This window comes from Kitasatospora sp. NEAU-69, from assembly GCF_057158765.1.
Genome location: NZ_JBWXUE010000011.1, coordinates 1 through 57,671 on the forward strand (window position 1 = coordinate 1; position 57,671 = coordinate 57,671).

A 57,671-nucleotide genomic window follows, 5' to 3' on the forward strand; every position below is an offset into this window, starting at 1 on the left:
ACGGGCCCGAGCACGACTTCATGCTGGCCCACTACGACGAGGTGCTGATCGCCGACACCCTGGCCGGCAGCGGCTACTGCTACCGGCTCGGCGGTGAGGTGAAGCTGCTCGCCGCGACCTCGCGCCGGCTGGCCGTGCGGCTGCTGCGCGAGGCGCTGGCCCGGGTGCCGGCGGGCACCGAGGCGAGGGTCAGGTTCGCCACCGCCGAGCAGGAGTGGGCGGTGGACGTCGGCCTGGAGGTCGGCCTGACGCTGCGGACCAGCGGCTACCTCGCGCTGCGCGGGATGCGGCCGCCGACCCCGTACCTGCCGAACGGCGCGTTCCTCTGACCGCTACGAAAACCCGACCACCCCCGCCGGGCGCGTGGCCCGACGGGGGTGAGACACAGCAGGGATGAGGCACAGCGGCGAGGAATCGTTTCTGCACCGCTGGAGAGGCCTCAGGCCATCGTGTCCAGGATCTCGCGGACCATCTCCATCGTGGTGCCCGGGTGCAGGAAGGCGAACCGGGCGACCGTCTCGCCGTCCCAGCCGGTCGGCGTGACGAAGCCGATCTGGTCCGCGAGCAGCCGCTGCGACCAGGTGTAGTAGTCCTGCTCACTCCAGCCGGTGCGGCGGAAGCAGACCGCGGAGAGCTGCGGGTCGTGCAGCAGCTCCAGGTGCCCCGTCTCCCGGATCAGCTGCGCGGTGTCCTGGGCGAGCTTCAGGCCGGCCTCGATCGCGTCGCTGTACGCCTGGGTGCCGTGCACCGCGAGCGAGAACCAGAGCGGCAGGCCGCGGGCCCGGCGGGTGAGGTGGTAGGCGTAGTCGGTGGGGTTCCACTCGTCGCCCTCGTGGTGCAGCACGTCCAGGTAGCCGGCGTCCTGGGTGTGCACGGCCTTGGCGAGCTGCGGGTTGCGGTAGAGCAGCGCGGCGCAGTCGAAGGGCGCGAAGAGCCACTTGTGCGGGTCCACGACGAAGGAGTCGGCGTGCTCGATGCCGTTGTAACGCTCGCGCACGGACGGGGCGAAGAGCCCGGCACCGCCGTAGGCGCCGTCCACGTGGAACCACAGGCCGCGCTCGCGGGTGACCTCGGAGAGGCCCTGGAGGTCGTCGATGATGCCCTCGTTGGTGGTGCCGGCCGTGCCGACCACCGCGATCACCGTCTCGGGGTTGGGGTCGGCGGCCAGCGCCGCGCGCAGCGCCTCGCCGGTGAAGCGCCGGTCCACCGCCGGCACCTTGAACGCTTCCACGCCGATGATGTTGAAGGTGTTCTTGACCGAGGAGTGCACCTGGTCGGCGACCGCGACCCGCAGCCGGGTCTCGGGGCCGACGCCCAGCCGGCGGCGGGCCACGTCGCGGGCGACCACCAGCGCGGACAGGTTGCCCGCCGAGCCACCGGAGACGAAGGTGCCGCCCGCGCTCTCGGGCAGCCCAGCCCGGTCGGCTATCAGCCGCAGCACCTGGTTCTCGGCCGCGATCGCGCCGGCCGCCTCCAGCCAGGAGATGCCCTGCAGCGAGGCGCAGGAGACGACCATGTCGAAGAGCAGCGCGGCCTTGGTCGGCGCGCACGGGATGAACGAGAGGTAGCGCGGGCTGTCGGCGGAGATCACCGCACGGGAGAGCTCGTGGTCGTAGAGCTTGAGCACGTCGGCCGGGGCGTTGCCGTGCTCGTTCAGCAGGCCGGCCAGGTGGGCCCGCAGCTGCTCGCCGTCGCCGGGGTGGTCGAGCGGCACCGGATCGTACTGCAGCCGCTCGCGCATGTAGCCGAAGACGAGGTCCACCAGCTCGTTGTCCGGCTGGTGCATGCGGTGGGGGGCGCTGCTGGCGTTCACGGGGGCTGCTCCTTCGGCTGACGAACTCTTGATCAGAGTAGGCAGCGGGAGCCTTCGGCCGCGCGTCCGAATGCGCCGGTTCGGGCAGCTTTCGAGCGAGTTCCGCGGGTAGCGCGCAGGAATCCTGCGTCAGGTCGCGAGTGGGAGTCGGGCGGGCGTCAGGATCGCGTTCGGATCAGCCGATGAGTCTGGACAGCACCACCGAGCTGCGGCTGCGCTGCACGCCCGGCTCCTTGCGGATCCGTTCGATCACCGCCTCCAGATGGCGGGTGTCGGCCGCGCGCAGATGGACCAGCGCGTCCGGGTCGCCGGTCACCGTCCAGGCCGCGACCACCTCGGGGAACTGGCGCAGGCTGGCGAGTATCTCCTCGGGCGCCGTGCGCTCGCGGCAGTAGACCTCGACGAACGCCTCGGTCTGCCAGCCGAGCAGCTGCGGGTCCAGCACCACGGTGAAGCCGCGCACCACGCCGCGGGCCCGCAGCCGGTCGATCCGGCGGCGCACGGCGGTCGCCGAGAGGTTGGCGAGCAGGCCGATCTCGGCGTACGAGGCGCGCCCGTCGCGGCCCAGGTGCGCCAGCAGCAGCCGGTCGGTCTCGTCCAGGGCGGCCGCGACACCGCCCGGCTCTGCGGCGCTGCTCTTGCTCATCGGGTCGGGTCTCCACGGTCTGCGCTGGTGGGGGTGGCCGTTGACTAGCCCCATTCTTGCGGACACTACGTCAAGACGATCGCGTCACATCGACACAATGTCCATCGTCAGAGTGACGCGAACCGGTTATCATAGATAACGTCAGAAAGACGAGAAGGCTGGGAACCTCCGGCCGCACAGGAGGGCAGCCGCCCGTGACCACCACCGTTGACATCAGCTTCGCCGAGCCCGCCCAGACGCCGCTCGCCCTGCTCCTGCTCGGCCGCCAGGCCGACCCGAACAGCGAGCGCGGCGTCGAGTGCCCCGGCGACCTGCCGCCGGCCTCGGACCCGGACCTGGTCGAGCGCGCCCGCGCCGCCAAGGCGAAGCTCGGCGACCGGGTCTTCATCCTGGGTCACCACTACCAGCGCGACGAGGTCATCGAGTTCGCCGACGTCACCGGTGACTCCTTCAAGCTCGCCCGGGACGCCGCGGGCCGCCCGGAGGCCGAGTACATCGTCTTCTGCGGCGTGCACTTCATGGCCGAGTCGGCGGACATCCTGACCGGCGCCACCCAGCAGGTCATCCTGCCGGACCTGGCGGCCGGCTGCTCGATGGCCGACATGGCCACCGCCGAGCAGGTCGCCGAGTGCTGGGACGTGCTGCGCGAGGCCGGCATAGCCGACGTGACCGTCCCGGTCTCGTACATGAACTCCTCCGCCGACATCAAGGCCTTCACCGGCCGGCACGGCGGCACGATCTGCACCTCGTCCAACGCCCAGCGGGCCCTGGAGTGGGCCTACGAGCAGGGCGAGAAGGTGCTCTTCCTGCCCGACCAGCACCTGGGCCGCAACACCGCGGTGCGGGACATGGGCTTCTCGCTGGACGACTGCGTGCTCTACAACCCGCACAAGCCGAACGGCGGCCTGACCGTCGAGCAGCTGCGGGACGCCAAGATGATCCTCTGGCGCGGGCACTGCTCGGTGCACGGCCGGTTCACGGTCGACTCGGTCGCCGAGGTCCGCGAGCGGATCCCGGGCGTCACCGTGCTGGTGCACCCGGAGTGCAAGCACGAGGTCGTCGCGGCGGCCGACATGGTCGGCTCGACCGAGTACATCATCAAGGCGCTGGACGCCGCCGAGCCCGGCTCCAAGTGGGCGATCGGCACCGAGCTCAACCTGGTCCGGCGCCTGGCCAAGGCGCACCCGGACAAGGAGATCGCGTTCCTGGACCGCTCGGTCTGCTTCTGCTCCACGATGAACCGGATCGACCTGCCGCACCTGGTCTGGGCGCTGGAGTCACTGGTCGAGGGCCGGGTGTCGAACGTGATCACGGTGGACCCGGAGACCGAGAAGTACGCGAAGGCCGCGCTGGACCGGATGCTCGCGCTGCCGTAGCGGCCACGGGCGAGACGTGAGAGGGGCGGCACCCGGTGGGTGCCGCCCCTCTCACGTCGTCTGCGCCGGCTACTCCGGCAGGCCCAGGCCCGGGATCAGCCCATCGCCCTCGGTCCGCAGCAGTTCGCGGACCTGCTCGATGGTCGCGCCGTCATCCGGCAGGATCAGGTCGGACGGCTCCAGCGAGTCGTCCGGTACTCGGGTGCCGACCTCGCGGACCGCCGTGAGCAGATTGCCCAGGGTGGCGCGGAAGGCCGGTTCGTCCCCCGAATCCAGAGCGGCGAGCAGCTCGTCGTCGAGCCGGTTCAGCCGGTTCAGGTGCTCGTCCGCCACCTGGAACTGGCCCTCACCCATGATCCTCATGATCATGCTGGCGTCTCTCCCTGCTGTCGAAGCGGGCGCTTTACTTGTGGTAGTTGATCCCCGGCGGGGTGTCCTGCGGCGTCTGGCTGCCCTGGTGCGGCTGCGCGGCACCATTGCCCTGGCCATTGCCCTGCTCGATCGCCGCGGGGCCGGTGGACCCGCCCAGCTCGGCCTTCATCCGGGCCAGCTCCAGCTCGACGTCGCTGCCGCCGGCCACCCGCTCCAGCTCGGCCTCGATGTCGTCCTTGCGGCCCAGACCGGACGAGTCGTCCAGCGCGCCGGAGGCGAGCAGCTCGTCGATCGCACCGGCACGGGCCTGCATCTGCGCGGTCTTGTCCTCGGCCCGCTGGATCGCCAGGCCGACGTCGCCCATCTCCTCCGAGATACCGGAGAAGGACTCGGCGATCCGGGTCTGCGCCTGGGCGGCCGTGTAGGTGGCCTTGATGGTCTCCTTCTTGGTGCGGAAGGCGTCCACCTTGGCCTGCAGCCGCTGGGAGGCGAGCGTGAGCTTCTCCTCCTCGGCCTGGAGCTGCTGGTACTGCACCTCCAGGTCGTTGATCTGGGACTGCATCGCGGACTTGCGGGTCAGCGCCTCACGGGCGAGGTCCTCGCGGCCGAGCGACAGCGCCTTGCGGCCCTGGTCCTCGTACTTGGACGACTGCTGCTGGAGCTGGGTCAGCTGCAGCTCCAGGCGCTTGCGCGAGGTGGCGACGTCCGCCACTCCCCTGCGCACCTTCTGCAGCAGTTCAAGCTGCTTCTGGTACGAGTAGTCGAGCGTTTCGCGCGGATCCTCCGCCCGGTCCAAGGCCTTGTTCGCCTTGGAGCGGAAGATCAGCCCCATACGCTTCATGATTCCGTCGCTCATGGGCCTCGGGTGCCCCCTTCTCCGGCCTGCGGTTTCTATCTCGTACCAAATCTAGTGCGAGTGTATGTGCAGCGGGGCCATCACCGCAGTACACCTACCTGCACCAAGACTGCTACACCAGGTGCCGCTCTGCCTCATCCCCTGGGTGGATCCGTACCCCTGCCGTGCTCCGGGAGTCCCCTGAGGTGCGGGGGACCTGGGGGAAGCTGCGGCCAGCACGTACGCTTGTCATGTGTTCCGACGCCGTTCAGACGAAGCCCCCTCCTCCGCCACCGCGCTGGCCGAGCAGGATGACCCGACCCAGGCCCGCGACCCGCAGGCCAAGAAGGGTCGTCCCACGCCCAAGCGCAGCGAGGCCGAGGCCCACCGTCGCACCCGTGTGACGGTCCCCAAGGACCGCAAGGAAGCCGCCAAGCAGTCGCGCGAGCGGATGCGGGCCGACCGCGAGAAGCAGCGGATGGCGCTGCTCAACGGCGACGAGCGCGCGCTGCCGGCCCGTGACAAGGGCCCGGTGCGCAAGTTCGCCCGCGACTACATGGACTCCCGCTGGTCGCTGGCCGAGTTCTTCCTGCCGTTCGCGGTGCTGATCCTGGTGCTCAGCGTGGTCCGGGTCTCCGCACTGCAGCTGCTCTCCACGCTGCTCTTCCTGCTCTTCTTCGTGCTGGTGATCGTCGACTTCCTGCGCCTGGGCTACGGCCTGCGCAAGGCGCTGGCCAACCGGTTCCCGAACGAGAACACCCGCGGCGCGGTCGGCTACGGCCTGATGCGCAACCTGCAGATGCGTCGGCTGCGGCTGCCCAAGCCGCAGGTGAAGCGGGGCGAGCACCCCTGACCGCCGAGCCGCTGCCAGCGCAGCCGTACGACTGGGTCCCCGCCGCGTCGGGGACCGGTCGGTACGAGCTGCCCGGCCAGGCGGACGGCCAGCACGACCAGCGGCAGTCCGAGAGTGAGCAGCAGTACCGGGAGCAGCCGTACGCCGGCTACGGCTACGGCTACGTGAACCACGGGCTGCCCGCCCGCAGCGGCTCCTTCGCCGGCGGCGCCGGTGCCTGGCTGGACCGGCAGGGCGGCCTGCACAACCTGGTCCGCCAGGAGATGGTCGGCCGCCAGGTCGCCGAGCAGATCGGCGAGCACTTCGGCGAGCGGGCCCGGCTCGCCCCGCTGCGGGTGCTGGACGTCGGCTGCGGCCAGGGCACCCAGGCGCTGCGGCTGGCCCGGGCCGGGCACCTGGTCACCGGCCTGGACTCCGACCCGGTCACGCTCGGCGCCGCGCAGGCGCTGCTCGCCGCCGAGCCGCCCGAGGTCCGCGAGCGGGTCCGGCTGCTGAGCGGCGACGGACACCAGTGCGGACGCTGGTTCGGCCCCGGCAGCTTCGACCTGGTGCTCTGCCACGGCGTCCTGATGTACCTACCCGACCCGGACCCGATGATCGCCTCACTGGCCCGGATGCTCGCGCGCGGTGGGCTGATCTCACTGCTGGCCCGCAACCGGGACGCGCTGGCCATGCGGGCCGGACTGACCGGCGACTGGCGCGCCGCGCTCCAGGCCTTCGACTCCGACCACTACACGAACCGGCTGGGCCTGACCGCCCGCGCCGACCGGCTCGACGACCTGGCGACCACGCTGCGCGAGGTCTCGGTGCCGCTGCGGCACTGGTACGGGGTGCGGGTCTTCACCGACGCGATGCCGGACCACGCCGCGCCGGTGGACGGGCGCCAGCTCGCCCAGCTACTGGACGCCGAGGACCGGGCCGGGCGGGCGGATCCGTACCGGCAGGTCGCCGCGCTGATCCACCTGGTGGGCGCGAAGCAGCAGTAGGGCCTGCCTTGGCCGCGCGCACCAGGTGACGCAGTGCCGGCGGGCTGCGCTCAGCCCTCCCGCAGGCTCATCGGGTAGATCGTCTGCTCGTCCTCCAGCAGCTCGACGCTCTCCACGCCGTCCTCCAGCAGGCGCTTCCACTCCTCGCCGATCCAGGACTCCGCGTCCCCCTGGTTGGAGAACTCCTCCGCCTCGCCGGCCGGGGTGACGACCGAGCCGTCCGCCGCCTTGTACCGCCACGTCCACACCATGCCGGGCTCCTCCCATGACGTTCTTGCTGCGCCGTTGTTCTGCTGCTGTCCTGCAAGCTGTCCTGCAGCTGTTCTGCTGCGCGCAGGCTACCGCGCAGGGTTGAGGCTGCCCGCCGTACCGGCGCTCAACCTCGGTGGGCCAGGATGGTCCGCATGGCACGCACCCTGATCCTCGGCGGCGCGCGGTCCGGCAAGTCGACCCGGGCCGAGCAGCTGCTGCTCGAACACAGCGACGTCCTGTACGTGGCGACCAGCGGCGACCGCGACGGGGACGTCGAGTGGGCGCAGCGGGTGGCGCTGCACCGGGAGCGGCGCCCGGCGAGCTGGCGCACCGCCGAGACCACCGCGCTGACGGCGCTGCTGGCCGACGCCGCCGATCCGGCCCCGGTGCTGATCGACTGCCTGGCGCTCTGGCTGACCGCCGTGATGGACCGGGCCGGCGCCTGGGACGACGCGGCCTGGTACGAGGGCGGCGCCGAGCGGGCCGTGCAGCGGGACTGCGACGAGCTGGCCGCGGCCTGGCGGCTGACCGGGCGCCAGGTGATCGCGGTCAGCAACGAGGTCGGGATGGGCGTGGTGCCGGCCACCGCCGCCGGGCGGCGGTTCCGGGACACCCTGGGCCGGCTCAACATGGCGATCGCCGAGGAGTCGGACCGGGTGCTGCTGGTGGTCGCCGGGCAGGTGCTCGCGATCAAGGGCCGCGCCGACCGCTGACCACCGACCGCTGAGCACCGACCGCTGACGGCCGACCGCCGACCGCCGACCGCCGACCGCCGCTTGAGCGCGGATTTCCCTGTGGCGACCCCTGCTGACGGGCAGGGCCCGGTTGGTAGTGTTCGGCCCGATGGACACCACCGTGGATCTCGATACCTTCGCCTCGCTCGTCGAGCGCCCCGACGACGCTGCCCGGCGGGCCGCCGAGGAACTCCGGCTGGAGCTCGACCGGCCGCGTGGCGGGCTCGGGCAGCTGGACGAGCTCGGCAGCTGGCTGGCCTCCGTACAGGGGCACTCACCCGTGCGCGCGATCGCCGCGCCCAAGGTGCTGCTCTTCGCCGGCGACCACGGCATCGCGGCGCTCGGCGTCTCCAGACTGCCGGCCGAGGGCGGCACCGCCCGCCGGATCGAGGCCGTCCTCGACGGCAGCGCGCCGGTGGCCCGGATGGCCCGGCGGTTCGGCGCCGAGGTGCGGGTGATCGACGTCGCGGTGGACGCCGCGCCGGACGAGTTCCCCGCCGAGGTGAGCGGCAACCGGGTGCGGCGCGGCTCGGGCCGGATCGACCTGGAGGACGCGGTCACGGCGGCGGAGGCCGCGCAGGCCTTCGCGATCGGCATGGCGATCGCCGACGAGGAGGCCGACCTCGGCACCGACCTGGTGCTGCTCGGCGACCTGGGCGTCGGCTCGACCACGGTGGCCGCGGTGCTGATCGGCGCACTCTGCGGGACCGACGCGGCCGCGGTCTGCGGCCGCGGCTCGGGCATCGACGACAAGGTCTGGATGGTCAAGTGCGCCGCGATCCGGGACTCGCTGCGGCGGGCCCGTCCGGTGCTCGGCGACCAGCTGGCGCTGCTCGCGGCCACCGGCGGCGCCGACTTCGCGGCGATCACCGGGTTCCTGCTGCAGGCCGCGGTGCGCAAGCTCCCGGTGGTGCTGGACGGTGTGGTCTCGGCGGCCTGCGCGCTGGTCGCGCAGCGCGTGTCGTTCCGGGCGCCCGACTGGTGGCGGGCCGGCCAGATCAGCGGTGAGCCCGCGCTGGCCAAGGCCTACGACCGGCTGACCCTGACGCCGGTGCACGAGCAGCAGATCACCATCGGCGAGGGCGTCGGCGCGGTGCTGGCGTTGCCGCTGCTGCAGGCCGCCTCGGACGCGCTGGCCACCGAACCGATCGCGGCGGCCGGCCCGGTGGCGCCGAAGGAGCCGCCGCGGCTGCCGACCGCCGCCGAGCTGCTCGGCCGGGCCTGACCGGGTGCCGCAGTCGAACGACCGGGCCGTGGACGACCTGTCGGCGCGCCCGCTGCGGGCACCCGGGCTGCGGTTCGCGTTCGGCACGCTCTCCGTACTGCCGGTGCGGGTCGAGCGCTGGGACCGTCTCTCCGCAGGACGCGCGATGCTCACCGCGCCGCTGGTCGGGCTGGTGCTCGGCGGCCTCGCGGGCGGGCTCGGCGCGCTGGTCGCCTGGCGCGGCGGTCCGCTGCCGGCCGCCGTCGCGGTGGTCGCCGCGCTCGCCGCGCTGACCCGCGGGCTGCACCTGGACGGGCTGGCCGACGTGGCCGACGGGCTGGGCAGCGGCAAACCCGCCGAGGACGCGCTGCGCATCATGAAGCAGTCCGACATCGGCCCCTTCGGGGTGCTGACCCTGGTGCTCCTTCTGCTCGGTCAAATTGCCTGCCTGGCAGGGCAGTTCGAGCACTCCATGCTGCGCGGGACGGTCGCCGCGGTGACCGCCGCGGTGGCCGGCCGGTGCGCGCTCGGCTGGGGCTGCCTGCGCTCGGTGCCGGCCGCCCGGCCCGGCGGGCTCGGCGCGATGGTGGCGGGCACCGTACCGCCGGCCGGCGCGCTGCTGGGCACCCTGCTCGCCGCGCTCGCGCTCGGCGCCGTCCACCCGCGCTACGCGCTGGCGCTGACGGTCGGCCAGCTCGCCGCCTGGCTGCTGCTGCGCCGCTGCCGGCGGCGGTTCGGCGGGATCACCGGCGACGTGCTCGGCGCGATGACCGAGACCGCGGCGGCCGCCGCGCTCCTCTGCCTTGCCGTCGGCCCCTGACCGTGCGTCTGCGACCCGAGCCGCCGCCGGCCCGGCACTCCTGACCGTACGTACGCGGTCACTACGCGGTCACCGGGCGGGAGCAGGGTCCGCCCGGGGGCACAGGATCCCACCATGCGGACTACCATGCGGTGAGCACCGTAGCCCTGCGCCTTCCCGGCGGAGCATGCTTGGGCTGAAGCCATGCCGCAAAATCCGGCCGTGGACCGCGAAAGAACAGGACGCATTTACGTGACTGCATTGTCTGTGAGCACCTCCTCAGCTGCCGCGCTTCGCGCGGACGCCCTGGTGATCGGCGTGGCGAAGGGGCCCAAGGGTCTGCTGGTGGCCTCCGGCGCGGAGGCCGTGACCGAGGCGTTCGAGGGCAAGCTGGCCGATGTCCTGACCACCCTCGGTGCGACCGGCGCCGAGGGCGAGAGCATCAAGCTGCCCGCGCCGAGCGGCCTCAAGGCGGGCTTCGTGCTCGTCGTCGGCCTGGGTGACGCGGCCGAGGAGGGCTACTCGGCCGAGGCGCTGCGCCGGGCCGCCGGTGTCGCCGCCCGCACGCTGAGCGGTGCCAAGAAGGCCGCACTGGCGCTGCCGGCCGAGTCGGCCGAGGAGATCGAGGCCGTCGCGCTCGGCGGTCTGCTCGGTGCGTACGAGTTCTTCCTCGACAACGCCGCCCCGAAGGACGGCAAGGCGCCGGTCGGCGAGCTGGTCGTGCTGGCCACCCGCAAGAGCAACAAGGACGCCAAGGCCGCCATCGAGCGCGCCACCGTCATCGGCGAGGAGATGAACCGCGCCCGCGACCTCATCAACATGCCGCCGAACGACCTGTTCCCGAAGTCCTTCGCGGCGATCGCGCAGACCGCTGCCAAGGAGCACGGCCTCAAGATCGAGGTCCTGGACGAGAAGGCGCTGGCCAAGGGCGGCTTCGGCGGCCTGCTGGGCGTCGGCAACGGCTCGGAGAACAAGCCGCGCCTGGTGAAGATCGCCTACACCCACCCGAAGGCGAAGGCCACCCTCGCGTTCGTCGGCAAGGGCATCACCTACGACTCGGGCGGCATCTCGCTCAAGCCGGCCGGCCACAACGAGACCATGAAGTGCGACATGTCGGGTGCCGCGGCGGTCTTCGCCACCGTGGTCGCCGCCAAGCGCCTGGGCCTGGCCGTCAACATCACCGGCTGGCTGGCGCTGGCCGAGAACATGCCGTCCGGCTCCGCCACCCGCCCCGGCGACGTGCTGCGGATGTACGGCGGCAAGACCGTCGAGGTGCTGAACACCGACGCCGAGGGCCGCCTGGTGCTGGCCGACGCGATCGTGAAGGCCGGCGAGGAGAAGCCGGACGTGATCGTCGACGTCGCGACGCTGACCGGCGCGATGATGCTGGCGCTGGGCAGCCGCACCTTCGGTGTGCTCTCCAACACCGACGCGCTGCGCGACAAGCTGCACGCCGTCGCCGAGCGCGCCGGCGAGCAGTCCTGGCCGATGCCGATGCCGGCCGAGCTGCGCAAGGGCATGGACTCGCAGGTCGCCGACCTGGCCAACATGGGCGAGCGGATGGGCGGCGGCCTGGTGGCCGGTCTGTTCCTGAAGGAGTTCGTGGCGGACGGCATCGAGTGGGCCCACCTGGACATCGCCGGTCCGGCGTTCCACGAGGGCGCGCCGTACGGCTACACCCCCAAGGGCGGCACGGCCAGCGCGGTGCGCACCCTGCTGCGCTTCGCGGAGGAGACCGCGCAGGGCTGAGCAAGACCCTGCTGAGGGGGTCCGGCGCTGCGGCGCCGGGCCCCCTTCCGCTTTTGTCCGGGTTACCGGCGGGTAGACGCGTGGCGTCGCACGCAAGACTGTTCGCCACGGGCGAAACTTTGTTCCACGAGGCGGAAGAGTCGGCCGCCCCGATCGGCGCAGCCGGGCCGAAAGGCCGTACCAGTACGGCCTTGACCTGCACAGACGGCACTCGACGGGGGTGTTCGCCGGCACCGCGGGCCCGCTTCGGTCCCCCGCCGGGGTGGACCCGGACATCAGCGGCCGTGAACAAGTGCGAAGATGTATTTCCGGCACGACTGGGCGCCTCACAAGGGTTTCCCGCACACCGGACCAGCACCGGCCCGGACGATCCACACCCCATGCATGGAGGACGTGACGTGGCGAACGACGCCAGCACCGTTTTCGACGTAGTCATCCTCGGAGGCGGAAGCGGCGGCTACGCCGCGGCGCTCCGCGCCGCTCAGCTCGGCCTGAAGACGGCTCTGATCGAGAAGGGCGAGCTCGGCGGCACCTGCCTGCACCGGGGTTGCATCCCCACCAAGGCGCTGCTGCACGCGGCCGAGGTCGCCGACGAGACGAAGGAAGCCGCCGAGTTCGGCGTGCTCGCGACCTTCCAGGGCATCGACATCAACGGCGTCCACAAGTACAAGGACGACGTCGTCGCCGGCCTGTACAAGGGTCTGCAGGGCCTGGTCGCCTCCCGCAAGGTGACCTTCATCCAGGGCGAGGGCCGGCTCTCCTCGCCGACCTCGGTCGACGTCAACGGCCAGCGCGTCGAGGGCCGTCACGTCATCCTCGCCACCGGCTCGGTGCCGAAGTCGCTGCCCGGCCTGACCATCGACGGCGACCGGGTCATCTCGTCCGACCACGCGCTCAAGCTCGACCGGATCCCGAAGTCGGCCGTCATCCTCGGCGGCGGCGTGATCGGTGTCGAGTTCGCCTCCGTCTGGAAGTCCTTCGGCGTCGACGTCACCATCGTCGAGGCGCTGCCGCACCTGGTTCCGCTGGAGGACGAGAACTCCTCCAAGCTGCTGGAGCGGGCCTTCCGCAAGCGTGGCATCAAGTTCGAGCTCAAGGCCCGCTTCTCGGGCGTGGAGTACACCGAGACGGGCGTCCGGGTCTCCACCGAGAACGGCAAGCAGATCGACGCCGACCTGCTGCTCGTCGCGATCGGCCGCGGCCCGGTCTCCCAGGGCCTGGGCTACGAGGAGGTCGGGGTCGCGATGGACCGCGGCTACGTCCTGGTCGATGAGTACATGCGCACCAACGTGCCCACCGTCTCGGCCGTCGGCGACCTGGTCCCGACGCTCCAGCTGGCCCACGTCGGCTTCGCCGAGGGCATCCTGGTCGCCGAGCGCCTGGCCGGCCTGAAGCCCGTGCCGATCGACTACGACGGCGTGCCGCGGGTGACCTACTCCAACCCCGAGGTCGCCTCGGTCGGCATCTCCGAGGCCAAGGCCGTGGAGCTGTACGGCAAGGAGAAGGTCGTCTCGGTCAAGTACAACCTGGCCGGCAACGGCAAGAGCAAGATCCTGAAGACCGCCGGCGAGATCAAGCTGGTCCAGGTCAAGGACGGCGCCGTGGTCGGCGTCCACATGGTCGGCGCCCGGATGGGCGAGCAGGTCGGCGAAGCCCAGCTGATCTACAACTGGGAGGCGCTGCCCGCCGAGGTCGCGCAGCTCATCCACGCGCACCCGACCCAGTCCGAGGCTCTCGGCGAGGCCCACCTGGCCCTGGCCGGCAAGCCGCTGCACGCGCACGACTGACCGCGCCGCGGCACCCGTCCTTACCTTTCCCTGAACTTCCTGTACGCAAGACTTGATAGGAGTCGCTGAAACCATGGCGGTCTCAGTAACGCTGCCCGCGCTGGGCGAGAGCGTGTCCGAAGGAACTGTCACCCGCTGGCTCAAGGCCGAGGGTGAGCGTGTCGAGGTCGACGAGCCGCTGCTCGAGGTCTCGACCGACAAGGTTGACACCGAGATTCCCGCGCCGGCCTCCGGCATCCTGGCCTCGATCAAGGTCGCCGAGGACGAGACGGTCGAGGTGGGCGCCGAGCTGGCGATCATCGACGACGGCTCGGGCGCCCCGGTCGCCGCCGCTGCTCCGGCCGCTGCCGCTGCCCCGGCCCCGGTCGTCGAGGCCGCTCCGGCCCCGGTTGCCGCCCCGGCCCCCGTCGCCGAGGCTCCGGCCGCTGCTCCGGCCCCGGTTGCCGCTCCGGCCGCCCCGGCCGGCGACGCCACCCCGGTGCTGCTGCCCGCGCTGGGCGAGTCGGTGTCCGAGGGCACCGTCACCCGCTGGCTCAAGGCCGAGGGCGAGACCGTCGAGGTCGACGAGCCGCTGCTCGAGGTCTCGACCGACAAGGTCGACACCGAGATCCCGTCGCCGGTCGCCGGTGTCGTGGTGAAGATCCTGGTCGGCGAGGACGAGACCGCCGAGGTCGGCGCCCAGCTCGCGCTGATCGGCGCCGCGGGTGCGGTCGCCGCCGCTCCGGCTCCGGCCGCTGCCCCGGCTCCCGTTGCCGCTCCGGCCCCCGTCGCCGCCCCGGTTGCCCCGGCTGCTCCGGTTGCCGCTCCGGCTCCGGCTGCCCCGGTTGCTCCGGCTCCGGTCGCCGCTGCCCCGGCCGCTCCGGTCGCCGCCCCGGCTCCGGTTGCCGCCCCGGCGCCCGTTGCCGCTCCGGCTCCGGCCGTCCCCGTCGCGCAGGCCGCTCCGGTGGCCGACGCCGGTGACGCCTACGTGACCCCGCTGGTCCGCAAGCTCGCCGCCGAGCACGGTGTCGCGCTCTCCGCCGTCGCCGGCTCCGGCGTCGGTGGCCGGATCCGCAAGCAGGACGTGCTGGCCGCCGCCGAGGCTGCCAAGGCCGCCGCCGCTGCCGCCCCCGTCGCCGCCGCCCCGGCCGCCGCGTCGAAGGCCGCCGCCCCGGTCACGCCGTCCCCGCTGCGCGGCCAGACCGTGCCGATGACCCGCGTGCGCAAGGCGATCGCCAAGCACATGGTCGAGTCGCTCAAGGTGTCGGCCCAGCTGACCACCGTGGTCGAGGTCGACGTCACGCGCATCATGCAGCTGCGCGCCAAGGCGAAGAACGGCTTCCTGCAGCGCGAGGGCGTCAAGCTCTCGCCGATGCCGTTCTTCATCAAGGCCGCGACCGAGGCGCTCAAGGTCCACCCGATCGTCAACGCCCGGGTGAACGACGACGACACGATCACCTACCACGACGTCGAGAACATCGGCATCGCGGTGGACACCGAGAAGGGCCTGTTCGTTCCGGTCGTCCACGGTGCCGGTGACCTGAACATCGCGGGCATCGCCAAGCGCGTCGCCGACCTGGCCGCCCGTACCCGTGACGGTGGCCTGAAGCCGGACGAGCTGGCGAACGGCACCTTCACGGTGACCAACACCGGTTCGCGCGGTGCGCTGTTCGACACCCCGATCCTGAACCAGCCGCAGGTCGGCATGCTGGGCATCGGCGCCACCGTGCGCCGCCCGGTGGTCCTGAACCACCCGGAGCTCGGCGAGACCATCGCGATCCGCGACATGGTCTTCCTGGCCCTGTCCTACGACCACCGCATCGTGGACGGCGCCGACGCCGCCCGCTTCCTGGGCACCGTCAAGGCCCGCCTGGAAGAGGGCGCGTTCGAGGGCGACCTCGGCCTGTAGTACTCGCTGCTGCCGGCTGGTGCCGGCTCCAGGCTCGGTTCGACGGCCGGTGCACCCCGCTCGGGGTGTGCCGGCCGTCGGCGTTTCCCCGCTTTCCGATCTCCGGACAGCGCGTCACCGACGGCATAGGGTGATCGCATCATCGGGGCGGGTGGGGCAGGGTGGGTGGGGCAGGAGTGCGGGTGGACGAGCGCAAGGCTGTGTCGGATCTGGTCGTGGTGCTGCCCGGGATCCTGGGGAGCCGGCTGTACGACGCGGACGGCCACGAGGTGTGGGGGCTCTCGGGCTCCGCGCTGCTGCGGGGCATCGGGACCTTCGGCCGCTCGATGAAGCGACTGGCCCTCCCCCGCGACCTCGGCGACGGGCCGGCCCCCGACGGCGTCACCGCGCGCGGCCTGCTGCCGGACGTGCACGGGCTGCCGGGTGTCGGCAACCTGGTCGACGGCTACAGCGACCTGCTGCGCTGGCTGGAGCAGAACTTCACGCTGAACCGGCGGCCGCCCGGCGCGGCCCCGCACGAGCCGGCGAACCTGGTCGCGTTCGGCTACGACTGGCGGCTCTCCTGCCGCCGCAACGCCGCCTCGCTGAAGGCCGTGGTGGAGCGGGAGTTGGGGATCTGGCGGGGCTCGGCGCCCGAGCGGGCCGAGGCGAGGGTCACCTTCGTCTGCCACTCGATGGGCGGTCTGGTCGCCCGCCACTACGTCGCCTGCGGGGGCGGCGCCGCCGTGACCCGCCGGCTGATCACGCTGGGCACGCCGCACCGGGGATCGTTGGACGCGCTCGGCTACCTGGTGGACGGGCTGAGCCGGTTCGGCGTCGACCTGACCGCGTTCGCCCGCAGCCTGCCGTCGCTGCACCAGCTGACCCCGGACTACGCCTGCCTGAGGGCGCCGTCGGGCGAGCTGCGGTACGCCCGCGAGCTCGGTGAAGTGGACGGCATCGACCGGCAGTTGCTGCTCGACGCGGGAGCCTTTCACGCGGAGATCCGGGCGGGTGCGGATGCCGGGTACGAGTTCCTGCCGGTGGTCGGGGTGCGGCAGCCGACGCCGACCACGGCGCTGCTCGGCGAGCGCGGGCTGGTGCCGAGCGACCTGATCGACGGGGTGGACGAGCAGGGCGACGGGCGGGTGCCGGTGCTCTCGGCGCAGCCGGGCGGCCGGGCGTCGTTCACGCCGAACGAGAAGCACGGCGCGCTGCAGAACAACCCGGGCGTGCGCGACGCGCTCTGGGGCTGGCTGGCCGCCGAGCCGCGCTACCACCGGGGTGGCGAGAGCGGCGACGACGTCCAGCTGAGCGTGCGGGCGCCCGAACTGCTGGCGGGCGGCGAGGCGTTCGAGGTGGCGGTGACGGCGAGCGGCGGCGCCGACTCGCTGCGGGTGCGGCTCGCGCTGACCGATGCGATGGGGCAGCCGGTGGCGGGTGGCCCACGGACGCTGCGCAACCTCGGCGAGGGGCGGTACGGGCTCGCGGTGGACGGCCTGGCCCCCGGGCCGTACCGGGCGGTGGTGCAGGCGGACGGGCAGGCGGCGGCGGTGACCTCGCTGGTGCTGGTGCTGGAGGGTGGCGAGCCGCGATGAGCCGGGACGGGGAGCAGACGCAGCAGACGCGGCAGCCGCAGCAGCCGCAGGGAACGCTGCTGGGGATCGTGTTCGACCGGTACGCGCAGGAGGCACGGTTCCCGCCGCTGCCGGGTGCGGTGGAACAGCTCGGTGAACTGGCCGGGGTGACGGATGGCTACGCGCCGACCGTACTGGCCAACCCGCCGCTGGCAGCCGTCCAGGACGGCGTCGAGAGCTGGCAGGAGCACTGGCGCGCGGCGGGCGCGCACGCACCGGCGCTGGTGGTCTGGTCCGGGCACGGCCACCGTACGACCGGCGGCGAACTGCGCCTCGTCGCGCAGGACAGCAAGGACGGCACCGGCCGCAACCGCACGTACGGCATGGCGGAGTTGACCGACGCCGCGCTCGGCTCCGGGGCGGACCAGATCCTGTTGGTGCTCGACACCTGCTTCTCCGGCAGCGGGATCCCGGAGACGCTGCGGATCGCCTACGAGTCGCACGCGGCGAGCAGCGTGCCGCAGGGCCGCTCGCTCTGGCTGGGCGTGATCGCCTCCTCCCGTCCCGACGAGCGGGCGGAGGGCGCCGGACTGCTGATCCGGACCGTCACCGAGATCCTGCGCGACGGGCCGGCGCGGGACGGCGAGTACCGGCGCGAGTGGGGCCCGCACAACCGGGTGGTGACCGGGCAGGCGCTGATCGACGCGGTGAAGCGCCAGTTCCCGCGCCAAGGCGTCGGGCAGGAGCCGCAGTCCGCGAGCATCGGGCCGGGCGTGCCGACCGGGATGTTCCGCAACCCGTCCTGGCGCCGGGGTGCGCGCGAGGCGCTGGTCGAGCACCTGGTGCTGGCCGCGCGCAGCGGGGGGCGCAGCGCCGAGGAGTGGTTCTTCACCGGGCGGCACGCGGTGCTGTCGATGCTGGTGGACGTGATCGGGGCCGGCCGGCCCGGCCTGGTGATGCTGAACGGCAGCGCCGGGTGCGGGAAGTCGGCGGTGCTGGGGCGGCTGGTCACGCTCTCCGACTCCGGCGAGCGGGCTGCCATGGCGGCGGCGGGAGCGCTGCCGACGGCGGACGAGCCGGATCCGGGTGTGGGCAGCGTGCAGGCGGCCGTACACCTGCGGGGCCTGGACGCACAGCGGATCGCAGAGACTCTGGCAGCGCAGTTGGAGCTGCCTTCACCACGGACCCCCGCCGAGCTGATCGCGCTGGTCGCGGAGACGTACCCGTCGGGGTCGCGGGCGCCGGTGATCGTGTTGGACGGCCTGGACGAGCTGCTGCCGGGCGAGGCCGAGGCGGTGACCGAGCAGCTGATCGACCCGCTGGCGGCGAGCGCCGTGGTGCTGCTGGGGCTGCGGCGCAAGCCGGTCGGCTACGTCGGCCACCCGCAGTGGACGGCGGCGATGGACCGGCTCGCGCTGCGCCGACCGGTGGTGCGTGACCTGGACGAGGAGCCGGGGACGGCCGAGGACATCGGGCGGTACGTCCGGCGGCGGCTGGCGGCGAGCGGGGTCGGCGAGCAGGCGGCGCTGGAAGCGGGATGGGTGGTAGCCGCGCGGGCGATGGGCGGCAGCGGCGGCTTCCTGTTCGCGAACCTGGTGAGCGGCTCGCTGGCGCGGCGGCTGGCGACGGGCTCGCCGTGGTCGGTGCCGGAGTCCGTGGCGGAGGCGTTCGCGGAAGTCATCGACAGCGCGGAGGAGTTGGTACGGCCGGACGGGCGCGTGGTTCCGGGCGCCGGGCGGGCGCTGCTGACCGCGCTGGCCTGCGGGCTCGGCAACGGGCTGCCGGCGGACGGCGTCTGGGAGGCGATCGCGGGCGCGGTGGACGACTCGGGCGAGACGTACGGTCCGGGTGATGTCGACTGGGCGCTGCGCACGTTCGGGCGGTACATCGTGGAGGACAGCGACGGGCGCTCGGCGGTGTACCGGCTGTACCACCAGGAGTTCGTGCAATACCTGACGGATGATCAGTCCGCGCTCGTGGAGGACCCTGTCGCGACGCAGCGGTCGGCGGCCGTCACCCTGGCGCTGGTGAAGCTGGTGGCCGCAAGTGAAGCCGGCGACCCGTCAGCAGAGGCGGCGCAGTGGTACGCGACGCAGCACCTCGCCGAACACGCGGCGGCAGGCGGCAGCCTCGGGATCGCCCTGCTGCGCAAGCCGGTCGCACAGGGATCGCTCGACGGGCTGCTGCTGGCCAGGGCCCTGGGGCTCCTCACGTCCTCCCTGCGGCGGCGGGGGCTGCGAGAGGCCGCCTTGGCACCGGCCCTGGAGGCGGTCCAGATCTACCGCGACCTCAGCGGGACGTCCCCCGAGTCCCAAGCGGACATCGCCCGAGCCCTCATCAACCTCGCCAACGCCCAGACCGACACCGGTGACCACGACAGCGCACTGGCCACCATCACCGAATCCGTCAGCCGCTACCGCGCCCTCACCGACGGCACGACGGCCCACCTGCCCTACCTCGCGGGCGCCCTCAACAACCTCGCCAACGCCCAGGCCACGACCGGCGACCGGCAAGGCGCACTGACCACCGTCAACCAAGCCGTCACCATCTACCGCGCCCTCAGCAACCACAACCCGGCGGTCTTCCTCGCCGACCTTGCCGGGTCCCTCAACAATCTCGCCAACGCCCGATCGGCGACCGGGGACCACCAGGGTGCGCTGACCACGGTCACCGAAGCCGTCACCATCTACCGCGCCCTCGCCGACGACAACCCCGCCGCCCACCTCCTCAGCCTCGCCGGGTCCCTCAACACCCTCGCCAACACCCAAGCCTCGACCGGGGACCACCAGGACGCGCTGGCCACCATCACCGAAGCCGTCACCATCTACCGCGCCCTCGCCGACGACAACCCCGCCGCCCACCTCCCCGACCTCGCCAAGTCCCTCAACACCCTCGCCACCGCCCAAGCCGAGACCGGCGACCGGCGAGGCGCACTGACCACCATCACCGAAGCCGTCCCGATCCACCGCGGCCTTGCCCTCTCCCACCCCGCCGCTTTCCTCCCCGACCTCGCCAAGTCCCTCAACAACCTCGCCAACCGCCAGGGCGACATCGGCGACTACCACAGCGCCCTGACCGCCATCGACCAGGCCGTCACCCACTTCCGCACCCTCGCCGACGACAACCCCGCCGCCCACCTCCCCGACCTCGCCATGTCCCTCAACAACCTCGCCACCGCCCAAGCCGCGACCGGCGACCGGCGAGGCGCACTGACCACCAACACCGAAGCCGTCACCCACTACCGCGCGCTCGCCGACGACAACCCCGCCGCCCACCTCCCCGACCTCGCCACGACACTCACCGGCCTCGGGACCGCTCAGGGCGAGAGCGGCGACCACCACGGCGCGCTGACCACCATCACCGAAGCCGTCACGATCCACCGCGCCCTCGCCGACGACAACCCCGCCGCCTTCAACCCCAGCCTCGCCGGCGCCCTCAACAACCTCGCCACCGCCCAGGCCAACACCGGCGACCACCACAGCGCCCTGACCACCATCGACCATGCGGTCACCCTGTACCGCACCCTCGCCGCCGACAACCCCGCCGCCTTCAACCCCGGCCTCGCCAGGGCACTCAACAACCTCACCACCATCCAGGCCACGACCGGCAACCACCACGGCGCGCTGACCACCATCACCGAAGCCGTCACGATCCACCGCGCCCTCGCCGCCGACAACCCCGCCGCCTTCAACCCCGGCCTCGCCAGCGCCCTCCGCAACCTCGCGAACCGCCAAGGCGAGACCGGTGACCACTACAGCGCCCTGACCACCAACACCGAAGCCGCCCGCCACTACCGCGCCCTCGCCGACGACAACCCCGCCGTCTTCAACCCCGACCTCGCCGGCATCCTCAACAACCTCGCCACTGCCCAGGCCGGCACCGGCGACCACGACAGTGCACTGGCCACCATCAACGAAGCCGTCACCCTCTACCGCACCCTCGCCGCCGGCAACCCTGCCGCCTTCAACCCCAACCTCGTCACCGTCCTGCGCAACCTCGCCAAGATCCAACGCGACAGCGGCGACGTGACATCCGTCCTCTCCGAGCTCGACCTCGCGATCTCCGCCGTCTCCGAAGATCCACCCGCCGGCTACGGGCTCCGCTACGAGCGGGCGGCCTTCCTGCTGCGCAGCGGCGAATCGGCCGAGGCGCTCTCCGCGCTGTTCGCACTCGCCACCCAGCCGGACGACCCCGACACCGCCTACCGCAGCCGGGAGCTGCTGCGCGCCCATGCCGCCGCCGACTCCGACGGCCGGTCGCGTGCCCAGCAGGCCGAGGTGTGGCACACCGTCCACGGCGAACGCCCGCTGCCCGGCTGGCTGAGCCTGAGCGAGGCGTCGATGGCCCTGGTCGAGGAGTGGATCGCCTGCGGGAGCTGGCTGGAGAGCAGCGTCTTCTGGGTGCAGCACAGCGACGAACTCGTCGCGTCGGAGGTGGTCGCAGCGCTCGAGGAAATCCGCGTCTTCTTGGCCGATACCGCCGAGATCCACCTGGCCGTTCGCGCCGCAGCGATCAGGAACGGCAAGGAAGCGGCCTTCCTCCCCCTCATCCTCCGCGAGCTGCTGGCCGAATGGCTGGACATGCCGTCCTGGGAGGAGTCCCAGCGGTTCCTGGTCCGCCACTCCTACGACCTGCTCACCGACGAGGCCGCCGACGTACTCGCCGACTTCGACGCCCCCGGCGCCCAGCTCCACCACTCGCTGCTCCAGCTTGCCCAAGATCTGGGCATCGCCCAGACCTACCGCTGCGTCAGTGACCGGACCGCGCTCGACCAGCAGCTCCAGCGCTGTCTGACCACCGTGGACCTGCTCGGCCTGACGAACATCGCGGTGATCGAGTTCAGGGTCTTCGACGACGTGCTCCCGGCCAGCGTCCACATCATGCTCGCCGACCTGCTGAGCAGCGAACCCCAGGCCACACCCCCCGAGGCCGCCGCCGGCCTCCCCGAGCTGGCCGCAGAAGTCGCCCCGGCCACCCGCGAGCGCCTGGTCTCCGACCTCGCCGCACTCATCGGCCGCCGCCCGGAGCACGCCGTCGCCCTCAGCGCGATGCTCCAGCTGCTCCTCCAGCCCCAGCCCGGTGCCTGACCGGTAATCGTCTTCCGGGGACTCAGCCGAAAGCGAGTCCCCGGAAGGCGTCCCGGATGTCGGTGAGCGGCTGTCGATCGCGCGTGTAGTAGAGCTTGTTCGTCAGCAGGACGGCCCACCGGCCCTGTTCGGGCGAGATCCACATACCGGTGCCGGTGAAGCCGTAGTGCACCCACAGGTCGTCAGCTGTTCCGGTGCCGGGGGCGGGGTGCCAGAAGAGGCCACGGACGGGCTCCAATTGGCCGGTCTGGACGCTCAGGGACTGCTCGATCCAGGCAGGACCGAAGCCCGGCGGCGTCAGCGCAGCGGCCGGGTCGAGCAGGTACTGCAGGAACACGGCGAGGTCGTCGGCACACGAGAAAGCACCGGCGATGCCGCATACCCCACCGAGGAGGCGGGCGGAGAAGTCATGGACGGTGCCTCGGAGGTGGGCGCCGGTCTCCTCGTCGAGCTCCGTCGGGGCGGTGCGGGCCACCTCTTCGTCGGGCAGCGGACCGAAGCGGGTGGTGCGCATCCCGAGGGGCCGCCAGATCCGCTCGGCGGCGAGCCGGTCCAGCGGCCGGCCGGAGAGGTGCTCGGCCAGGTAGCCGAGGATCAGGGCGGCGCGGTCGGTGTACTCGACGGCTTCACCAGGCGGGCGGTGCAGAGCCTCGTGGAGTACACCGGCCCGGACGGTCACCGGGTCGCTGCCGTAGAGGTCCCGCAGCTGAGCCCGCAGCGGGAGGCCGGCGGTGTGGGTGAGCAGGTTGCGTACGGTGGCCCGGCTGAGGGGGTACCCGGTGACCTCGGGCCAGTACGCGCCGAGCGGCTCGTCGAGCAGCAGCAGGCCGTCCTGCCAGAGGGCGCCGACGGTGGACCAGACGGCGAGGACCTTGGTGAGGCTGGCGACGTCGAAGACGGTATCCGGCCGCATCGGTCCGTCCGGCAGATCAGGATCGAGGACACCCACACTGCCCCCGGCCCACTTGCCTCCGGCGCCGCCCAGGGCCCAGACGGCGCCCGGATACACCTTGTCACGGACACCGCCGGTGAGGAGCCGGTGGATCCGGTCAGTGCTCGGTGTCATGTCTCCCCGATTCGCTGTGGCCGTCCCGCCCCGGCCAGCGTAGTGATGCGGTCGAGGGTCACCGCGGCAGATGGAGGCACGAGCGCGGATCCGGTGCGCGCATTCACCCGAATCGGGGTCCCGTCGGCCACGGCGCAGGCGCGGACGGTATGCGTTCGGGCTATCGAGCGGCGATGCTTGAGCGGTGATGTACGAGACCGACTTCTGGCAGATCATCGACGACACCCGCCATGCCGCCGAGGGTGACCCCGAGGAGCAGGCCGACCTGCTGGTGGACCGGCTGGTGCAGCTGACGCCGGACGAGGTGATCGACTTCGCCCGGCTCTTCGACGCGCGGTTCCACCGGGCCTACACGCGTGAGCTGTGGGGGGCGGCGTACCTGATGCTCGGTGGGGCGTCGGAGGATGCGTTCGACTACTTCCGGTGCTGGCTGATCGCGCAGGGGCGGGAGGTGTTCGAGGGGGCGGTGCACCATCCGGACGACCTGGCGGACCTGGCCTCCGACTTCGACGAGGACGAGGACGGCGATGCCGAGGAGTTCGGCTACGCGGCGGACGAGGCGCACGAGCAGCTGACCGGGATGCCGCTGCCGGACCTGGGGAACAACCAGCCGCGACAGCCGGAGGGGGTGCCGTTCGACTTCGAGGACAGCACCGAGATGGCGAATCGTTTCCCCAAGTTGTGGGAGCAGTTCGGGGGTTGAGAGAGCGGGGGAGCTCTCCGCCCTCAGACGCCGTTGCCCGGGGCGGCGGCGCGGATGCCGGTCAGCATCTGGTCCAGCACGGCGGCGGGCGGCGCCTGCGGCGAGTCGTCCGCCGAGCCGACCACCGTGGTGAAGCCGCCGCCGGGTGCGGGCAGCGCGGCGACCAGCACGTAGCCCGCGGTGCCGGCCTGCTGCGGTGTGACGTGCCAGCGCACGGCGTAGCCGCCGACGCCGGCTGCCGTGACCGGCCCGGCGGCGAGCTCCTGGTGGCCGCTGAGGTCGCCGAAGAGCAGCGGGGCGTCCGCGGCGATCGTCTGCCGGGCCACGGTGACCGCGTCCGCGCCCTGGCCTGCGGTCGCGTCGATCGAGAAGCTGCCACGCACGCAGCCGCCGGGGAGGTCGCAGTCGTACGGACCGGTGGTCAGCAGGACCGTGGTCGACGGGTCGCGCTCGTCCGAGGTCCAGCCGCTCGGCAGCGGGACGGTCCAGCTGTGCGCGGCGTCGGCGACCGAGCCGCCGTCGGGCGCGACCGGGGCCGCCGGGGCCAGCGGTACGTCGGCGGACGGGCCGTCCGACGGGTCGCCGGGTGCGGCCGGCGTCGGCGGACCGGCCAGCGGATCGTTCGAGCCGGCGGGCCGCCCGGTGCCGCTGAGCAGCGCGATCGAGACGGCGGCGACGAGCGTGATCAGTGCGAGCGCCCCCGCCAGGATGCCGAGGATCAGCCCGGTCCGCTGCTGCGGCGACACCGGCACCGGGGGCGGTGGCGGTGCCGGGAAGTACGAGGCCACGTAGCCGTAAGGCGGCGAGGCGTCCGGGATGCCGTCGGCCGACCCGCCGGGCGGACCATCGGGTCCCGGGAGGAAGCGGGTCTGTCCGGTCCACGCCGCGCCGTCCCAGTAGCGTTCGCGCGCGCCGTCCGGCCCGGCCGAGGGGGTCGGGTCCGGGTACCAGCCGGGAGGAGCGGAGTCGGTCACAGCCGAACCGTATCGGTCCGGCCGGGCCCGGCACGAGATGGCGTGACGGTGCGAAGGACGGAGAAGGAGAGGGGGCAGGAGAGGGAGCGGGAGACGAAGGCGGGTCACGGTGCGGGTGCCGCCGACACGCCTGCCAGGATGGGCACATGCGTATCGCTGTCACCGGTTCCTCGGGCCTGATCGGCTCCGCTCTCGTCCGCTCGCTGCTCGCCGACGGCCACCAGGTGGTCCGGCTGGTGCGGCACCGCCGCTCGCTCGGTCCGCAACCGGACGGCTCCACCGGGATCGGTTGGAACCCGTCGCGCGGCGAGGTCGACCGCGCCGGGCTGGCGAACCTCGACGCCGTGGTGCACCTGGCCGGCGCCGGGGTCGCCGACCGGCGCTGGACGAACGCGTACAAGTGGGAGATCCGGGCCAGCCGGGTGCTCGGCACCCGCACCCTGGCGACCGCGCTCGCGGCGCTGGACGCGCCTCCCGCCGTGCTGGTCAGCGCCTCGGCCGTCGGCTACTACGGGCAGACCGGCGACCGGGTGATCGACGAGACGGCACCGGCCGGGGATGACTTCCTGGCCGAGGTCTGCGTGGAGTGGGAGGGCGCGGCCCGGCCGGCCGCCGAGGCGGGCATCCGGGTCGTGCACCCGCGCACCGGACTGGTGCTGAGCGCCAAGGGCGGCGCCGGCGGGCGGCTGTTCCCGCTCTTCAGGCTCGGGCTGGGCGGACGGCTCGGCGACGGCTCGCAGTACTGGAGCTTCATCTCGCTCGACGACCAGGTGGCCGCACTCCGGTTCCTGATCGACCACCAGACGATGAACGGCCCGGTCAACTTCACCGCGCCCGAGCCGGTGACGAACGCCGAACTGACCACCGCGATCGGACGGGTGCTGCACCGGCCGACCCCGTTCCCGGTGCCGGAGGCGGCGCTGAAGCTGGCGCTCGGCGAGATGGCGGTCGAGGTGATCGGCAGCCACCGGGTGGTGCCCTCGAAGCTGCTCGCGGCGGGCTTCGAGTTCCGGCACCCGGAGGTGGAGCAGGCGGTGCGGGCGGCGCTTTGGACCGGCCGGTCCTAGGGCACGCGCGAGTGGGCCCACCGGACTTGCCCGCCCGGGGGGCCCACTGACGGACGCTCAGGAACTGGCCTCGGCGCCGCTTGGAACGGACCTGGTCAGGACAGCTTCCGGCTGATCCGCAACGCCGCAGCACCGCTCGCGAGCAGCGCGAGGGCGGCTGCGACCAGCGTCGGGGTCTCCGATCCCGTCTGAGCCAACTCGTGGCCGTGCGGGCGGGACGCCTGGTACGAGCTGCCGTGCTCGTGGTGCTCGAACTTCGACGGGTACCCCTTCGCGTGCCCCGTGTGCGGCGCCACCTCCTCCTCGGCGACCTTGACCACGTTCACGTTGTGCGCTTCGTTCTTGCTCTGCAGCACCTGGTTGTTGAACTGGCTGTTCAGCAGGGTCAGCGCGAGATAGACATTCGTGGACTGGGTGTTGCTGTTGGCGGCCGTGTTGTTGCCAGTGTTGCTGGTGGTGTTGGCGGCCGTGTTGTTACCGGTGTTGCTGGTGCTGTTGCTGGCGGTGTTGTTACCGCTGTTGTTGCTGCTGGCGGTGTTGCTACTGGTGTTGGTGCCAGTGTTTGTGCCCGTGTTGGTGCCGGTGTTGCTGTTGCTGCCGGTGTTGGCGCCGGTGTTGGCGCCGGTGTTGCTGTTGCTGCTGGTGTTGGCACCGGTGTTGCTGTCCGTCTGGGTGTCGGTCTGACCTTGGCTCTGCTGGCTGCCCTGGCTCTGACCCTGGCCTTGGCCCTGGTCCTGACCCTGGCCCTGACCCTGCCCCTGACCCTGACCGCCGTGATCGCCATGGTCACCGTGGTCGCCCTCATCAGGCTTCACACCGTGGTCACCGTGATCGCCGTGATCGCCGTGGTCACCGTGGTCACCGTGGTCACCCTCGCCGTGGTCGCCCTTGCCGTGATCACCGTGATCGCCGTGGTCGCCCTTGCCGTGATCACCGTGATCGCCGTGGTCGCCCTTGCCGTGATCACCGTGATCGCCGTGGTCGCCCTTGCCGTGATCACCGTGATCGCCGTGGTCGCCCTTGCCGTGATCGCCGTGATCGCCGTGGTCACCGTGGTCACCGTGGCCAGGCAGCGCCCCGTGGTCACCCAGGCCGGGCAGCCCGCCGTGGTCACCCAAGCCCGCCAGCCCGCCGTGGTCACCCAAGCCGGCCAGCCCGCCGTGGTCGCTCCCCGGCATGCCTGGGACCCAGCCCTCGCCGTGCTGACCACCGACGCCGACCGGCTCCCCCGGCTTCCAACCGCGGTCCGCGCCCTGCTCGGCCGGCTGCTGGGGGTCGCTCGCGTCCGCCGGGTCGGCAGCGGTGTTCACGTCCGGCGCCGTGGCCGCCGGGTCGCCGGCCTCCGCCGGGTCGGTACCGGCGTCCGCAGCCGGGGCGGCGGCGCCCGCATCCGGGGCGGCGGCGCCCGCATCCGGAGCCGTGGCCTCCTGGGCCCCCGCATCCGGGGCCGGCACGTCCGGCTGCGAAGCGACTGCGGACTCGCCGTCGCCCGAGTCGTCCCGCAGGACCAGGGGCAGGATCTTGGTGTGGCCGGCCGACTGCGCGTCCATGGCCGCCTGCATGACGCTGTCGATCCAGGCGCCCTGGGCGCCCTTGGTCTCGCTGGCCGCGCCGTGCTCCGGGACGGTTGCGGCCTCGGCAACGGTGCCGGTGCCCCAGACAAGGGCGACCGACGTAAGCCCGGACAGGGCCAGGCTGGTGATGCGTGTTCGCATGTCACTCCCAGTTGATCAGAAAACCTGATCAACGGTTTACGCCCGCCGGTGAGCACCTCGTGGCACGCAAAGCCGCAGGGTAGCCGTTTCGGGTGAATACACTGCTCCGATTCACCGCTGCGGTGTGAGCCGTGGGACGCCGGAGCTCGCAACCGCGCACCCTTCGGCGCGAGGGGCGCACGCACCCGGCGCACAGCTCTCGCGCGTGCCCCGGGCGCGTGCCACCCACGCGGTAGCGTGGGGCTCAATCCCCGTGCCTGATCAAGCTACTGACTGGGCATCACCTGTTCGGACCGTCCCGGCACCCCGCAGCCGTCCGCCGGCCCGGAGCTCCGGGACCAGGGAGGGAGCTCGCCCGTGACCGCACACCACATCACCCGCCGCAGCCGGCCCGACAACCCCGACGTGGTCGTGGTCGGCGCGGGTCTGGCCGGCCTGGCCGCCGCCCGGGCGCTGACCGCTGCCGGGCTGGACGTCCAGGTGCTGGAGGCGACCGAGCGGATCGGCGGCCGAATGGCCGGCCAGCAGCTCGACGGGTACCGGCTGGACCACGGTGGCCAGCTGCTGAACACCGGCTACCCCGAGCTGGTCCGCCGGCTCGACCTGGCCGGGCTCGACCTGCGGCCGCTCGCACCCGGCGTGCTCGTGCACAGCGGCGGCCGGCGCTACCGGGTCGGCGACCCGCAGCAGACCCCCGCCCGGCAGGCCACCGCGCGCTCGCCGCTCGGCAGTCCGCTGGAGAAGGCCAGGTTGGCCGCCACGCTGACCCGGCTGGCCGGCGCGCCGGTGCCCAGGCTGCTGGCCCGTCCGGAGACCACCGCGGCGCGCGCGCTCACCGAGCGCGGCCTGCCGCCGCGGGTGGTGGACGGGTTCCTGCGCCCGCTGCTGGCCGCGCTGCTCAGCGACCCGGCGCTGACCACCAGCAGCCGGGTGGCCGACCTGGTGCTGCGCGGCTACGCGCGCGGCCGGCTCGCGCTGCCCGCCGCCGGCACTGCGGCGGTGCCCGCCCAGCTGGCCGGCACGCTGCCGCCGGGCACGGTCCGCCTCGGCGTCCGGGTGACCGAGATCGGCGCGGACGGCGTGCGAACGGCGGAGCACGGCCGGATCGACGCCCGCGCGGTGGTGCTGGCGGCCGACGCCCGCTCGGCGGCCGAACTGCTGCCCGGCCTGCGGCTGCCGGAGTTCCACCCGGTGACCACGTACTACCACACCACCGGTGGCGCACCGCTCGGCGAGGCGATGCTGCTGCTGGACGCCGACCGCTCCCCCGGGCCGGTGCCGGTCTCGCACTCGCTGGTGCTCAGCCAGGTGCACGAGTCCTACGCGCCGGCCGGGCGCTCGCTGGTCGCCACCACGGTGCTGGGGCGGCGCGGCTTCGACGGCGGCGGGCCGGCCGGGCTGGAGCCCGTGGTCCGGGCCCGGCTCGCCGAGCTGTACGGGGTGTCGCCGCGCGAGTGGGATTTCCTGAGCGTGCGCCACCTGCCGGACGCGGTGCCGGCGATGCCGCCGCCGCACAACTTCCGGCGGCCGGTGCGGTTGCTGGCCGGCCTCTACGTCTGCGGCGACCACCGGGACACCAGCAGCGCCCAGGGCGCGCTGGTGTCCGGGCGCCGCGCGGCTCAGGCGGTGCTGCGTGACCTGGGCATGGGCCGGAACGAGGAACTCCGGGAGGACCGCGCGGCGGCGTGACCCGCGGAGCCGGTGGCGGTGGCGGTGATCTGCGTGACGGTGGCGCGGGCAGTGGCGGCGCGGGTGGTGCCTGCCGCTGCACGCGCCGCCGGTCCGGTGGCCCGGGCTCCGGGCCCGGGCTCCGGTCGGTCCTCGCAGCTCAGCGGGCCGGCCCGCTGTAGGACGGGCCGTTCGACAGCGGGCGGGGAACTGTTGGACGGACCGTTCGGAATCGGCAATGATCCCTCGGTGCTCATACCCAGACCCCGAGTCCCACACCGCCGCTCCCTCGCGGCCCTCGCCGCCGTGGCGGCCCTGGCCGGCTGCTCCGCCCACCCCGCCGGCACCGGCGCCCAGGAGGCCGCAGTGACGTCGGCAGGTGCCGCTGCCGCAGCAGGCTCCACGTCACCGGCCACGTCACCCAGTGCGTCGCCCACCGCGTCCGCGACGGCGACCTCCACACCGGGCAGCGCGGTGACCGCCGCACCGAACAGCGCCTCGCCCACCGCTCCGGCCGCCGCCGGTGCGCAGCTGCTGGCCAAGATCCTGCCGATGCCGTCCGACGCGAAGGCCTGGGTCAAGAACCCGACCGGAGTCATGGACCTCGACGGTTTCGTCCAGAACTTCTACGTCCAAGGCGCTCAGCAGCACGAGTCCGGCTTGGCGAAGCAGCGCGGCTTCGTCACCTCGGCACGCCGGGGCTGGATCAACGCGGACGGGAGCCAGAACGATGTCTGGCTCGTCCAGTTCGACTCCGCGAACGGCGCCCAGAGCATGTATCTGGGCCTGACCGACACCTGGAAGGACGACGCGTCGAGCGGGACAGAGTTCACCGACGACGCGGCCCACGGCATGGGAGAGATCGGGACGAAGCTCGACTCGATAGGCGACATCACGGTCAAGGACGTCACCGTGCACGGCGATGTCCTCGTCCAGGTCATCCACTTCACCGCCGCCAAGGGCGACCAGGCGGCCACCGAGGCACTGCTCCACCAGCAGGTCAGCGCGCTCGACTGACCTGCCCGCACCCCGCCACACCTACCCTCCCGTCAGATCACCCCCGCCTGCCGTGCCGCCTCCTCGAACGCGCGGGCCACCGGGCTGCCGCGGTACGGGGCGAGCCGACGGTGGAAGTCCCGCAGGTACTCCACCGTGCGGGCGGAGCGCATCTCACCGGCCGCGCGCAGCGCCTCGGTCGCCAGGCCGCACGCCTCTTCCAGGTCGCCCAGGCCGAGCCGGGCGGTGGCCAGCACCATGCGGCAGAAGACCCGGCTGCGCGCGTAGGCGGCGGTGCGCAGCCGCAGCGCCTTCTCCGCGTGCTGCGCGGCCGGCCGCCACTGCTGGAGGTCGCGGTAGCAGTGCGCGAACTCGTCGGCCAGCTGGGCATCGTCGAAGTACCGCGCCCAGGAGGGCAGTTCGTCGCCACCACGGGAGACGCCGAGGGCCCGCTCAGCGCGGACCAGGGCGGCGGTGCAGGAGCGGACGTCACCGAGCAGCCCGTGCCCGCGGGCCTCGGCGGCGTGCATCAGCGCCTGCACGGTGGCCGGCGCCGCCGTCCCGACGCCCTGCTGCGCGACCCGGGCCAGCTGGACCGCCTCGCGGCCGTGGCCGAGGTGCACGGCCTGCTGGCTCATGGTGATCAGGATGTAGCCGCCGAGCACCCGGTCGCCGGCCGCCTGGGAGAGCCGCAGCGCCTGGACGAAGTAGCGCTGGGCCAGGCCGTGCGCGGCGATGTCGAACGAGGTCCAGCCGGCCAGCCTGGTCAGGTCGGCAACCGCGCCGAACAGCGCCCGGCCGATCTGCTCGCCGTAGCGGCCGCGCAGCATCGGCTCGGCCTCGCTCTCCAGGTAGCGGACCAGCGCCTGGCGGGCGTGGCCGCCGCCGTAGGCGTTGTCCAGCGCCCGGAACAGGTCGCCGACGGCGCGGACGGCGGCGATGTCGCCGCGCCCGACCCGCAGGCCGGCCCGCGGCGGGCGGGCCGCCGACTCCGGCGAGGGCTGCTGGGACGGGATCTGCGGCGCGGGCTGCTGCGTGCCGGGCGCCGGGGCCTGGCCGGGCAGCGGGACGCTGCGGGTGCCGGAGACCAGCGGCCGTCTGCCCTGCGAGGGCACCCGCCCGGCCGCACCGGCGGTGCCGACCGGGCCGGAGGCGCCGGCCGGGCCGGAGGCGCCGGCCGGGCCGGAGGCGCCGACCGCACCGGTCCGGGGGCCGGCCGGGGCGCCGCCGCGCGGTGCGTCGCCCTGGTCGGCCGTCAGGTCCAGCCGGGCCAGCGGGCCGTCCGGGCCGGCCACGAAGATGCCGGCCGAGCCGTCCCGGGCGACCTGCTCGTCGCTGCGGCCGATCAGCCAGTCCCGGCTGGGTACCACCAGGCCGGCCGGGGTGAAGGCGATCCGGCGCAGCTCGGACTGCGGGCCGGTGTCCTTGCGCCACATGCTGGCGACGATGTCCACCGCCTCCTGCGGGGTCTCGGCGAACTCCAGGCCCGCGTAGACCGGGGCACAGGCGTCCAGGCCGATGTCCTGGGCGGAGAGCCGGCGGCCGAGCCGGCGGGTGAAGACCTCCGCGATCAGCGCGGGCGTCGCGCCGCGCGGCTGCTGGCCGCGCAGCCAGCGGGTCACCGAGGTCTTGTCGTAGCGCAGGTCGAGACCGTGTTCCAGGCCGAGCTGGTCGACCCGGCGGGCGAGTCCGGCGTGCGAGAAGCCGGCCTCCTCGATCAGCGCGGCGAGCAGCGGGTTCTGGTTGCGGCCGGTGTCGACTCGGGTGCCGGGCTCGTCGTCCGGCCCGGCCGGGCTGCCCAACGGGGCGTCATGATGGGAGGCAGTCAGCGCATTGTCCAGGTGTGCGGTGTCCAGCTGCGGAGCCGTCAGATGCGGTGCGGGCAGGTGCGGCGCGGGCAGGTGCGGGACGGTCAGCTGCGGTGCGGTCAGGTGCGGGGCGGTCAGCGGGCCGTCCGGAAGGGTGCGGTCCTGGCGCGGGCCGGGCACGGAGGCGTCCGGCACGGCCTGTCCGGCCCGCAGGTCGTGGGAGTCCAGCGGGTCGTCGAGCGGTCCGTAGGCCGGGATGTCGGTTGCAGGCCGTTGGGGCATGGTCAGTCACACCTCTCGGACGCCGCAGTCCGGCCCCCCGGTGCCCTGTGCGACGCCCCTGTCGGGAATCGGCGTGAATGTAGCGAGCATTCGGGCGCTATGGGCGGATCTGGGCGATCAATCCTCCGAACGGGTGACGCACGGGCGCCCAATCTGTTGAAGACGGGGCGCTCGGGGTTTGGCCTGCGCGCTGGTCCAGCGCCGCCGAGTGCTGTGTCCGCGAGCACTACTGACGAGCGGTCGGCTGTGGTGGCCAGAACCATACGCGGGCTCTGCCCACGGCCCGACGGATCTGACAGCATGTCGGGCACCATGGACTCCCTCGTGACGCAAGCGCAGCGCCGGCTGCTCGAACTACTGGCCCAGGGCGCCGGCCCCGGCTCGACGGGCACGGACTTCGATGTCGTGCTCACCGAGGCCCGCACGGGCGGCGCGACGCCCGCCGCGCTGGCCGAGATCGAGGAGGCCGGCCGGCTCGCGCTGCAGGTCCACGGGCTGCTGGGCCAGCACCGGCGCCGGGCCGCGGCGCTGATCGCGCTCTCCGACACGGCCGTGGACCTGGCCGCCTCCCGCGACCTGGACACCGTGCTGCAGGCGATCGTCCGGCGGGCCCGCAGCCTGCTCGGCACCGACACCGCCTACCTGACGCTGCCGGACCCGGCCGCCGGGGACACGTACATGCGGGTCACCGACGGGTCGGTCTCGCCGCTCTTCCAGAACCTGCGGCTGAGCCTCGGCGACGGCCTCGGCGGCCTGGTCGCCCAGGCCGCGCGACCGTACGCGAGCCCCGACTACCGCACCGACGAGCGGTTCCGGCACACCGGCCGGATCGACGCGGGCGTGCTGGAGGAGGGCCTGGTCGCGATCCTCGGCGTGCCGCTGCTGCTAGGGCCTGGCCGGGCGATCTTGCCGGGCGCGCGGCGCCGGGCATCCCGCCTGGACGCACCGGCGAATCATCCAAGTACGGCCCAGTACGAGGACGATCCGCCGGCACGCCCAGCCGGGCGCCCAACACCGCACGCTGATCCGACAAGATCGCCCGGACAGGCCCTGGGCAACGGCGTGATCGGGGTGCTCTTCGCCGCCGACCGGTCACCGCGCGCCTTCTCCCCCGACGAGACCGCGCTGCTCTGCTCGCTCGCCGCGCACGCCGCGATCGCCATCGACACCGCCAACGCACTCGCCGAGACCCGGGCCGCGCTCGCCGAGCTGAACGAGGCCAACCAGGCGATCCGGGCGCACGCCGCCGCCGTGCAGCGGGCCGAGCAGGCCCACGACCGGCTCACCGACCTGGTGCTGCGCGGGGCCGAGGTGGCCGATCTGGCCGGTCAGCTGGCCGTGCTGCTGGGCGGCGAGGTCACCGTGCACGACGTCGAGGGCCAGCCGCTGACCGGGCGCCCGAGCGGGCCGCGCCGGCTCGCCGAGGCGGTGGAGCGCTCCCGCGCCGAGGCGCGCGCGGTGCGCTGTGGCGACGGCTGGGCCTGCGCGGTGCAGGCCGGGCCGGAGCCGCTGGGCAGCCTGCTGCTGCGCGGGCGCACCGAGCTGGCCGATCCGGACCGCCGGCTCTTCGAGCGGGCCGGGGTGGTGACCGCGCTGCTCCTGCTGCTGCGCCGGTCCGGCGCCGAGGCGGAGAACCGGGTCCGCGGCGAGCTGCTCAGCGATCTGCTGACCGCCCCCGAGCGCGATCCGGCCGGGCTGCTGGCCCGCGGCCGGCGGCTCGGTATCGACCTGACCCGGCGGCACCTGGTGCTGGTCGCCGAGGCCTCTGCGGACGGCCGGGCCCGGCTGGCCGGCGCGGCCGCGCAGTACCTGTTCGGGCAGCGCGGCCCGGCCGGCGCCCGGGGCGTCAGCTCGGCGCACGGCGAGTCCGTGGTGCTGCTGCTGCCCGAGGACGCCTCGGCCGGGCCCGAGCAGGCCGAGGCGGCCGCGCGGGCCGCCGCCGAGCGGCTCGCCCGGCTGGCCGGGCAGCCCGTGACGGTCGGCGTCGGCCGCGCCGCGACCGGACCGGTGGCCCTGGCCGCCGCCTACCGCGAGGGGCTGCGCTGCGTGCGCGCGCTGCGGGTGCTCGGCCGCGCCGGTGACGGTGCGAGCGCCGACGCGCTCGGCTTCCTCGGCGTGCTGCTGGGCGACGGGCACGACGTCGGCGGCTTCGTCGGGCGCACGCTCGGGCCGCTGCTGGCGTACGACGAGCAGCGCGGCACCGAGCTGGTCCGCACGCTGCGGGCGTACTTCGACTGCGGGGCCAGCATGGCCCGGGCCAAGGACGAGCTGCACGTGCACGTGAACACCGTGGTGCAGCGGCTGGACCGGGTGTCGGTGCTGCTCGGGCCGGACTGGAACAGCCCGGAGCGGGCGCTGGAGCTCCAGCTGGCCCTGCGACTCCAGCTGCTCGGACCGGGCGACTGAGGCACGCCCTCGCGGAGCCTGTTCGCGGACGGCTTCTCGGACAGCTGAGCGAGCGGGCGTACAGTGGCGAGGTTGGTCGCGTCCCCCGAACGGCCGCGAACACCTGGCGAGGAGCAAGCGGTGAGCGAGAACGTACGGTTCGTCCGGATGGGCATCGGTGAGGGCGCCGTGCCGTACCAGGAAGCCTGGGACGAGCAGCAGCGCCTGCACGCGCTGCGGATCGCCGACGAGATCCCGGACACCGTTCTGCTGCTGGAGCACCAGCCCGTCTTCACCGCCGGCAAGCGCACCAAGCCGGAGGACCTGCCGCTCGACGACACCCCCGTGGTGCAGGTCAACCGCGGTGGCGAGGGCACCTGGCACGGCCCCGGCCAGCTGGTCGGCTACCCGATCGTCAAGCTGCCCGAGCCGATGGACGTGGTCGCGTACGTCCGCCGCCTCGAGGAGGCACTGATCCGGGCCTGCTCCGACTTCGGCGTGGCGAGCACCCGGGTCGAGGGCCGCAGCGGCGTCTGGGTGCTCGGCGCCGACCTGCCGGACGCCCGGGTGGACCCGGCCCAGGTGATCGACATCGGCAAGCTGACGCTGCGGATGGGCCTGCCGCTGGGCATCGACCCGCGGCTGGCCGGCCCCGAGTACGCGCCGTCCAACGCGGGCCAGCGCGGCGACGACCGCAAGCTCGCCGCGATCGGCGTCCGGGTCGCGCGGGGCGTGACGATGCACGGCTTCGCGCTCAACTGCAATCCGGACATGACCTGGTTCGACCGGATCATCCCGTGCGGGATCCGGGACGCCGGGGTCGGCTCGCTCTCCACCGAGCTGGGCCGCGACGTGCCGGTCGCCGAGGCGATCCCGACCGTCGAGAAGCGCCTCGCCGAGGTGCTGGCCGAGCTGCCGGAGCCGGCCGCACACCGCTGACCCGTCCCGGCCCCGGCGCTGCGGTCATCCGACCCGGCGGACGGGAATCATGCCGCGCCCGTCCGGGTTGCCCTGCGAATGCGGGGTGCAGGCCCGGCACAGACCACACAAGCACAGGCGTACCCTGGGGGTACCCCGTCTAGTTCTAGGAGCCGCACGTGTCCGCTGTCGCACCCGACGGCAGGAAGCTTCTCCGCCTTGAGGTCCGCAACAGCGAGACCCCGATCGAGCGGAAGCCGGAGTGGATCAAGACCCGGGCGAAGATGGGCCCGGAGTACAACGCCCTCCACTCGCTCGTGAAGAAGGAGGGGCTGCACACGGTCTGCCAGGAGGCCGGCTGCCCCAACATCTTCGAGTGCTGGGAGGACCGCGAGGCGACCTTCCTCATCGGCGGTGACCAGTGCACCCGCCGCTGCGACTTCTGCCAGATCGACACCGGCAAGCCCGCCGACTTCGACCGTGACGAGCCGCGCCGGGTCGCCGAGTCCATCGTCACGATGGACCTGAACTACGCGACCATCACCGGCGTCGCCCGCGACGACCTGGAGGACGGCGGCGCCTGGCTGTACGCCGAGACGGTCCGCCAGGTGCACGCGCTGACCGCCGGCCGCGAGGCCGGCCGGACCGGCGTCGAGCTGCTGATCCCCGACTTCAACGCGGTGCCCGAGCAGCTGGCCGAGGTCTTCTCGTCCCGTCCCGAGGTGCTCGCGCACAACGTCGAGACGGTGCCGCGGATCTTCAAGCGGATCCGCCCGGCGTTCCGCTACGAGCGCTCGCTGGACGTCATCACGCAGGCCCGCGCGGCCGGCCTGGTGACCAAGTCCAACCTGATCCTGGGCATGGGCGAGACCCGCGAGGAGGTCAGCCAGGCGCTGGCCGACCTGGTCGGCGCCGGCTGCGAGCTGATCACCATCACGCAGTACCTGCGGCCCTCGCTGCGGCACCACCCGGTCGAGCGCTGGGTCAAGCCGCACGAGTTCGTCGAGCTCCAGGAGGAGGCCGAGGAGCTCGGCTTCGCCGGTGTGATGTCCGGCCCGCTGGTGCGGTCCTCCTACCGCGCCGGGCGGCTCTACCGGCAGGCGCTGGAGCACCGCGAGCGGACCGCCGCAGTCTGATCCGCGCCCCGGCACCCGGGCATCCGCGGGGCACGTAGGACGCGGGGCACGTAGGACAGGTGGTGCGTTGTGGGGCCCGGAGCGACTCCGGGCCCCACACGCTTTCACCAGGGGTTGACCAGCCGGTCACGGGGGCTTAACAGCCGTGGCGGAGACTGGGCGCAGGGGTTTTCGGACCGGGCCGGCGGCTGCCGGACCCGGTCGGGTGAGGGGAGCGGCGGACGTGCGGAGCACCATCGGAACGGCGATAAGGCTCGCGGAGGCCGTCCTGCTCGCGGGCGGGCGCAAGCAGGCCCGGCTGAACGCGTGGACCTCGGTCTGCGAGAACCGCCGCCACGCCGCGGACCGCGAGGCGGCGCAGGAGCAGCTGCTGACCGCCGGAGCGGGCCGCTGACCGTAACGATTTCGCGCGTGGTTTCGCCCGAACCGGGACCGGGCTTCGATATCCGATGTCCCTGACACGTACCATGACCATCATGGCGAGGGAAACATCCGAGACACCTGGGCGACTCAAGCAGATCCGCCAGGCGTACATCATGACCAAGCAGATCGATACCAAAATCGGTCTGATCATCGGCGGCGTCGGCCTCCTGACCTTCGGCGTGTTCCTCGCCATCGGCTTCGCGATCGACCACCCGATCTACCTGGGCATCCTGGGCTTCATCGTGGCCTTCCTGGCCGCGGCGATCGTCTTCGGCCGTCGGGCCGAGCGGGCCGCGTTCGGGCAGATGGAGGGCCAGCCGGGCGCCGCCGCGGCGGTGCTGAACAACATCAAGCGCGGCTGGAGCGCCAACCCGACCCCGGTCGCGGTCACCCGCAACCAGGACGCGGTCTACCGCGCGGTCGGCCGGGCCGGCATCGCGCTGATCGGTGAGGGCAACCCGAACCGGGTCCGCCCGCTGCTCGCCGCCGAGAAGAAGAAGATGTCGCGCGTGGTCGGCGACGTGCCGGTGCACGACATCGTGGTCGGCGACGGCGAGGGTGAGGTGCCGCTGAAGAAGCTGCAGATCCACCTGATGCGTCTACCGCGTGCGATCACGCCCGCGCAGGTCACCGAGACCAACGACCGGCTCCGCGCGCTCGGCGACCTGCTCTCCAAGGCACCGATCCCCAAGGGCCCGATGCCCAAGGGTGCCCGGATGCCCAAGGGCGGCCAGGGGCGCTGAGCCCCGCGCGACCGGCAGCACCCGGCCGCACCCAGCAAGAAGGCCCCGCCTCGGCGGGGCCTTTTCCGTATCCGCATTCTCCCGGTCAATGTCCGCCCGGATCAGATCCGGAGCTCGACTCCGATCCGGGCTTCGACTCAGATCCGGACCTCGACCGTCCCGACCGCCTTGTCGTGCAGCCCCCGGCTGTCCCGGTCCCAGACCGCCGCCGGCACCACCATGCAGAGCAGCAGCGTGCGCAGCAGCACCTGCGGAATGGTCGCCCGCGAGCCGTCCAGCCGGAGCAGCCGGATCCCGAAGAGCCGCTTCCCGAAGGTCGTCCCGGTGGTCGACAACAGGATCGCGGCCATCGCGAAGTAGACCGGCATGCTGAGCAGGTTGGCCTTCTGCAGGTTGCCGTGCGCCAGCGTGCCGTACGCGACCAGGCTGGCGAGCCAGCCGTCCACGAAGAGCGCGCAAAGCCGGCGGCCCGGGCCGGCCATCGAGCCGGGGCCGGTCTGCGGGCGGCCGAGCCGCTCACCGCGGTAGCCGAAGTCGGCGCCCATCCGCTCGGCGGCGGCCTTCGGGCCCTCGATCCACGATCCCAGTGCTTCTCTGCTGTCCACGCGTCCACAGTATCCGGGCAGACCGGGCGGATCTTCGTCGGCACCCCTTCAGCAGCGTTCGTCCGCCGCCGTTCCACCTGAGAGTGAATCCGCGTCCGGCTGCTCGGACGAGTGGTCCAGACCACCACAGGAGCCTCACCCGCCTCCCGGTGCGCTTTGCCCGTTCTCGGGTAGCTTTGCCGCCCATTCGGGCCTTGCTGGTTAACATGGGTGAAACGATCGGGTCACAGACAGGAAACGGCCGATTCCTATGGTGAGCCGCACCATAGGCCGGTTGGGACGACTGGCTCGGTGCACGTCTGATCCCGGCCGCCGCGCGGTCGGGCAGAGGAGGATTGATGTTCCAGAACGCCGAAGAGGTCAAGGCGTACATCGCCGAGAACGACATCAAGTTCGTGGATGTGCGATTCTGCGACCTGCCGGGCGTCATGCAGCACTTCGCGGTCCCGGCGGCCACCTTCGACCCCGCCGAGACCCTGATGTTCGACGGCTCCTCGATCCGCGGCTTCCAGGCCATCCACGAGTCGGACATGGCACTCGTCCCCGACCTGGCCACCGCCCGCCTGGACCCGTTCCGGACGGAGAAGCACCTCAACATCAACTTCTTCATCCAGGACCCGATCACGGGCGAGGCCTACAGCCGCGACCCGCGCAACGTCGCCAAGAAGGCCGAGGCCTACCTGGCCTCCTCCGGCATCGCCGACACCGCCTTCTTCGGCCCGGAGGCCGAGTTCTACGTCTTCGACGAGGCCCGGTTCCAGACCAGCGCGAACGCCTCGTACTACCACATCGACTCCGAGGCCGGCGCCTGGAACTCGGGCCGGGTGGAGGAGGGCGGCAACCGCGGCTACAAGGTCAAGTACAAGGGCGGCTACTTCCCGATCCCGCCGGTCGACCACTTCGCCGACCTGCGCGCCGAGATGTCCCTGGAGCTGGCCAACTCCGGCCTGGAGGTGGAGCGCCAGCACCACGAGGTCGGCACCGCCGGCCAGGCCGAGATCAACTACAAGTTCAACACGCTGCTGCACGCCGCCGACGACCTGATGCTGTTCAAGTACATCATCAAGAACGTCGCCTGGCGCAACGGCAAGACCGCCACCTTCATGCCGAAGCCGATCTTCGGCGACAACGGCTCGGGCATGCACGTCCACCAGTCCCTCTGGGCCGAGGGCGCCCCGCTCTTCTACGACGAGCAGGGCTACGCGGGCCTGTCCGACACCGCCCGGTACTACATCGGCGGCCTGCTCCGGCACGCCCCCTCGCTGCTCGCCTTCACCAACCCGTCGGTGAACTCCTACCACCGCCTGGTCCCCGGCTTCGAGGCCCCGGTCAACCTGGTGTACTCCCAGCGCAACCGCTCCGCCGCGATCCGGATCCCGATCACCGGATCCAACGCCAAGGCCAAGCGCATCGAGTTCCGGGCTCCCGACCCGTCCTCCAACCCCTACCTCGCGTTCTCCGCGATGCTGATGGCGGGCCTGGACGGCATCAAGAACAAGATCGAGCCGCTCCAGCCCGTCGACAAGGACCTCTACGAGCTCGCCCCCGACGAGCACGCAGGCGTCCCCCAGGTCCCCGCCTCCCTCCCCGCCGTCCTGGAGGCCCTGGAGGAGGACCACGAGTACCTGCTGGCCGGCGGCGTCTTCACGCCCGACCTGATCGAGACCTGGATCGACTACAAGCGCACCAACGAGATCGCCCCGATCGCCCTGCGGCCGCACCCGCACGAGTTCGAGCTCTACTTCGACCTGTAGAGGCACCTCTGACCTGCGGAAACGCAGATCGACACCTCTACGTCTCTGCAGGTCAGCACCTCACTGACCTGCAGAGACGGATTCGGGTGACAGGCGTCAGGCCCGCAACGTCGCCGCGATGTGCACCGAGTGTGCACGCAAGCCGAACTTGCGGCTGGTCCTGCCCCCCTCTTGCCTGGCAGGCCGCTGCCCTCGGCACGCACAAGATGATGGTCACACGGAGTATTCGCTCTGGCTGACGCTGACCTCGCCGAAGCCAAGCCCCGGACGGCAGTGCGTTGGTTTGGCGAAATGCGTCGAATCCGCAGGCCGGCTCCTCGGTCTGAGCTTCCGTCAGCATCGCCGCCGCTGCGAACTTGGACAGCCGCTGGCTTTCTCACCCACCTCGTCGGAGTCGCATCGAGGCCTACTCCGCCTCCTGGATCGAGGCCTCCAGCCCCGCGCACGCCGAGATCCTCGACTTGTAGGCCGTCAACCCGCCCCACCGCACCCGCGAGCGGATTTGGGACTGACCTGCGCCGAGCGTGCGGGTTGCCCCGCCCGACCGGGCGGGGCGCAACTGAGTTATCGGGAGCCCATCCGACCGGGCCACGTGTTCTTGTCTGCGCCGGATCGGATCGAGCGGGCTATGCCACCACGCGCCCGTCGGGCGGACAGGCACGTGCTCGCCGAAGCGCACCTTGAGGACACGAATGGGCGCAGCGGGCTGCGAAGCACGTGGCGGGCGCGGCCCAAACGGTGGCGCGGACATCTCGATCACTACGTCCAACAGCGCGGCAAGGCTTATGCCATCGAGTCTGAAGCTCAGCCACAACCGCCGCTACTACCTTACGCAAGTACCCGAGCTGGCGTGGTGCCCGATGCCAGCCTCCCAGTTCCCGCTGCTTCGGGCGGTAGGCCAACTCCGCGCAGGCCCCCTGGCATCGAAGCAACCAGCTCAACTGGTGAACCCCAGCGCCGACCTGCCGCCGGAAACATGCCCAGCGACGCCCCGACCGCGGAGCCCTCGGAGAATACGGCTGACAGGAGCTTCAGCACCTGTTCGGGACCTGCAGCAACCGCAGATTCGCAACGGAAGCGTAGAGATAGTTGCGATCTTCGCGGGTGGTTGCCATCCTTGCACTAGGGGAGACGATGCCTGGCGGGAGGCACATATGGAGCACGGACTGACTGGCATGGGGGCGTTGGGTCTACTGACGCCCACCGGGCCGGTTACTGCCACTGATGTCGAAGTCGGGCAGCGAGTCAAGCTAGCCCGTCGGCGGCAGGCACTGACCGGCGAAGGACTGGGCAGCCTCGTAGGACTCGCCAAGGACCAGGTCTCGAAGATCGAGACGGGCAGTCGGAAGGTGCACGTTCGAGAACTGCCGAAATTGGCCGAAGCACTGGGCGTCACTGTCGCCTATCTGCTGGGTCAGGCATGCCGTCCCACCGTGGCGATGGCACACCGGTTGGCCAGCAACGCCGGTCGCGATGAGGACAGCAGCGCGAAGCGGCGCGCCCTGGAACTGCTGGAAGTCGAGGACATCCTGGCCCAGCGGGCGGAGTCAATGCCCGCGACGGGCAGCCCCCTCGGAAGGGATGTGCTGGCGTTCGCGCGGAATGAGATGCGCGAGCAGCCGCGCAACCGGGCTGAGGCGCAACGCCAGGGCAAGAAGCTTGCCGAGTACACGCGCAAAGCGCTAGGACTCGGATCACACGAGCTGGGCGACCTGCCCGGCCTTATCGAGCGCCATTTCGGCGTCGACGTGGCACTGTCACCATTGGGGACCGACGTGGATGGCTTGTGCGTCCACGGGGACAGCGTGGCATTGATCCTGGCTAGCACCGACTTCTCCCAAGGGCACGTCCGCTTCACTCTTGCGCATGAACTCGGGCACCACCTCTTCGGCGACCCCAGGGACGTCATCGACGAGAGCGCGCAGGACATGTTCGCCGACAACCAGCAGGAGCGGCGCGTCAATGCCTTCGCCGGACACCTGCTGATGCCGGAGAACGGAATTCGGGAGACTCTGGGATGGCTCAGTGCAGGCCGTGTCACCGAACGCAGCCTGGTTGCGCTGATGGAGCAGTTCGGCGTCTCCTTGAGTGCCCTGGTTTATCAGCTGTGTCCTATGCATCTGATCACGTTCGAGCAAGGCCAGGAACTCCGCAATCTGCATGTTGGCAACCTTGTCGGCCGGCATACCTCCGTCGCCCCCACTGGGGCCGGCATCACTCCGCTGCACACCGTTAGGGCACCTGAACGGCTCCTGGCCACCGCAGCGGAAGCCGCCCGCAAGGAGCGGGTAGGCCTCGGCGTAATCGCTACGCTGCTCCAACGCGAAGACGACGATGCGCTGTGGGACGCGGTGATGGAGCCCGATTCCGAGGTGTTCGCCTGAGCGGGAACGGCGCGGTGTCCAGCCCCGTGCCGACCAAGCCCCAGCTGTGGTTCATCGACACGTCCTCTCTGCTGACCCTTGCAGCCGACGACTCGCTGCGGGAATCTGTCCAACAGGAGATCGGCCAGCACCACCGCGTCCTGCTCGATGTCGTCATCGACGAGTTGAAACGCCTGGCCAGCCAGGGCCGTCCGGGCGAGAACGCTCTGGCTACCCTTGCCCTAGACCAACTCACCTGGCTGGGCGAGCCGGTGAACACCAACGCCCTCAAAATCGATGCGGTGCGGGTCTTGGAGATCCAGAACATCATGCGCAGCGGACGCCCGCTGAAACATCAAGGAGAGCACTGGGCTGAGTCGGTGATCATGGCCATGGCCGAGCAACTGACGCACGCGGACCCACACCTGCTCTCGGAGGACTACAACGCGCGTGTCGAGTCGGTCTGTCACAACCTCACGCCTTTCAGCGTGCACAAGCTGCTCTCACACATGGTCCGCAGCAGCCGCCTCTCCGCCCAGGATGCGGAATCCTTCGCCAATGCCATCAAGGACGCCGGACGCGGAAACGACTACACCGCTGCCGAGTTCATATCGGGGAGGCTGAGCCGAGTCGGCCGGCCGTAATCCCCTCCGACAGGGCAAACATCCTCGATTACGTTGAACAGGCAGATCGGAGGAGCTACGGATAGCTTGCAGGACATCTCGCGGACGTGGCAGAGCTGTTACCCAGGGGTGAGAGACGACTCGATCAGCAGACGGTGCGCCGCTCCACGCGGCCACGATGGCGGTGAGGTATCGAGAGGCCCGACTGGGCGAAGGAGGCCGCCACTCCAGGCGTCGCTTGGGGCGGCACGCCCAGCAACGCCAAGTCGGCGTTCTCGGGCGACTCGGAGACTTCCCGCGTGGTCAGATGGATGATGGTCTCCATCGCAGAGGCCTCCGCCCGAAGCCTCCTGCCGCAAGGAGTTGGGGGCATAGCACTCGCCGTTGGCTCCGGCCCAGGCGGACAGCCGCTGCCAGGCCTCGGGCGGGGCCTGCGTGATGAGGTGGTCGATGCGCGGGCCGTGGACCTGTTGGGACTTGGAAACCACTACCACGTAGGCGAGTTGGGCGTCTTCGAGGAAGCAGAGGAAGTGGGAGTCCTGACCGTAGGCGGAGTCGGCAGTGGCCCAGGCGATGGGCAGGGGTGACACACGCAGTCCCTCATCCACGCCGCCGGGGCTCCACCCGCATGGAGCGCCCCCGATCCGCAGGAAGAGCTCCTTGAGCTCCTGGTCCCACACATCCGTCGGCAGATCATCGCTCACACCGTGGCTCTCTCCCCGGCAGGGCCACCCGTGGGTGGGACATCCACATCAAAACCATCCCACCTACGGCGCCCTCGACGCGGGCCGAGCACCGCCGCAGACGGCACCCTTGGCCAATGTCGTCGCTCACCCGGCACGTCCCGGCGCCTCGCTCACTGCTGTCAAGCCTCGACGCTAGAAGGGCCAAGGATTGGCGATCGAACCGTCGATCTCCAAGCCGTAGCAGCGCGCCTGCTCAGCCTCCTCCGATCTGCCCTCGTCCTCCCAGAACGCAGCGAGCAAAGCGACGCCACCGCCCGCATCGACAGCTGCCCGGTGCGTACGCTCGGCGCCGACTGCGCTCCGGTGCTGTTCCAGCATCGCCAGCCGCTCCAGCGCGTAGAGATCACCCCGCTCTGCCGCGCGCCGGTACAGATCCTCGGCCCGGCCCGGGTGTCGCTCCTCCAGGTACCGGGCCGCCACTGCCCACGTCTGCGGGTTTCGGGACTCTGCCAGCCGGTTCAGAACGGACTCCGCGTCGATCTTGTATTCAAAGTACAGGCCCATCAGTACGGCAACAGCGGCAAACGTCCCACCCGGCCACGGCCGCTTCGCCACACCAAGAACATCCCGGTCGGCCAACTCGACGACCGCCCAGGCCAGCCGTTCGGCCTCGGGCCGGTCACCGTCCCGGTCCCGTTCTATAGCCATCATGGCCAGTTCGAAGGCGTCGCCGCGATCCGAGAACGATCGAGCCAGGCGCTCGGCCTCGCCCCACTCATCAGCCCGACACTTGAGCGTCACCAACTCGCCCCTGGCGTCCAGATCGCCCGCCGACGCGCCCAGCCACAGGAGCCGTTCGTACTCCGCGAAGTCGCCGGCGGTCCGGCGTAGCTTAGCCAGTCGAAAGGGCGCCCCGGAATCTCCGAGCGCCACGGCCTCCATCAATGCTGCCTCCGCCTCCGGCCCCTCAGGCAGCACCATCGCCAGGGAGCTCAGTGCAGAAGCCTGCCCGGTCGTGGCTGCTTCCCGAACCAGGCGCTCGGTCTCGTCGGGGTCGCCGACTTCGCTTAGCGTCCAGGCCAGAGCCAGCATTGGCTCCGGGTCGCCGCTCCGGAGGACCGATCGCGCCAGGGTCTCGGCTTCATCTGTCAGGTCCCGATACGCCATCATCGTGACGATTGACTCCCAAGCTGGACGGTGCCCCCAGTCCGCCGCACGGCGGAAAAGTGCGGCGGCCAGGCGCAGTCGCCCCCTGTGCTCCGCTGAGCGGGCCAGTTCGTAGAGGTCCGCGGAGGTCGCCGCGTGGTGTTCAACGGCGTGCCAGAACGATGCTGGTGGGAAGCACTCGCGCCGGGCCGTCCGGGCATAGTGGTCGAGGTAGTCCGCCAGGCGGCACACTCCCGGCTGGGCACCCATGCCGTGGTCGTGGGCAACGTCGCCGAGCGCCGCCACGACCTCCTTGACCCTACTCCGGGCGAAGGCCAACGCGGTCTCAAACCAGTCCGCCGGAGCTGCGGCGCGCTGAGCGCTCGTCAGGTAGCCGGGCGTGGCTGCTTCCAGCAGCGCAAGCGGGAGCGGGGAGGTGTGGCCGAGTCGACGCGCGTCCATCGCGGCCGTGACAACAGCCCTGCCGTAGCAGTCCAGCACTCCGTCCGCCTGCTCGTACCACTGAACCAGGGCCGGGCCACCCGCCAAGGTCTGGGTGATGGAACTGTCCGGAGCGGTTCGCGCGGCAACGGCCAGCGACCCGTCGTCCGTCTCGTGCAGTCGATCCAGCGCCGAACTATCGAAGACCGCCGGGATGGTGATAACACGCGCAGACGTGAGCAGTGCCCTGGCCTGGGGATGGCGGTCCTGGGGACCGGTCGGGCGCTGGGTCAGTTCGTACCAGTGGCCCGGCCAGAGTGTGGCGATGACCACCAACAGCCCCGGCTGCTCCAGCCGCCGACGCAGTGCGGCGGCGGCGGACTCACCGCTGTGGCCGCTGAGCAGTTCCTGGGCCTCGTTGAGCCACAGCACGGTGCGCGGGCCGAGTGCGTTGGCGGTTAACAGCCGGCACAGGCTGTCAGCGTCCTTCGGATACGCCAGATCCCAGTCGGTGAGGCAGGTCGTGACCGCCTCGTACGCGGTGCGGGTCTTGCCGGTGCAGCTGTACCCGCTCAGCACAAGCAACATGGGGTTCTCTCCGGACGCCGCGCCCGTCAGCAAGTCCCGCAGCTCGTGGTCGTGGCGGCGGGCAATGTACGCCGGAAGCACGAAGCCCGTCTCGACTGTTCGCAACGGATCGGCGATCGCAGCGTGCACACCAAGCCACTCGGGCTGCCAGCTAGCCAGCGGACGCGGCAGATCGAGGGAGCCGACGATGCCGAGCTCTCCGTCCAAGTGCACCGGCTGTCGCGCGGTCCCACCGTTCTGCCCTCCGATCCGCTCGGCCGAGACGTCCCGATGGCGACGGCGCCAGTGGTCAAGGTCGAAGAGGTGCCGCTCGTCTGGCAGCGGCTCCACTCCCTGGCGCTTCGCCTCAGCACCGATCGCGCGCACCAGCCCGATCAGGCGCTCCGCGGACATCGGCAGGTTCCGTCCGAGGAGCCAGCTGCCGACCGTCGAAGGTGACTCGACACGGGCACTTCTCGCGAGCCGGCGCAGACCCGGCGCGGGCCTGAGCCTGCTGAGACGCCAGGCCCCCAGGGTCCGCAGGTCTGTTCGGAACCGCTCCTCAGCACTGCTCGGCACGCTGCCCCGCCTGTCCGATCCATCTCGCCCCGCCGTTGGACGGCCCCTCGACGTACGCCCAGTGACCTCCCACTCTCGGCTTCGACTGTACAAACAGAGAATCCGGATTCCGTACGGACCCGCCGGACAGCGAGAGTCCCGATCGACCAGTTCTCCACGAAGGGATCCTCTCGTGCCGTACACCCATGCCCTCCAATCCGGTGTGGCCACGCTCTCCTCTCCGGGCATCGTCGCCCTGGTCGTCTTCCTCCTGCTCTATCTGGGCGTTGTCCTGCCTGCGGTCTGGTCCCGCCGAAACCACCGTCGGAACGCGGCCGCGCGGGTCCTGGAGCTAATGCTCGGCCAGCTGCTTCTAGTGCTGCGTGTGCTGGCTGGTCTCATCCGGCGCTGACCGGGCCGGTCGCATGGAGCGCACCACTGCTGGCCCTCCGTAATGAGGTCCCACAATATGTACGCGCTGGAATAGGTTCAGAAACGCTGCGTAGCGCCATGCGACGACAGGCCGACGCAGACGTTCTCGTCGCCGCGCGATGCTTCCCAACGCCCCTCATCGCTTGAGGCGGCTGTATGTGCACCGATTGTGCACCGCCACCCCTGAGAGCTGTAAAGCTGCAGGTCAGAGGCATGTTCATGCTGTACTACGACCTATAGGATCCCCTCTTCCTGTCGCATCGTCCCAGAGATTCCACTGGCAGGCGGCTTTCTGCCCCCGTGGAATCTCTGGGCCACGATGCAGGAATGATGCCACCCAACCCATTGTTCACTCGATTGGACTAAAAGAACCGGCATACATTGCCCTGCCCCAGCGCGTCAGCCAAGCTCATTCGAGCAGAGGGCTATCGGGGTGAGGCGCAGGGAATTGCCAGACATCTTCGATTACATTCAGCACCACGTCAGAACCTCACGCGGCGCGGGACCGGTCTGCGTCCATGTGGAGAACATTCGGGACTGCGCCATCAAGCGGCATCCGGATTACTCCAAGTTTCGAGACTCGGCCGTCACCGCAGGGCGCCGTTCTTACTCAGGGTCTCGATGTCGCCTGTGGGAGTCCATGGTGGCCATGGGCCGCATCTACGACTCGGACGGCAACGACACCTGGCGAATGATCATTCTGGACTGTCTGTCGCCCATCCTCCGCTCGCAATCCTGGCGCATATCCCAGAAACTCGCCGCCGATCGGGCAGACATCCAGTCAGACATGGTGGAGGTCGCGCTCAAGGTCTGGCACAGCACGAAAACGGGTGTCCCGGCGCACCACGTCCGAGGGGCCATGGTGGAAGAAGCCGTCTCCACCGCCTATGAGCGAGTGAAAGTCGGCGGCCGCGAAACCGCTCGGCAGGACATCGGGATATTCGCTTCGCCGGGCAACTCGCCCCAGGCCGCCGCATTTCTGCCACCATCGATCGTCGGCACCCCTAGCCCCCAAGGCCCCCACGTCGCTGAAATCATCAGGGGCGAGCAGGTCGGAGCCATGCTTCAGGCCCTCGAGCACATCGGCCTCGCACGGGCCCACCATGCGGAAGTCCGCTCCGGAATCAAAGAGAGCACTGCCCCGCCCACCTCGAATCTGGCCCGCTCGGGCCTGCCCGGAGCGGACCTTTATTACAGGCTCTCCGATCTCCTTCCTCCGCACATCGGAATCCGGCAGGCTGCAGAAGTCCTGGGTGTCCCGGAGGCGACCGCACTCCGGATGGTCCGTGATGCATCGTTCCCTTGCCCCGTGACGCGAATGGGCCAGGCCTACAGGGTGCCGGTGAGGGCCTTCATGGCGGCCCTGGGGATCCTGGATCCCCTCCTCCACCCGGACGACGTCGAGAACGGAGCTGACCATGCCGCCGGCGCCCTCAGCGGGATCGACATCGCAGAAGTCCCCCAGGGGCTCGACTGCCCGGACTTCTGATCATTGGTCAGATGGTGAGGGAGACAGCGGAGATATCCGATGAGCGTGGGCCGTGCACCGCGTCCTGACCCGCTACCGCCTCGACCGCGCCACAAGTCGGCCCATCCGACGCTACGAGCACAGTGCACCAGGCGAGTTGGTCCATGTCGACATCAAGAAGCTCGGCAACATCCCCGACAGCGGCGGCCACAGGACCCTCAGCCGCCGGGCCGGGCTACAGCTACCCGCGCAACCTCGTGGACAACCACTCCCGCCTGGCCTACAGCGAGATCCTGCCCGACGAGCGCAAGGACACCGCCGCCGCGTTCTGGACCCGCGCGAACGCGTTCTTCACCCGAGCCGGGACCAGCGTCCGGCGGGTCATGACCGACCAGCGCCGATGCCGCCGGAGACCGTCAACAGGACCCCGTCGATCACTTGCCGCTGGTCGCACCAGCGACCAGCGCTACCCCCGGGCTGCGGCAGATGCGGCTCCAGCCGCGCCCGGCCGGTGCGGTCGCAGGACTCGGTGGCGCCGGCGGTGTGGAGCAGCTGGTGGTCAGATCCACCCGCGCCGGTGGAGGCGGTCGGAGGCGACGCGGTGTGCTTCGCGGATGGCCTCGACCTCGTCGTCGTTCAGGTCGCCGTGGGTGGAGTAGAAGGCGACCGGGCCGTGCATCTTGACGATCCGGCCGGTCGGCTCCGGCAGGTCGTCGGCGTCGTCGCCGACCGGGGGTTCGTAGCGGCTCGGGTCGCTCAGCTCGAAGAACATGCCGTTGGCGACCTTGTTCATGCGCTCTTCGTCGGCGCGGTCGTACGGCGCGAAGTAGAGCACGTTCAGCGGGCTGTACTGCGAGATCATCTCGGCGCCGCTCTCCCCCTCGGCTCCGCGCCCGCGGGTCACGGCGGCCCGCATCTCGCGCGGGGTGCGGTACTCGAAATCGAGCGAGCCGGCGGTGCTGACCACGGCGTAACGCCTCGGGATCTGGCTGTCGGGCATGCCACGACTTCCGTCTGTTGTATCGGCACTGACAGCGAGAAGCGTAGTCGGATGGTAACGGTAGGCGACAGTTATCGGATGATCAGCACTTCACCTCGGGCTGAGCGCCAGCAGGGCCAGGTCGTCCGTGGCGCGGCCGCCGTAGGTGCAGACGTCTTCGGCGAGGAAGCTGACGAGCTGGTCCGGGGTGATCGCGGCGCGGTTCTGGAAGCGGGTGGTGAGGCGGTCGGCGAGGGGGTAGAAGCGGCCGGTGCGGTCGCGGGCCTCGGTGACGCCGTCGGTGTGCAGCAGCAGGGTGTGGCCGGCGGCGAGGGGGACCGTGACGGTGGCGGCGGGGCCGGCGGGGCGCAGGTGGCCGAGGCCGAGGGGGAGGTCCTGCGGGAGGTGGACGGTCTGGACGGTGCCGCCGGCGAGCAGGACCGGGTCGAGGTGGCCGCGACTGAGCAGGCGCACCGAGTCGGCGCCCGGCCGGTGTTCCAGCAGGACGGCGGTGACGAAGAGCTCCTCGTCGCCGTGCTCGACCGCGCCGCGGCGGACCTGGCGGTCCAGCAGGTCGGCGAGTTCGGTGAGGTCGGCGATCTCGTGGGCGGTGGCGCGGAAGGCGCCGAGCAGGTCGGCGACGGTGCGGATGGCGTCCAGGCCCTTGCCGCGGACGTCGCCGAGCAGCACCCGGGTGCCGAACCGGGTGTCGCAGAGCTCGTAGAGGTCGCCGCCGATCGGGACGTCGGCCTGGGCGGCCTGGTAGTGGCCGGCCGTGCGCAGCTCGCCGACCTGCTCGGGCACGGGGTGCAGCACGGTGCGCTGCAGCGCCTCGCTCACGGTGCGGGCCCGGATCAGGTGGCGGGCCTGGCGGGTGCGCTGGCGGGACAGCGCGGTGCCGGCCAGCGCGGCGAGCAGCGTGGAGACGTAGACCCAGAGGTGGTGGTGCTCGAACACGTGGCCGGCCCGGGTGCCGAGCACGACTTGGAGCACCAGCGCGCCGACGCCGGAGACGGCGGTCGCCACCGGGCCGAAGCCGAAGGCGGTGAGCACCGGCAGTGTGGTGAGCAGGAACCCGGCGGCCGTGGTCTGCGGGGAGACGACCTCGACGACGAGGTCGGTGAGGATCAGCAGCGAGGGCAGCCAGCGCACCCAGTGCGGGGCGTCGCCGGCCGCGCCGTCGGCGGTGGCCGGCGCGGTGGTGGCCCGGCGGCCGGCCAGGACGTTGTGGATCAGCGCGACCGGGGTACGGCGCACCTCGGCGGGCGCGGACACAGCAGACCTCCTTCGGACCGACCGGGGACGTCTCCATGGTCGCGGACGGCGGCGGCTGCGAGTGGGGGTCTTCCGTCCCGGCCGTTCGGGACCTAAGTCCCGGTTGGGCGCGTGTCGGCGGCAAGCGCGTGAGGAGCGCTCGAACGGCAGTGTGGTCGGCGCGGCCGCCGGGGCTGCGTACGCTGGCCGCATGGAGATCTGGATCAATCCGCGGTGCGGCAAGTGCCGCAGCGCCCTCACCGAGCTGGACGCGGTCGGCGCCAAGTACACCGTGCGCCGCTACCTGGAGGACCCGCCCACGGTGCCCGAGCTGGTGGCCGTGCTCGACCGGCTCAGCCTGGAGCCGTGGGACATCACCCGACTGGACGAGGCCGTCGCCAAGGAGCTCGGGATGCGCGGCTGGGGCCGTGAGAGCACCGACCGCGACCGCTGGCTCGCCGCACTGGCGGAGCACCCGATCCTGATCCAGCGGCCGATCATCACCGCCGACGACGGCCACGCGGTGATCGCCCGCACGCCGGAGGTGCTGCGCTCGGTGCTGCCCGGCTGACAGACGGACGGCGTGACGGACGGCCGGACGGCCGCCGGCCCGCGTTGTCACAGCCGTGCGGCACACTGGCCGGGTGGCAGACCAGACGACGACCTACATCGCCTTCCTGCGCGCCGTGAACGTGGGCGGCCGCACCGTCAAGATGGAGCGGCTGCGCGCGCTCTTCACCGAGCTCGGCCTCGGCGACGTGCGCAGCTACATCCAGAGCGGCAACGTCTTCTTCACCGTGAACGACGCGGACGTCGCGAACACCGCCGCCGACCGGGCCGAGCTGACCCGCCGGATCGAGCGGCACCTGCACGAGGCCCTCGGCTACGAGGTGCCGACCATGCTGCGCACCGTCACCGAGGTCGAGGAACTGCTCGCGGCCGACCCGTTCGCGGGCATCGAGGTCACCCCGGACATCCGCCTCTGCGTGCTCTTCCTCTCCGAGCCGCTGCCGGCCGAGCTCAGCCTGCCGGCCGTTAGCCCCAAGGGCGACCTGGAGGTCATCGCGGCCACGCCGGGCGCCGCCTTCGTCGTCACGCACATCATCAACGGCCGCCCGGCGGGCACCCCCGGGACGGTCTTCGGCAAGTCCTACCGCGGCCAGGCCACGGCGCGGTTCTTCCACACCACCGCGAAGATCGTCGCGGCGGCGAAGAAGACGAAACAGTAAGCCCGGCTGCGCTCAGTCCACGTCGGACTGCACCTGGGCACCCCAGAGCCGGCCCGAGCACCGCGCGTAGACCGACTGCCAGTGCGGCCACTGGCGGGCCGTCAGGTCGTCGCACTCGGCGAGCAGGGCCTCGATCTGCTCCGGGGCGACGCCCTCCAGCAGCCAGGCGAGCGCGTCGGGTGCCCCGGGACCGTCGGCGAGGCGGAGCAGGTCGAGCAGTTCGCTGAGGGTGCCGACCCGGGACTGTGGCGCGAGCAGCTCGGCCATCACCGGGAGGACCTGCTCCTCCTCGATCCGCAGGTGCGTCTCCAGCCGGGCGGCCAGCTCCTCGACCGCGTAGGCGACCGGCCAGGCGCTGGCCGGGTCGCGGGTGGCCACCCGCATCAGCGTGGTGGTGCGGGTGAAGGAGTGGTCCAGGTTGTGGTGGTCGTCCTCCAGCCAGTTCACCAGCAGGCGCAGCTCGGGGGCGAAACGGCGCAGCAGCGGCCAGAGGCGGACGTCCTGCTGCTCGTGGTGGCAGGTGAGCATCGCGGTGAGGAAGTCCCAGTGCCGCTGCAACGCCGCGGCGGTGTCATCGTCACCGGGCTGGAGCAGCCGCAGCGCGGTCGGGATCCGCGTGAGGTCGCGGCGTAGGGCCGCGTGCACCAGCCGCAGGCCGGAGAATCGGACGGGTCGCACGACCGGCGCCGCCTCACTAGGGCCGCGCTGGGCGGGAACGGACAGCAGATGCGGCTGCATGGCACTCTCTTCAGGACTGTCATGACGGGCTCACGGACGGGGGTCGGGCCGCCCCTCCCGAGTAGGTGAGCGGGAGGGGCGGCGCCATGGTCCAGAGTGGTCGCAGTCGATCAGAGGCGAATCAATGCCCGATTGCCGTGCAGGTCAGAGCCACTGCAGGGAGGAATCGGACAGTGCCGAGCCGGCCGGCCCGGACGGTCCGTCAGTTCGCGGACGGACCCTCCAGGTTCTGGGTCAGCCACTCCAGCGTGTCCGGGATCATCTTCTTGAAGTGCGAGGTGAGGTGCTTGCCGTTCGGCTGCTCGTAGTAGTCGATCTTCGTGGGCGCCGCGGCCTTGGCGACCCAGGCCTTGACCAGCTTGACCTCGTCCGGCGTCGCGCCGCCGGCGGTCGCGAGCATCCGCACGTCGGCCTTGCTCTGGGCGACCAGGACGTCCGGGCTGTTCGCCAGCCGGTCGGTCTCGTGGCCCTTCCAGAACGAGGAGTCCGGGTTGAAGTAGCCGTCGATCGGTACCGCGGCCTTGTAGACGTCCGGGTGCTGGAGCGCCATCTTGGCGCTGCAGAACGCGCCGGTCGAGGCGCCCATCAGGCCCCAGCTGTCCCGGCCCTTCAGGGTGCGGAAGTTGGCCCGGACGAAGTCCGGGATGTCCTGGGACATCCAGGTGCCCATCTTCGGCTGGCCGGGGATGTCGCTGCAGTCGAGCGTCTGGCTCTCGGCGGAGACCAGGTTCTGCACCGGCATCACCATGATGAACGGGTGCGCCTTGCCCTGCTTGACCAGGTCCTCGTCCTGCTCCTGGATCGGCAGCTGGTTGTCGGTCCAGGTGTTGTAGCCGTTGCTCTGGCCACCCGCGTAGAGGGTGAGCACCGGGAAGCCGTAGTCCTTGTACTTCGGGTCGTTGTACTCGGGCGGCAGCCAGATCCAGACCTTGGCGCTGACCCCGGACTTCGGGCCGTTCAGCGTGGTCATCATGATCGGGCCGGCAGCCGTGTCCCGGGCCTTGGTCAGCTGGGCAGCCGGACCGGTCGGGAGCTGCACCTTGCCACTGGACGCGGACGCGGACGCGCTGGGCAGCGCGGCGGCGGAGGCGGAGGCGGAGGCGGAACCGGAGGGAGCTGCGGAGGCCGCGCCCGAGGCGCCGCCGGCGGCCGAGGCGGTCGGCTTCGCGCTGCCGACCGGCTTGCCCTCCGCCGCGGTGCCGCTGCCGCCACCTCCGCACGCGGAGAGCGAGGCGGCCAGCGCGAGTACGGCGGCGGCGGACAGAACTGCACGTGGGCGAGCGAACGGCGGCTGCACGACAGGACACTTCCGGCTGGTGGGTGGCGCCCGGAGTCACGGCTGGGTCCGGGCGGCGCGGACCTCGAAAAAGGCGGCGCGCGGTGTAGTTGATCCTATGACGTGGTCCGGACCTCGCCTGGTTGCGACCAGCCTGGCCAGCAGGCCAATGTTTGCCAAATTCCTCACCAAAACGGTGCACAGTTCGGCAAAGTCCAGTCGATCGGCGGGGGTCGATCCGCTGATCGGGGGGTCATCGCCGCGTTGCCCGGCTGGCGGATCCGACGAATGACAGTGCGGCCGCCTTCGGCGATCATCTGAGCACCGGCCATCGATGAGTTCGAGCACCGTCCATCCGAACACCGTCCATCGGAACACCGCCCATCCGAACACCGCCCATCCGAACACCGCCCGCCCAGGGAGCCCCGCATGCCGCAGCAGATCGCCGTCGTCACCGGAGCCGGCAGCGGCGTGGGCCGGGCCGTCGCGCTCGAACTCGCCGCCGCCGGCTGGCAGCTCGTGCTGGCCGGCCGCCGGGCCGAGCCGCTGCACGAGACCGCGGCGCTGGGCGGCTCCCCCACCGCCGTGATCCCGACCGACGTCACCGACCCGGCCGCGGTGGACGCGCTGTTCGCCGAGGCCGCCGAGCGGTTCGGCCGGATCGACCTGCTCTTCAACAACGCCGGCACGTTCGGTGCGCCGGTCCCGCTGGAGGACCTCTCCTACCAGGACTGGCGCGCGGTGGTGGACCTCAACCTGACCGGCGCCTTCCTCTGCGCGCAGGCCGCGTTCCGGCAGATGAAGGGGCAGCGCCCGCAGGGCGGCCGGATCATCAACAACGGCTCGATCTCCGCGCACACCCCGCGCCCGCAGTCGATCGCGTACACCGCGACCAAGCACGCGGTCACCGGCCTGACCAAGTCGCTCTCGCTGGACGGCCGCCCGTTCCGGATCGCCTGCGGCCAGATCGACATCGGCAACGCGGCCACCGACATGACGGCCGCGATGAGCACCGGCGTGCGGCAGGCGGACGGCCGGATCGCACCCGAGCCGACGATGGACGTGGCCGACATCGCCCGCACCGTGCGCCACATGGCCGAGCTGCCGCTGGAGGCGAACGTGCAGTTCGCGACCGTGCTGGCCACCACGATGCCGTACGTCGGACGGGGCTGACCCGGCGTCATCGACGCACCGGATCAGCCCCGCTCGGACGTTCCCTTCGGCCGGAGCCGGACAGCCGCTACGGCCGCCAGGTGTCGTTCAGCGCCACCTCTCCGCTGGACGGCACGGTCGCGGTGCGGTTCGCCCCGGACTCCCAGGTGACGTTGCCGCTCCCGTCCTTGATCAGGTACTTGTACTGGAACGAGGTGCCCGCCGGCAGCGCCAGGTCGAGCTTCCAGACCGGGTAGGCCGCCGAGGAGAGCGGCAGCGCCTTCGTGGGGTCCCAGGCGCCGAGCGCCGGGTTGTCGCCGACCACGTAGACGTTCTGGCCGGGCGAGGTGGTCGCGTTGACCCCGAACGAGGCGCCGGTGACGTTCGCGCTCGCGCCCTTCGTCACGTACAGCGCGACCGCGTCGCCCGCGCCGACCGTCGCCGTGAACTGGCCGTTCGCACCGACGGTGTACGTCGGGCCGGTGCAGCCGCCGCCCGCGACCGGGTCGCCGTGCTCGACGTCGCAGTACGTGCCGGCCGGCAGCGAGGTCTGGAAGGTCTGGGTGATCGCGCCGCTCTCGTGGTTGAGCGCGACGTAGCCCAGGTTGCCGCGGCCGAAGGCGATCGCGTTGTTGCCGTCGGACCACCAGTTCGTCACCGGCGTGCCGGTCACCGCGTTGCGGAAGCCCACCATGTTGGCGATCTGCCGCCAGGCTTCGGTGCAGTTCCAGCCGTCCTGGTAACAGGCGTTGACGGTGCCGTTGTTCGGCGGGCCGGCGTCGATGTCGCTGAACTGGTAGCCGGAGTAGACGTTCGGCGAACCGTAGTTCTCGGCCAGCAGGAAGACGTTGGCGAGCGTGTAGGTGTTGCCGTAGGTGTAGTTGAGCGTCGAGCCGTTGCGCTCGGTGTCCCAGTTGTCGATGAAGCTGCGGGCCTGGCTGCTCGGCAGGTAGCCCCAGGAGGCGCCCCAGCTGCTCAGGTTGGCGAGCTTGTCGCTGGTGAAGATGCGCTTGAGGTCGGTGCCGACCCGGAACTCGTCCACGTCGCCGTTGCCGGTGTACTCGCTCGGCTGGATCGGCTCGCCGGCGCCGTAGATCACCTCCTGGACCCAGAAGGCGTTCGGGTTCTTCATCTTCGCCTTGATCGCGGCCAGCTCGGTCGCGGCGATGTACTTGGCGGCGTCGATCCGGTAGCCGTCCACGCCGAGCGAGCCGAGGTCGTCCAGGTAGCTCGCGATGGTCTGCTGGACGTACGGGCTGCCGGTGTCGAGGTCGGCGAGGTTGACCAGCTCGCAGTCCTGCACGTTCGTGCGGTCGTTGTAGTTGGTGATCGGCTGGCGGCAGGTGTGGAAGTCCTGGTCCTGGTAGAGACCGGGGTAGTTGTACTTGGTGTAGACGGTGCCGCCGGTGCCGGTGCCCGAGCCGGCCGTCATGTGGTTGATCACCGCGTCGGCGATCACCTTGACGCCCGCGGCGTGACAGGTGTTCACCATGTTCTGGAACTGCGCGCGACTGCCGAGCCGGCCGGCGATCTGGTAGCTGACGGGCTGGTACGAGGTCCACCACTGCGGACCCTGGATGTGCTCCTCGGCCGGGGAGACCTCGACGTAGCCGTAGCCCTTCGGGCCCAGGGTGCTGGTGCACTCCTTGGCGACCGAGTCGAAGCTCCACTCGAAGAGGGTGGCGGTGACGTCCTTGTTGCCCGGTGGGGCGGCCTCGGCCGGCGGCGCGGCGGCGAGACCGGGGGCGAACGAGAGCAGCAGCCCGCCGAGTGCGACGGCGGCCCGGCGGCGCGGGTGGCGGGATCCGGCGGACCCGGCGGATCTCACGGATCTGACGGGCGGGGGGCTGGTGAGCGAGGGGACCACGTTGTCTCCTGGGGGGGCTGGGTGGGGCAGCCGGTTGAGCAGAAAGTTTCTGAAACTTTCTGGAAACTTGCAGCGCCGAACATATGACCGGGCCAGGAACGCGTCAAGGTACAGGCAGGCAACGATTCGGCACGGCTCCGACCTCGAGTGCGACCTGCGCCGTGGGTGAGGCGTGTATACGGATGGCACCGATTCGAACGGTGCCGTTCCGCCGCCCAACCGGGAGACCACCAGATGCACGAGGCGCTCGACTTCGACGAGTTCGCGGCCAGCCGGGCCCGCAGGCTCTTCCAGGTCGCGTACCTGATGTGCGGGGACTGGCACCAGGCGCAGGACCTGGTGCAGACCACGCTCTCCAAGCTCTACCCGATCTGGGGCCGGCTCCAGCGCGACGGCAACAGCGCCGGGCTCGACGCGTACGCCCGCAAGGTCCTGCTGCGCTGCTACCTCTCGCACCGCCGGCTGCGCCGCTCCGGCGAGGTCGCGGTGGCCGAGGTCACCGACGGGCCGTCGGCCGGGCCGGCCGGCAGCACCGAGACCGAGCTACGGCTGACCCTGGTCGCCGCACTGCGCCAGCTGCCGCCGCGCAGCCGGGCGGCGGTCGTGCTCCGCTACCTGGAGGACTACAGCGTCGAGGCGGTCGCCGAAGCGATGGGCACCAGCGCGAGCGCGGTCAAGAGCCTCAATTCCCGCTCGCTGAGCAAGCTGCGGG

General features: G+C 71.5%; 46 protein-coding genes and 3 pseudogenes (1 of these 49 running past the window's edge). 31 read left to right on the forward strand and 18 right to left on the reverse strand.

Annotation, left to right across the window (positions count from 1 at the left end):
• A pseudogene (locus AC060L_RS14660) lies at positions 1 to 329 on the forward strand (GNAT family N-acetyltransferase); the annotation flags it as partial.
• 110 nt (positions 330 to 439) lie between these two features.
• On the opposite strand, the gene AC060L_RS14665 reads toward AC060L_RS14660, so the two are convergent.
• Together AC060L_RS14665 and AC060L_RS14670 are read right to left on the reverse strand one after the other, a co-directional pair.
• Positions 440 to 1,813 carry a pyridoxal phosphate-dependent decarboxylase family protein gene (locus AC060L_RS14665; RefSeq protein WP_483799159.1) on the reverse strand — a complete coding sequence of 458 codons (1,374 nt, stop codon included), beginning with the start codon at positions 1,811 to 1,813 and terminating at the stop codon, positions 440 to 442.
• Between the two features lie 175 nt (positions 1,814 to 1,988).
• Positions 1,989 to 2,459 carry an Lrp/AsnC family transcriptional regulator gene (locus AC060L_RS14670; RefSeq protein ID WP_483799160.1) on the reverse strand — a complete coding sequence of 157 codons (471 nt, stop codon included), beginning with the start codon at positions 2,457 to 2,459 and terminating at the stop codon, positions 1,989 to 1,991.
• Positions 2,460 to 2,653: 194 nt separating this feature from the next.
• Between AC060L_RS14670 and nadA the strand changes: the two genes are divergently transcribed.
• Positions 2,654 to 3,835, forward strand: a complete 1,182-nt coding sequence (nadA, locus tag AC060L_RS14675; RefSeq protein ID WP_483799161.1) for a quinolinate synthase NadA — start codon at positions 2,654 to 2,656, stop codon at positions 3,833 to 3,835.
• Between the two features lie 69 nt (positions 3,836 to 3,904).
• Here the strand turns inward: nadA and pspAA are convergent, their stop codons facing one another.
• On the reverse strand, positions 3,905 to 4,204 hold the full coding sequence (gene pspAA, locus AC060L_RS14680; RefSeq protein ID WP_483799162.1) for a PspA-associated protein PspAA: 300 nt from the start codon (positions 4,202 to 4,204) through the stop codon (positions 3,905 to 3,907).
• Positions 4,205 to 4,238: 34 nt separating this feature from the next.
• Positions 4,239 to 5,048: a PspA/IM30 family protein gene (locus tag AC060L_RS14685; protein WP_483799163.1), complete on the reverse strand. Its 810-nt coding sequence runs from the start codon at positions 5,046 to 5,048 to the stop codon at positions 4,239 to 4,241.
• Positions 5,049 to 5,295: 247 nt separating this feature from the next.
• Between AC060L_RS14685 and AC060L_RS14690 the strand changes: the two genes are divergently transcribed.
• Positions 5,296 to 5,895 carry a DUF3043 domain-containing protein gene (locus tag AC060L_RS14690; protein WP_483799164.1) on the forward strand — a complete coding sequence of 200 codons (600 nt, stop codon included), beginning with the start codon at positions 5,296 to 5,298 and terminating at the stop codon, positions 5,893 to 5,895.
• Positions 5,896 to 6,158: 263 nt separating this feature from the next.
• Positions 6,159 to 6,881: a class I SAM-dependent methyltransferase gene (locus AC060L_RS14695; protein WP_483799334.1), complete on the forward strand. Its 723-nt coding sequence runs from the start codon at positions 6,159 to 6,161 to the stop codon at positions 6,879 to 6,881.
• Positions 6,882 to 6,931: 50 nt separating this feature from the next.
• Here AC060L_RS14695 and AC060L_RS14700 read toward each other — a convergent pair whose 3' ends face one another.
• Positions 6,932 to 7,132, reverse strand: coding sequence for a hypothetical protein (locus tag AC060L_RS14700; RefSeq protein ID WP_483799165.1), 201 nt, complete (start codon positions 7,130 to 7,132; stop codon positions 6,932 to 6,934).
• A 153-nt stretch (positions 7,133 to 7,285) separates the two neighbouring features.
• On the opposite strand from AC060L_RS14700, the gene cobU reads away from it, so the two are divergent.
• The 8 genes from cobU (at position 7,286) to AC060L_RS14740 (ending at position 21,937) form a co-directional block, all read left to right on the forward strand.
• The gene (gene cobU, locus AC060L_RS14705; protein ID WP_483799166.1) at positions 7,286 to 7,846 is read left to right on the forward strand and encodes a bifunctional adenosylcobinamide kinase/adenosylcobinamide-phosphate guanylyltransferase; all 561 of its coding nucleotides are present in this window, start codon (positions 7,286 to 7,288) and stop codon (positions 7,844 to 7,846) included.
• Between the two features lie 130 nt (positions 7,847 to 7,976).
• Positions 7,977 to 9,092, forward strand: a complete 1,116-nt coding sequence (locus AC060L_RS14710; RefSeq protein WP_483799167.1) for a nicotinate-nucleotide--dimethylbenzimidazole phosphoribosyltransferase — start codon at positions 7,977 to 7,979, stop codon at positions 9,090 to 9,092.
• A gap of 4 nt (positions 9,093 to 9,096) precedes the next feature.
• The gene (locus tag AC060L_RS14715; RefSeq protein WP_483799168.1) at positions 9,097 to 9,891 is read left to right on the forward strand and encodes an adenosylcobinamide-GDP ribazoletransferase; all 795 of its coding nucleotides are present in this window, start codon (positions 9,097 to 9,099) and stop codon (positions 9,889 to 9,891) included.
• A 231-nt stretch (positions 9,892 to 10,122) separates the two neighbouring features.
• Positions 10,123 to 11,619, forward strand: a complete 1,497-nt coding sequence (locus AC060L_RS14720) for a leucyl aminopeptidase (RefSeq protein ID WP_483799169.1) — start codon at positions 10,123 to 10,125, stop codon at positions 11,617 to 11,619.
• 398 nt (positions 11,620 to 12,017) lie between these two features.
• Positions 12,018 to 13,406, forward strand: a complete 1,389-nt coding sequence (gene lpdA / locus AC060L_RS14725) for a dihydrolipoyl dehydrogenase (RefSeq protein WP_483799170.1) — start codon at positions 12,018 to 12,020, stop codon at positions 13,404 to 13,406.
• A gap of 73 nt (positions 13,407 to 13,479) precedes the next feature.
• Positions 13,480 to 15,294 carry a 2-oxoglutarate dehydrogenase, E2 component, dihydrolipoamide succinyltransferase gene (sucB, locus tag AC060L_RS14730; RefSeq protein ID WP_483799171.1) on the forward strand — a complete coding sequence of 605 codons (1,815 nt, stop codon included), beginning with the start codon at positions 13,480 to 13,482 and terminating at the stop codon, positions 15,292 to 15,294.
• Between the two features lie 182 nt (positions 15,295 to 15,476).
• Entirely contained in the window at positions 15,477 to 16,871 is a 1,395-nt protein-coding gene (locus tag AC060L_RS14735) for an esterase/lipase family protein (protein ID WP_483799172.1), read from the forward strand.
• Positions 16,868 to 21,937, forward strand: coding sequence for a tetratricopeptide repeat protein (locus tag AC060L_RS14740; protein ID WP_483799173.1), 5,070 nt, complete (start codon positions 16,868 to 16,870; stop codon positions 21,935 to 21,937). Before AC060L_RS14735 ends, AC060L_RS14740 begins: the two co-directional genes overlap by 4 nt.
• A gap of 22 nt (positions 21,938 to 21,959) precedes the next feature.
• On the opposite strand, the gene AC060L_RS14745 is transcribed toward AC060L_RS14740, so the two are convergent.
• Positions 21,960 to 23,003, reverse strand: a complete 1,044-nt coding sequence (locus AC060L_RS14745; RefSeq protein ID WP_483799174.1) for a serine hydrolase domain-containing protein — start codon at positions 23,001 to 23,003, stop codon at positions 21,960 to 21,962.
• A 187-nt stretch (positions 23,004 to 23,190) separates the two neighbouring features.
• On the opposite strand from AC060L_RS14745, the gene AC060L_RS14750 reads away from it, so the two are divergent.
• Entirely contained in the window at positions 23,191 to 23,706 is a 516-nt protein-coding gene (locus AC060L_RS14750) for a DUF4240 domain-containing protein (RefSeq protein ID WP_483799335.1), read from the forward strand.
• A 23-nt stretch (positions 23,707 to 23,729) separates the two neighbouring features.
• Here the strand turns inward: AC060L_RS14750 and AC060L_RS14755 are convergent, their stop codons facing one another.
• Positions 23,730 to 24,680, reverse strand: a complete 951-nt coding sequence (locus tag AC060L_RS14755; protein ID WP_483799175.1) for a DUF2510 domain-containing protein — start codon at positions 24,678 to 24,680, stop codon at positions 23,730 to 23,732.
• Positions 24,681 to 24,826: 146 nt separating this feature from the next.
• Here AC060L_RS14755 and AC060L_RS14760 point away from each other — a divergent pair, with 146 nt between their 5' ends.
• The gene (locus tag AC060L_RS14760; protein ID WP_483799176.1) at positions 24,827 to 25,747 is read left to right on the forward strand and encodes a TIGR01777 family oxidoreductase; all 921 of its coding nucleotides are present in this window, start codon (positions 24,827 to 24,829) and stop codon (positions 25,745 to 25,747) included.
• A 95-nt stretch (positions 25,748 to 25,842) separates the two neighbouring features.
• Here the strand turns inward: AC060L_RS14760 and AC060L_RS14765 are convergent, their stop codons facing one another.
• Positions 25,843 to 27,462 (reverse strand): hypothetical protein, encoded by a 1,620-nt coding sequence (locus AC060L_RS14765; protein ID WP_483799177.1) that lies wholly within the window; start codon positions 27,460 to 27,462, stop codon positions 25,843 to 25,845.
• A 357-nt stretch (positions 27,463 to 27,819) separates the two neighbouring features.
• Between AC060L_RS14765 and AC060L_RS14770 the strand changes: the two genes are divergently transcribed.
• Positions 27,820 to 29,151 carry an NAD(P)/FAD-dependent oxidoreductase gene (locus AC060L_RS14770; protein WP_483799178.1) on the forward strand — a complete coding sequence of 444 codons (1,332 nt, stop codon included), beginning with the start codon at positions 27,820 to 27,822 and terminating at the stop codon, positions 29,149 to 29,151.
• A 228-nt stretch (positions 29,152 to 29,379) separates the two neighbouring features.
• Positions 29,380 to 30,147 (forward strand): hypothetical protein, encoded by a 768-nt coding sequence (locus tag AC060L_RS14775; RefSeq protein WP_483799179.1) that lies wholly within the window; start codon positions 29,380 to 29,382, stop codon positions 30,145 to 30,147.
• Between the two features lie 32 nt (positions 30,148 to 30,179).
• Here AC060L_RS14775 and AC060L_RS14780 read toward each other — a convergent pair whose 3' ends face one another.
• On the reverse strand, positions 30,180 to 32,216 hold the full coding sequence (locus AC060L_RS14780; RefSeq protein ID WP_483799180.1) for an NsdA family TPR-like regulatory protein: 2,037 nt from the start codon (positions 32,214 to 32,216) through the stop codon (positions 30,180 to 30,182).
• Between the two features lie 312 nt (positions 32,217 to 32,528).
• Here AC060L_RS14780 and AC060L_RS14785 point away from each other — a divergent pair, with 312 nt between their 5' ends.
• From AC060L_RS14785 to AC060L_RS14805, 5 genes are all read left to right on the forward strand, one after another.
• Positions 32,529 to 34,622 (forward strand): helix-turn-helix domain-containing protein, encoded by a 2,094-nt coding sequence (locus AC060L_RS14785; RefSeq protein WP_483799336.1) that lies wholly within the window; start codon positions 32,529 to 32,531, stop codon positions 34,620 to 34,622.
• 147 nt (positions 34,623 to 34,769) lie between these two features.
• A complete protein-coding gene (gene lipB / locus AC060L_RS14790) occupies positions 34,770 to 35,540 on the forward strand; it encodes a lipoyl(octanoyl) transferase LipB (protein WP_483799337.1) in 771 nt (256 codons plus the stop codon).
• A gap of 158 nt (positions 35,541 to 35,698) precedes the next feature.
• Positions 35,699 to 36,655, forward strand: coding sequence for a lipoyl synthase (gene lipA, locus AC060L_RS14795; RefSeq protein ID WP_483799181.1), 957 nt, complete (start codon positions 35,699 to 35,701; stop codon positions 36,653 to 36,655).
• A gap of 223 nt (positions 36,656 to 36,878) precedes the next feature.
• Positions 36,879 to 37,049 (forward strand): SCO2195 family GlnR-regulated protein, encoded by a 171-nt coding sequence (locus AC060L_RS14800; RefSeq protein ID WP_483799182.1) that lies wholly within the window; start codon positions 36,879 to 36,881, stop codon positions 37,047 to 37,049.
• A gap of 82 nt (positions 37,050 to 37,131) precedes the next feature.
• Positions 37,132 to 37,821 carry a DUF4191 domain-containing protein gene (locus tag AC060L_RS14805; protein ID WP_483799183.1) on the forward strand — a complete coding sequence of 230 codons (690 nt, stop codon included), beginning with the start codon at positions 37,132 to 37,134 and terminating at the stop codon, positions 37,819 to 37,821.
• Positions 37,822 to 37,958: 137 nt separating this feature from the next.
• Here the strand turns inward: AC060L_RS14805 and AC060L_RS14810 are convergent, their stop codons facing one another.
• Positions 37,959 to 38,426: an RDD family protein gene (locus AC060L_RS14810; RefSeq protein WP_483799184.1), complete on the reverse strand. Its 468-nt coding sequence runs from the start codon at positions 38,424 to 38,426 to the stop codon at positions 37,959 to 37,961.
• Positions 38,427 to 38,764: 338 nt separating this feature from the next.
• On the opposite strand from AC060L_RS14810, the gene glnA reads away from it, so the two are divergent.
• The 3 genes from glnA to AC060L_RS14825 all read left to right on the forward strand — a co-directional run bounded on the left by glnA (position 38,765) and on the right by AC060L_RS14825 (position 43,187).
• On the forward strand, positions 38,765 to 40,180 hold the full coding sequence (gene glnA / locus AC060L_RS14815; protein WP_483799185.1) for a type I glutamate--ammonia ligase: 1,416 nt from the start codon (positions 38,765 to 38,767) through the stop codon (positions 40,178 to 40,180).
• Between the two features lie 1,154 nt (positions 40,181 to 41,334).
• Positions 41,335 to 42,564 (forward strand): helix-turn-helix domain-containing protein, encoded by a 1,230-nt coding sequence (locus tag AC060L_RS14820; RefSeq protein ID WP_483799186.1) that lies wholly within the window; start codon positions 41,335 to 41,337, stop codon positions 42,562 to 42,564.
• A gap of 14 nt (positions 42,565 to 42,578) precedes the next feature.
• A complete protein-coding gene (locus AC060L_RS14825; RefSeq protein ID WP_483799187.1) occupies positions 42,579 to 43,187 on the forward strand; it encodes a PIN domain-containing protein in 609 nt (202 codons plus the stop codon).
• A 124-nt stretch (positions 43,188 to 43,311) separates the two neighbouring features.
• Here AC060L_RS14825 and AC060L_RS14830 read toward each other — a convergent pair whose 3' ends face one another.
• The 3 genes and pseudogenes from AC060L_RS14830 to AC060L_RS14840 all read right to left on the reverse strand — a co-directional run bounded on the left by AC060L_RS14830 (position 43,312) and on the right by AC060L_RS14840 (position 46,420).
• On the reverse strand, positions 43,312 to 43,491 hold the full coding sequence (locus tag AC060L_RS14830; RefSeq protein WP_483799345.1) for a hypothetical protein: 180 nt from the start codon (positions 43,489 to 43,491) through the stop codon (positions 43,312 to 43,314).
• 55 nt (positions 43,492 to 43,546) lie between these two features.
• Positions 43,547 to 43,753, reverse strand: a pseudogene (locus AC060L_RS14835) (IS701 family transposase); the annotation flags it as partial.
• A 291-nt stretch (positions 43,754 to 44,044) separates the two neighbouring features.
• On the reverse strand, positions 44,045 to 46,420 hold the full coding sequence (locus AC060L_RS14840; protein WP_483799188.1) for a hypothetical protein: 2,376 nt from the start codon (positions 46,418 to 46,420) through the stop codon (positions 44,045 to 44,047).
• A 337-nt stretch (positions 46,421 to 46,757) separates the two neighbouring features.
• Between AC060L_RS14840 and AC060L_RS14845 the strand changes: the two genes are divergently transcribed.
• From AC060L_RS14845 to AC060L_RS14855, 3 genes and pseudogenes are all read left to right on the forward strand, one after another.
• Complete coding sequence (locus AC060L_RS14845; RefSeq protein ID WP_483799189.1) at positions 46,758 to 46,976, forward strand: hypothetical protein; 219 nt, start codon at positions 46,758 to 46,760, stop codon at positions 46,974 to 46,976.
• 669 nt (positions 46,977 to 47,645) lie between these two features.
• Positions 47,646 to 48,485, forward strand: coding sequence for a hypothetical protein (locus AC060L_RS14850; RefSeq protein ID WP_483799190.1), 840 nt, complete (start codon positions 47,646 to 47,648; stop codon positions 48,483 to 48,485).
• A gap of 52 nt (positions 48,486 to 48,537) precedes the next feature.
• Positions 48,538 to 48,874: pseudogene (locus AC060L_RS14855) on the forward strand (IS481 family transposase); the annotation flags it as partial.
• A 149-nt stretch (positions 48,875 to 49,023) separates the two neighbouring features.
• Here AC060L_RS14855 and AC060L_RS14860 read toward each other — a convergent pair.
• Positions 49,024 to 49,464 (reverse strand): hypothetical protein, encoded by a 441-nt coding sequence (locus AC060L_RS14860; protein WP_483799191.1) that lies wholly within the window; start codon positions 49,462 to 49,464, stop codon positions 49,024 to 49,026.
• Positions 49,465 to 49,554: 90 nt separating this feature from the next.
• Positions 49,555 to 50,718, reverse strand: a complete 1,164-nt coding sequence (locus AC060L_RS14865; RefSeq protein ID WP_483799192.1) for a PP2C family protein-serine/threonine phosphatase — start codon at positions 50,716 to 50,718, stop codon at positions 49,555 to 49,557.
• Positions 50,719 to 50,908: 190 nt separating this feature from the next.
• Here AC060L_RS14865 and AC060L_RS14870 point away from each other — a divergent pair, with 190 nt between their 5' ends.
• Positions 50,909 to 51,268, forward strand: coding sequence for an ArsC/Spx/MgsR family protein (locus AC060L_RS14870; RefSeq protein ID WP_483799193.1), 360 nt, complete (start codon positions 50,909 to 50,911; stop codon positions 51,266 to 51,268).
• Positions 51,269 to 51,341: 73 nt separating this feature from the next.
• Positions 51,342 to 51,926 carry a DUF1697 domain-containing protein gene (locus tag AC060L_RS14875; protein ID WP_483799194.1) on the forward strand — a complete coding sequence of 195 codons (585 nt, stop codon included), beginning with the start codon at positions 51,342 to 51,344 and terminating at the stop codon, positions 51,924 to 51,926.
• A gap of 12 nt (positions 51,927 to 51,938) precedes the next feature.
• Here AC060L_RS14875 and AC060L_RS14880 read toward each other — a convergent pair whose 3' ends face one another.
• Positions 51,939 to 52,664, reverse strand: a complete 726-nt coding sequence (locus AC060L_RS14880; RefSeq protein WP_483799195.1) for a hemerythrin domain-containing protein — start codon at positions 52,662 to 52,664, stop codon at positions 51,939 to 51,941.
• Positions 52,665 to 52,866: 202 nt separating this feature from the next.
• On the reverse strand, positions 52,867 to 53,961 hold the full coding sequence (locus AC060L_RS14885; RefSeq protein ID WP_483799196.1) for an alpha/beta hydrolase: 1,095 nt from the start codon (positions 53,959 to 53,961) through the stop codon (positions 52,867 to 52,869).
• Between the two features lie 408 nt (positions 53,962 to 54,369).
• Between AC060L_RS14885 and AC060L_RS14890 the strand changes: the two genes are divergently transcribed.
• Complete coding sequence (locus AC060L_RS14890) at positions 54,370 to 55,113, forward strand: SDR family oxidoreductase (protein WP_483799197.1); 744 nt, start codon at positions 54,370 to 54,372, stop codon at positions 55,111 to 55,113.
• 67 nt (positions 55,114 to 55,180) lie between these two features.
• On the opposite strand, the gene AC060L_RS14895 is transcribed toward AC060L_RS14890, so the two are convergent.
• The gene (locus AC060L_RS14895) at positions 55,181 to 56,854 is read right to left on the reverse strand and encodes a carbohydrate-binding module family 20 domain-containing protein (protein ID WP_483799338.1); all 1,674 of its coding nucleotides are present in this window, start codon (positions 56,852 to 56,854) and stop codon (positions 55,181 to 55,183) included.
• Positions 56,855 to 57,193: 339 nt separating this feature from the next.
• Here AC060L_RS14895 and AC060L_RS14900 point away from each other — a divergent pair, with 339 nt between their 5' ends.
• Positions 57,194 to 57,671, forward strand: the 5' portion of a protein-coding gene (locus tag AC060L_RS14900) for a SigE family RNA polymerase sigma factor (protein WP_483799198.1). Its footprint extends 41 nt past the window's final position; only the first 478 of its 519 coding nucleotides appear in the window; it begins with the start codon at positions 57,194 to 57,196; its stop codon lies off the right edge, out of view.

Excerpts from the sequence above, each read along its gene's own strand:
- cobU (WP_483799166.1), top strand. The coding sequence starts at position 7,286 with ATGGCACGCACCCTGATCCTCGGCGGCGCGCGGTCCGGCAAGTCGACC.
- AC060L_RS14840 (WP_483799188.1), bottom strand. The coding sequence starts at position 46,420 with ATGTCCGCGGAGCGCCTGATCGGGCTGGTGCGCGCGATCGGTGCTGAG.
- AC060L_RS14685 (WP_483799163.1), bottom strand. The coding sequence starts at position 5,048 with ATGAAGCGTATGGGGCTGATCTTCCGCTCCAAGGCGAACAAGGCCTTG.
- AC060L_RS14760 (WP_483799176.1), top strand. The coding sequence starts at position 24,827 with ATGCGTATCGCTGTCACCGGTTCCTCGGGCCTGATCGGCTCCGCTCTC.
- AC060L_RS14850 (WP_483799190.1), top strand. The coding sequence starts at position 47,646 with ATGGGCCGCATCTACGACTCGGACGGCAACGACACCTGGCGAATGATC.
- sucB (WP_483799171.1), top strand. The coding sequence starts at position 13,480 with ATGGCGGTCTCAGTAACGCTGCCCGCGCTGGGCGAGAGCGTGTCCGAA.
- AC060L_RS14750 (WP_483799335.1), top strand. The coding sequence starts at position 23,191 with ATGTACGAGACCGACTTCTGGCAGATCATCGACGACACCCGCCATGCC.
- AC060L_RS14805 (WP_483799183.1), top strand. The coding sequence starts at position 37,132 with ATGGCGAGGGAAACATCCGAGACACCTGGGCGACTCAAGCAGATCCGC.
- AC060L_RS14880 (WP_483799195.1), bottom strand. The coding sequence starts at position 52,664 with ATGCAGCCGCATCTGCTGTCCGTTCCCGCCCAGCGCGGCCCTAGTGAG.
- AC060L_RS14780 (WP_483799180.1), bottom strand. The coding sequence starts at position 32,216 with ATGCCCCAACGGCCTGCAACCGACATCCCGGCCTACGGACCGCTCGAC.
- glnA (WP_483799185.1), top strand. The coding sequence starts at position 38,765 with ATGTTCCAGAACGCCGAAGAGGTCAAGGCGTACATCGCCGAGAACGAC.
- AC060L_RS14890 (WP_483799197.1), top strand. The coding sequence starts at position 54,370 with ATGCCGCAGCAGATCGCCGTCGTCACCGGAGCCGGCAGCGGCGTGGGC.
- AC060L_RS14740 (WP_483799173.1), top strand. The coding sequence starts at position 16,868 with ATGAGCCGGGACGGGGAGCAGACGCAGCAGACGCGGCAGCCGCAGCAG.
- AC060L_RS14830 (WP_483799345.1), bottom strand. The coding sequence starts at position 43,491 with ATGGAGACCATCATCCATCTGACCACGCGGGAAGTCTCCGAGTCGCCC.
- AC060L_RS14700 (WP_483799165.1), bottom strand. The coding sequence starts at position 7,132 with ATGGTGTGGACGTGGCGGTACAAGGCGGCGGACGGCTCGGTCGTCACC.
- AC060L_RS14765 (WP_483799177.1), bottom strand. The coding sequence starts at position 27,462 with ATGCGAACACGCATCACCAGCCTGGCCCTGTCCGGGCTTACGTCGGTC.
- AC060L_RS14710 (WP_483799167.1), top strand. The coding sequence starts at position 7,977 with ATGGACACCACCGTGGATCTCGATACCTTCGCCTCGCTCGTCGAGCGC.
- AC060L_RS14670 (WP_483799160.1), bottom strand. The coding sequence starts at position 2,459 with ATGAGCAAGAGCAGCGCCGCAGAGCCGGGCGGTGTCGCGGCCGCCCTG.
- AC060L_RS14870 (WP_483799193.1), top strand. The coding sequence starts at position 50,909 with ATGGAGATCTGGATCAATCCGCGGTGCGGCAAGTGCCGCAGCGCCCTC.
- pspAA (WP_483799162.1), bottom strand. The coding sequence starts at position 4,204 with ATGATCATGAGGATCATGGGTGAGGGCCAGTTCCAGGTGGCGGACGAG.
- lipB (WP_483799337.1), top strand. The coding sequence starts at position 34,770 with ATGGGCATCGGTGAGGGCGCCGTGCCGTACCAGGAAGCCTGGGACGAG.
- AC060L_RS14785 (WP_483799336.1), top strand. The coding sequence starts at position 32,529 with ATGGACTCCCTCGTGACGCAAGCGCAGCGCCGGCTGCTCGAACTACTG.
- AC060L_RS14820 (WP_483799186.1), top strand. The coding sequence starts at position 41,335 with ATGGAGCACGGACTGACTGGCATGGGGGCGTTGGGTCTACTGACGCCC.
- AC060L_RS14745 (WP_483799174.1), bottom strand. The coding sequence starts at position 23,003 with ATGACACCGAGCACTGACCGGATCCACCGGCTCCTCACCGGCGGTGTC.
- AC060L_RS14860 (WP_483799191.1), bottom strand. The coding sequence starts at position 49,464 with ATGCCCGACAGCCAGATCCCGAGGCGTTACGCCGTGGTCAGCACCGCC.
- AC060L_RS14695 (WP_483799334.1), top strand. The coding sequence starts at position 6,159 with ATGGTCGGCCGCCAGGTCGCCGAGCAGATCGGCGAGCACTTCGGCGAG.